The sequence below is a fragment of the Halorubrum yunnanense genome (assembly GCF_026586675.1).
GTDB classification, from domain to species: Archaea; Halobacteriota; Halobacteria; order Halobacteriales; family Haloferacaceae; genus Halorubrum; species Halorubrum yunnanense.
Map to the genome: position 1 here is coordinate 1 of NZ_JAODIX010000063.1, position 47,044 is coordinate 47,044.

General features: G+C 65.0%; 52 protein-coding genes and 2 pseudogenes. 28 read left to right on the forward strand and 26 right to left on the reverse strand.

Annotation, left to right across the window (positions count from 1 at the left end):
- Positions 1-91 precede the first annotated feature (91 nt).
- Positions 92-730 carry an IS6 family transposase gene (locus N5096_RS13130; RefSeq protein WP_267665275.1) on the reverse strand — a complete coding sequence of 213 codons (639 nt, stop codon included), beginning with the start codon at positions 728-730 and terminating at the stop codon, positions 92-94.
- A gap of 93 nt (positions 731-823) precedes the next feature.
- Here N5096_RS13130 and N5096_RS13135 point away from each other — a divergent pair, with 93 nt between their 5' ends.
- Positions 824-1,021 (forward strand): hypothetical protein, encoded by a 198-nt coding sequence (locus N5096_RS13135; RefSeq protein WP_267665276.1) that lies wholly within the window; start codon positions 824-826, stop codon positions 1,019-1,021.
- 42 nt (positions 1,022-1,063) lie between these two features.
- Here N5096_RS13135 and N5096_RS13140 read toward each other — a convergent pair whose 3' ends face one another.
- Together N5096_RS13140 and N5096_RS13145 are read right to left on the reverse strand one after the other, a co-directional pair.
- Positions 1,064-2,449, reverse strand: coding sequence for a M28 family metallopeptidase (locus N5096_RS13140; protein WP_267665277.1), 1,386 nt, complete (start codon positions 2,447-2,449; stop codon positions 1,064-1,066).
- Between the two features lie 73 nt (positions 2,450-2,522).
- Positions 2,523-2,858: a DUF7113 family protein gene (locus N5096_RS13145; RefSeq protein WP_267665278.1), complete on the reverse strand. Its 336-nt coding sequence runs from the start codon at positions 2,856-2,858 to the stop codon at positions 2,523-2,525.
- A 107-nt stretch (positions 2,859-2,965) separates the two neighbouring features.
- On the opposite strand from N5096_RS13145, the gene N5096_RS13150 reads away from it, so the two are divergent.
- On the forward strand, positions 2,966-4,870 hold the full coding sequence (locus N5096_RS13150; RefSeq protein WP_267665279.1) for an ATP-binding protein: 1,905 nt from the start codon (positions 2,966-2,968) through the stop codon (positions 4,868-4,870).
- Positions 4,871-4,974: 104 nt separating this feature from the next.
- Positions 4,975-5,430 (forward strand): universal stress protein, encoded by a 456-nt coding sequence (locus N5096_RS13155; protein WP_267665280.1) that lies wholly within the window; start codon positions 4,975-4,977, stop codon positions 5,428-5,430.
- Positions 5,431-5,480: 50 nt separating this feature from the next.
- Here the strand turns inward: N5096_RS13155 and N5096_RS13160 are convergent, their stop codons facing one another.
- The gene (locus N5096_RS13160; RefSeq protein WP_267665281.1) at positions 5,481-5,768 is read right to left on the reverse strand and encodes a DUF8072 family protein; all 288 of its coding nucleotides are present in this window, start codon (positions 5,766-5,768) and stop codon (positions 5,481-5,483) included.
- Between the two features lie 195 nt (positions 5,769-5,963).
- Here N5096_RS13160 and N5096_RS13165 point away from each other — a divergent pair, with 195 nt between their 5' ends.
- A complete protein-coding gene (locus tag N5096_RS13165; protein ID WP_267665282.1) occupies positions 5,964-6,581 on the forward strand; it encodes a DUF4013 domain-containing protein in 618 nt (205 codons plus the stop codon).
- Positions 6,582-6,635: 54 nt separating this feature from the next.
- Here the strand turns inward: N5096_RS13165 and N5096_RS13170 are convergent, their stop codons facing one another.
- The 4 genes and pseudogenes from N5096_RS13170 to N5096_RS13185 form a co-directional block, all read right to left on the reverse strand.
- Complete coding sequence (locus tag N5096_RS13170) at positions 6,636-7,112, reverse strand: 50S ribosomal protein L11 (RefSeq protein ID WP_267665283.1); 477 nt, start codon at positions 7,110-7,112, stop codon at positions 6,636-6,638.
- 355 nt (positions 7,113-7,467) lie between these two features.
- Positions 7,468-7,920 (reverse strand): annotated as a pseudogene (locus N5096_RS13175) (MFS transporter); the annotation flags it as partial.
- Between the two features lie 27 nt (positions 7,921-7,947).
- A complete protein-coding gene (locus N5096_RS13180; protein WP_267665284.1) occupies positions 7,948-8,670 on the reverse strand; it encodes a TetR/AcrR family transcriptional regulator in 723 nt (240 codons plus the stop codon).
- Between the two features lie 120 nt (positions 8,671-8,790).
- A complete protein-coding gene (locus N5096_RS13185; RefSeq protein ID WP_004046659.1) occupies positions 8,791-8,985 on the reverse strand; it encodes a cold-shock protein in 195 nt (64 codons plus the stop codon).
- Between the two features lie 153 nt (positions 8,986-9,138).
- On the opposite strand from N5096_RS13185, the gene sdhC reads away from it, so the two are divergent.
- From sdhC to N5096_RS13215, 6 genes are all read left to right on the forward strand, one after another.
- Positions 9,139-9,564 (forward strand): succinate dehydrogenase, cytochrome b556 subunit, encoded by a 426-nt coding sequence (gene sdhC, locus N5096_RS13190; protein ID WP_092566405.1) that lies wholly within the window; start codon positions 9,139-9,141, stop codon positions 9,562-9,564.
- Between the two features lies 1 nt (position 9,565).
- The gene (locus N5096_RS13195) at positions 9,566-9,937 is read left to right on the forward strand and encodes a succinate dehydrogenase/fumarate reductase transmembrane subunit (RefSeq protein WP_267665285.1); all 372 of its coding nucleotides are present in this window, start codon (positions 9,566-9,568) and stop codon (positions 9,935-9,937) included.
- Positions 9,938-9,944: 7 nt separating this feature from the next.
- A complete protein-coding gene (locus tag N5096_RS13200) occupies positions 9,945-10,835 on the forward strand; it encodes a succinate dehydrogenase/fumarate reductase iron-sulfur subunit (protein WP_267665286.1) in 891 nt (296 codons plus the stop codon).
- Positions 10,836-10,888: 53 nt separating this feature from the next.
- On the forward strand, positions 10,889-12,718 hold the full coding sequence (locus tag N5096_RS13205; RefSeq protein ID WP_267665287.1) for an FAD-binding protein: 1,830 nt from the start codon (positions 10,889-10,891) through the stop codon (positions 12,716-12,718).
- Positions 12,719-12,956: 238 nt separating this feature from the next.
- Complete coding sequence (locus N5096_RS13210; RefSeq protein ID WP_267665288.1) at positions 12,957-13,175, forward strand: TrmB family transcriptional regulator; 219 nt, start codon at positions 12,957-12,959, stop codon at positions 13,173-13,175.
- An 82-nt stretch (positions 13,176-13,257) separates the two neighbouring features.
- The gene (locus N5096_RS13215; RefSeq protein ID WP_267665289.1) at positions 13,258-13,893 is read left to right on the forward strand and encodes a uracil-DNA glycosylase; all 636 of its coding nucleotides are present in this window, start codon (positions 13,258-13,260) and stop codon (positions 13,891-13,893) included.
- 27 nt (positions 13,894-13,920) lie between these two features.
- Here the strand turns inward: N5096_RS13215 and N5096_RS13220 are convergent, their stop codons facing one another.
- Positions 13,921-15,096, reverse strand: coding sequence for an NAD-binding protein (locus N5096_RS13220; RefSeq protein WP_267665290.1), 1,176 nt, complete (start codon positions 15,094-15,096; stop codon positions 13,921-13,923).
- 123 nt (positions 15,097-15,219) lie between these two features.
- Here N5096_RS13220 and N5096_RS13225 point away from each other — a divergent pair, with 123 nt between their 5' ends.
- The 5 genes from N5096_RS13225 (at position 15,220) to N5096_RS13245 (ending at position 17,994) form a co-directional block, all read left to right on the forward strand.
- Positions 15,220-15,408, forward strand: a complete 189-nt coding sequence (locus tag N5096_RS13225; RefSeq protein ID WP_379790441.1) for a hypothetical protein — start codon at positions 15,220-15,222, stop codon at positions 15,406-15,408.
- A gap of 22 nt (positions 15,409-15,430) precedes the next feature.
- Entirely contained in the window at positions 15,431-15,715 is a 285-nt protein-coding gene (locus tag N5096_RS13230) for a ubiquitin-like small modifier protein 1 (protein WP_267665291.1), read from the forward strand.
- Positions 15,716-15,754: 39 nt separating this feature from the next.
- Complete coding sequence (locus N5096_RS13235; protein ID WP_267665292.1) at positions 15,755-16,864, forward strand: deoxyhypusine synthase; 1,110 nt, start codon at positions 15,755-15,757, stop codon at positions 16,862-16,864.
- A gap of 717 nt (positions 16,865-17,581) precedes the next feature.
- Positions 17,582-17,782, forward strand: coding sequence for a hypothetical protein (locus tag N5096_RS13240; protein ID WP_267665293.1), 201 nt, complete (start codon positions 17,582-17,584; stop codon positions 17,780-17,782).
- Positions 17,782-17,994 (forward strand): DUF8015 family protein, encoded by a 213-nt coding sequence (locus tag N5096_RS13245; RefSeq protein ID WP_267665294.1) that lies wholly within the window; start codon positions 17,782-17,784, stop codon positions 17,992-17,994. The genes N5096_RS13240 and N5096_RS13245 overlap by 1 nt, the downstream gene beginning before the upstream one ends.
- Before the next feature lie 22 nt (positions 17,995-18,016).
- Here the strand turns inward: N5096_RS13245 and N5096_RS13250 are convergent, their stop codons facing one another.
- The 3 genes from N5096_RS13250 to N5096_RS13260 all read right to left on the reverse strand — a co-directional run bounded on the left by N5096_RS13250 (position 18,017) and on the right by N5096_RS13260 (position 19,615).
- A complete protein-coding gene (locus tag N5096_RS13250) occupies positions 18,017-19,054 on the reverse strand; it encodes an LLM class flavin-dependent oxidoreductase (RefSeq protein WP_267665295.1) in 1,038 nt (345 codons plus the stop codon).
- Positions 19,055-19,199: 145 nt separating this feature from the next.
- A complete protein-coding gene (locus tag N5096_RS13255; protein ID WP_267665296.1) occupies positions 19,200-19,376 on the reverse strand; it encodes a 50S ribosomal protein L37e in 177 nt (58 codons plus the stop codon).
- The gene (locus N5096_RS13260) at positions 19,373-19,615 is read right to left on the reverse strand and encodes an LSM domain-containing protein (RefSeq protein WP_267665297.1); all 243 of its coding nucleotides are present in this window, start codon (positions 19,613-19,615) and stop codon (positions 19,373-19,375) included. Before N5096_RS13260 ends, N5096_RS13255 begins: the two co-directional genes overlap by 4 nt.
- A gap of 313 nt (positions 19,616-19,928) precedes the next feature.
- Between N5096_RS13260 and N5096_RS13265 the strand changes: the two genes are divergently transcribed.
- The 3 genes from N5096_RS13265 (at position 19,929) to N5096_RS13275 (ending at position 23,351) form a co-directional block, all read left to right on the forward strand.
- On the forward strand, positions 19,929-21,281 hold the full coding sequence (locus tag N5096_RS13265; RefSeq protein WP_267665298.1) for a ribonuclease J: 1,353 nt from the start codon (positions 19,929-19,931) through the stop codon (positions 21,279-21,281).
- The gene (gene idsA3, locus N5096_RS13270) at positions 21,278-22,324 is read left to right on the forward strand and encodes a geranylfarnesyl diphosphate synthase (RefSeq protein ID WP_267665299.1); all 1,047 of its coding nucleotides are present in this window, start codon (positions 21,278-21,280) and stop codon (positions 22,322-22,324) included. The genes N5096_RS13265 and idsA3 overlap by 4 nt, the downstream gene beginning before the upstream one ends.
- A 100-nt stretch (positions 22,325-22,424) precedes the next feature.
- Positions 22,425-23,351 (forward strand): DMT family transporter, encoded by a 927-nt coding sequence (locus tag N5096_RS13275; RefSeq protein WP_267665300.1) that lies wholly within the window; start codon positions 22,425-22,427, stop codon positions 23,349-23,351.
- 438 nt (positions 23,352-23,789) lie between these two features.
- Here the strand turns inward: N5096_RS13275 and N5096_RS13280 are convergent, their stop codons facing one another.
- Entirely contained in the window at positions 23,790-24,257 is a 468-nt protein-coding gene (locus N5096_RS13280; RefSeq protein WP_267665301.1) for a peroxiredoxin, read from the reverse strand.
- 132 nt (positions 24,258-24,389) lie between these two features.
- Here N5096_RS13280 and map point away from each other — a divergent pair, with 132 nt between their 5' ends.
- Positions 24,390-25,298, forward strand: coding sequence for a type II methionyl aminopeptidase (map, locus tag N5096_RS13285; protein WP_267665302.1), 909 nt, complete (start codon positions 24,390-24,392; stop codon positions 25,296-25,298).
- Positions 25,298-25,849: an HIT family protein gene (locus tag N5096_RS13290; RefSeq protein WP_267665303.1), complete on the forward strand. Its 552-nt coding sequence runs from the start codon at positions 25,298-25,300 to the stop codon at positions 25,847-25,849. Before map ends, N5096_RS13290 begins: the two co-directional genes overlap by 1 nt.
- Before the next feature lie 396 nt (positions 25,850-26,245).
- Here the strand turns inward: N5096_RS13290 and N5096_RS13295 are convergent, their stop codons facing one another.
- The 3 genes from N5096_RS13295 to N5096_RS13305 are packed head-to-tail and all read right to left on the reverse strand — an operon-like array spanning position 26,246 to position 28,664.
- Positions 26,246-27,010, reverse strand: coding sequence for an amino acid ABC transporter ATP-binding protein (locus N5096_RS13295; RefSeq protein WP_267665304.1), 765 nt, complete (start codon positions 27,008-27,010; stop codon positions 26,246-26,248).
- Entirely contained in the window at positions 27,010-27,732 is a 723-nt protein-coding gene (locus tag N5096_RS13300; protein WP_267665305.1) for an ABC transporter permease, read from the reverse strand. The genes N5096_RS13295 and N5096_RS13300 overlap by 1 nt, the downstream gene beginning before the upstream one ends.
- Complete coding sequence (locus N5096_RS13305) at positions 27,729-28,664, reverse strand: ABC transporter substrate-binding protein (RefSeq protein WP_267665306.1); 936 nt, start codon at positions 28,662-28,664, stop codon at positions 27,729-27,731. Before N5096_RS13305 ends, N5096_RS13300 begins: the two co-directional genes overlap by 4 nt.
- A 242-nt stretch (positions 28,665-28,906) precedes the next feature.
- Between N5096_RS13305 and N5096_RS13310 the strand changes: the two genes are divergently transcribed.
- From N5096_RS13310 to N5096_RS13325, 4 genes and pseudogenes are all read left to right on the forward strand, one after another.
- A complete protein-coding gene (locus N5096_RS13310; protein ID WP_267665307.1) occupies positions 28,907-29,707 on the forward strand; it encodes a TOBE domain-containing protein in 801 nt (266 codons plus the stop codon).
- Positions 29,708-30,010: 303 nt separating this feature from the next.
- The gene (locus N5096_RS13315; protein ID WP_267665308.1) at positions 30,011-30,133 is read left to right on the forward strand and encodes a hypothetical protein; all 123 of its coding nucleotides are present in this window, start codon (positions 30,011-30,013) and stop codon (positions 30,131-30,133) included.
- Positions 30,134-30,295: 162 nt separating this feature from the next.
- Positions 30,296-30,535 carry a hypothetical protein gene (locus N5096_RS13320; protein ID WP_267665309.1) on the forward strand — a complete coding sequence of 80 codons (240 nt, stop codon included), beginning with the start codon at positions 30,296-30,298 and terminating at the stop codon, positions 30,533-30,535.
- Positions 30,536-30,865: 330 nt separating this feature from the next.
- Positions 30,866-31,398, forward strand: a pseudogene (locus N5096_RS13325) (zinc ribbon domain-containing protein); the annotation flags it as partial.
- Positions 31,399-31,523: 125 nt separating this feature from the next.
- On the opposite strand, the gene N5096_RS13330 reads toward N5096_RS13325, so the two are convergent.
- From N5096_RS13330 to N5096_RS13365, 8 genes are all read right to left on the reverse strand, one after another.
- Positions 31,524-32,636 carry a DNA-methyltransferase gene (locus N5096_RS13330; RefSeq protein ID WP_267665310.1) on the reverse strand — a complete coding sequence of 371 codons (1,113 nt, stop codon included), beginning with the start codon at positions 32,634-32,636 and terminating at the stop codon, positions 31,524-31,526.
- A 44-nt stretch (positions 32,637-32,680) separates the two neighbouring features.
- On the reverse strand, positions 32,681-33,349 hold the full coding sequence (locus N5096_RS13335; RefSeq protein ID WP_267665311.1) for an MjaI family restriction endonuclease: 669 nt from the start codon (positions 33,347-33,349) through the stop codon (positions 32,681-32,683).
- A 614-nt stretch (positions 33,350-33,963) separates the two neighbouring features.
- Complete coding sequence (locus N5096_RS13340; protein ID WP_267665312.1) at positions 33,964-34,647, reverse strand: thioredoxin family protein; 684 nt, start codon at positions 34,645-34,647, stop codon at positions 33,964-33,966.
- A gap of 1 nt (position 34,648) precedes the next feature.
- On the reverse strand, positions 34,649-35,392 hold the full coding sequence (locus N5096_RS13345) for an ABC transporter ATP-binding protein (RefSeq protein ID WP_267665313.1): 744 nt from the start codon (positions 35,390-35,392) through the stop codon (positions 34,649-34,651).
- On the reverse strand, positions 35,389-36,147 hold the full coding sequence (locus tag N5096_RS13350) for an ABC transporter ATP-binding protein (protein WP_267665314.1): 759 nt from the start codon (positions 36,145-36,147) through the stop codon (positions 35,389-35,391). Before N5096_RS13350 ends, N5096_RS13345 begins: the two co-directional genes overlap by 4 nt.
- Positions 36,144-37,235, reverse strand: coding sequence for a branched-chain amino acid ABC transporter permease (locus N5096_RS13355; RefSeq protein WP_267665315.1), 1,092 nt, complete (start codon positions 37,233-37,235; stop codon positions 36,144-36,146). Before N5096_RS13355 ends, N5096_RS13350 begins: the two co-directional genes overlap by 4 nt.
- Entirely contained in the window at positions 37,232-38,170 is a 939-nt protein-coding gene (locus N5096_RS13360) for a branched-chain amino acid ABC transporter permease (protein WP_267665316.1), read from the reverse strand. The genes N5096_RS13355 and N5096_RS13360 overlap by 4 nt, the downstream gene beginning before the upstream one ends.
- A gap of 136 nt (positions 38,171-38,306) precedes the next feature.
- Positions 38,307-39,689: a substrate-binding protein gene (locus N5096_RS13365; RefSeq protein WP_303654995.1), complete on the reverse strand. Its 1,383-nt coding sequence runs from the start codon at positions 39,687-39,689 to the stop codon at positions 38,307-38,309.
- 812 nt (positions 39,690-40,501) lie between these two features.
- Between N5096_RS13365 and N5096_RS13370 the strand changes: the two genes are divergently transcribed.
- Positions 40,502-41,041: a type IV pilin domain-containing protein gene (locus tag N5096_RS13370; protein ID WP_267665317.1), complete on the forward strand. Its 540-nt coding sequence runs from the start codon at positions 40,502-40,504 to the stop codon at positions 41,039-41,041.
- Between the two features lie 316 nt (positions 41,042-41,357).
- Here the strand turns inward: N5096_RS13370 and N5096_RS13375 are convergent, their stop codons facing one another.
- Together N5096_RS13375 and N5096_RS13380 are read right to left on the reverse strand one after the other, a co-directional pair.
- Positions 41,358-42,134 (reverse strand): hypothetical protein, encoded by a 777-nt coding sequence (locus N5096_RS13375; RefSeq protein WP_267665318.1) that lies wholly within the window; start codon positions 42,132-42,134, stop codon positions 41,358-41,360.
- A gap of 218 nt (positions 42,135-42,352) precedes the next feature.
- Entirely contained in the window at positions 42,353-43,498 is a 1,146-nt protein-coding gene (locus N5096_RS13380; protein WP_122107030.1) for an ISH3 family transposase, read from the reverse strand.
- A gap of 221 nt (positions 43,499-43,719) precedes the next feature.
- On the opposite strand from N5096_RS13380, the gene N5096_RS13385 reads away from it, so the two are divergent.
- The 3 genes from N5096_RS13385 to N5096_RS13395 all read left to right on the forward strand — a co-directional run bounded on the left by N5096_RS13385 (position 43,720) and on the right by N5096_RS13395 (position 46,554).
- A complete protein-coding gene (locus tag N5096_RS13385) occupies positions 43,720-44,127 on the forward strand; it encodes a type IV pilin N-terminal domain-containing protein (protein ID WP_267665319.1) in 408 nt (135 codons plus the stop codon).
- A gap of 4 nt (positions 44,128-44,131) precedes the next feature.
- The gene (locus tag N5096_RS13390; RefSeq protein ID WP_267665320.1) at positions 44,132-44,608 is read left to right on the forward strand and encodes a type IV pilin N-terminal domain-containing protein; all 477 of its coding nucleotides are present in this window, start codon (positions 44,132-44,134) and stop codon (positions 44,606-44,608) included.
- Positions 44,609-44,847: 239 nt separating this feature from the next.
- A complete protein-coding gene (locus N5096_RS13395; RefSeq protein ID WP_267665321.1) occupies positions 44,848-46,554 on the forward strand; it encodes a hypothetical protein in 1,707 nt (568 codons plus the stop codon).
- Positions 46,555-47,044: the final 490 nt, after the last annotated feature.

Sequence of the window (47,044 nt, forward strand, 5' to 3'; positions counted from 1 at the left end):
GACAGGTAGTCCCAACGATATTCAGATCAGCAGACGGCGCTGGCGTGAGGCGTTAAACTACAACGAATGGCAGGCCCACAGGCCGGTCGCGTTAACTTTGGCGTGAATTGTGGTAGACGGCGAGGGCTTCGAGCCAGTTTTGAGCTGTCTCTGACGCGACATTGCTAAAACTATTCGCAAACGATGATGTTCGTTGTTCTATTTTCCAAAACACATCTTCGATGGCATTCCGATTTCCATGACGAATCACTCGAAATCGATAGCCGTCTTCAGCAAGGACTGATCGGAGATAGTCTGCGTCATCAACGAGGAATTCGACGTTATTTAGCTGGTAACGCCGGTGTAGCTCGGTTAGAGACCACCGCGTTGTCTGTTTATTTGCGGTCGGATAGAGACTCACGTGGAGGATCTCGTTCGTCTGTGGATCAACCGCGCCGTACAGCCAGAACTTCTGGCCGTGGAGGCGAATCATCTTTTCGTCAATCGTAAGTTGATCCTCTGAGACGGTCGAGATCGGCTGTAAATCGGCTTCATGAACCCAACTATGGATCGCGACGTGACTCCGATCGATCCCAAACCTTTCGGGATACTTACTTACCTCGCGTAGTGACATACCAGCTAAATGACAGCGGGTCCCTACTTCAATGCCCCAGCGCGGCGTCCGATCTCGCTTCACAAATGACAAGTCGATCCACGCGATACTCTCGCTGAGGCGTTCGATTTCGGTCATAAACACTCTGAACTCGAGCGCCTCATCCTCTAACTTAACGCGACCGGCGAGTCCCGAACAACGCTTTTGTAGCTACGGCGACCAGCGACGAGCATGACAGAGGGTTCGGTGTCCGTTCCGCCCGAGCAGTACGAGCGGCTCGCGGCGCTCGCGGCCGCCCGCGGCGTGACGCCCGAGACCCAGGTCGCCCGCCTCATCGACGACGCCTACGAGGGGCTCGCCAGCGACGCGGAGCCGCCGGAGACGCTCCCGCTCGGCGTCTGCGACCCCGACGACGACGAGGAGGAGTGAGGGCGCGCCGCGCGCCGTCGTCCGACGGGACGGCCCCTGGGCTCACTCGTCGTACGGCCAGCGACCCCCCGTCTTCAGCTCGGTGACGTAACCGTCGGCGATCGACTCGCGGACCGCCGACCGCGACCGGTGCGCGACCCGCTCGCCGCCCGCCGCGCCGCCGCCGTCCGTGGCGAATCGGTACGTCGCCGCCGCGACCAGCGCCGCCACCTCCCGGAGGTCGCGGGGGTCGAGCTTGTCGAGCGTGTCGGCGTGGGTGTGCCCCCACCCCCGCCCCGACTGCTCGGAGGTCGTCGACGCCATCACCGCCGGGATCCCCTCCTGAACGAACGCCCACTGGTCGCCGTGCGGCGAGATCGCCTCGCCGGTCTCCAGCGGGGCGTCGAACGCGTCGGCGACCGCCTCGAAGACCGCGCCCATCCCGTCGAACTCGTTCGTCCCGACCCTGAGATTCCGGGAGTTGCAGGCGCCGTCGAGGTTGACCACGCAGGCGATCTCGTCGCGCGGCGTCGTCTCGGCGGCGTGGTACGCGCCCCACAGGCCGACCTCCTCCGCGCCGAAGGTGACGAGCCGAACCCGGGTGTCGAGGTCGCCCTCGACCGACGCGAGCAGGCGACCGACCTCGGCGACGAGCGCCGCCCCCGCGCCGTTGTCATTCGCGCCGTCGCTGACGTCGTGGGCGTCGACGTGCGCGGTGAGGAACACCGCTTCGTCGGTGTCGGGGCCCACGTCGGCGACGGCGTTGACCGACGTGGTCGGCTCGTTTCGGCAGTCGACCTCGATCGAGAGCTCGAGGGCGTCGGCGTCGCTCGTCTCGCCCTCCTCCGCCAGCCGCGCCAGCCGTCCGCCCACCTCCTTCGAGACGCCGACTGCGGGGATCGGTCCCGGCCGGTTGTGGTAGCCGACCTCGCCGGTCGGCGGGAGCGCCCCCTCGACGTGGTTCCGGAAGACGAAGCCGACCGCGCCGTGCTCGGACGCGGTGACGTACTTCTCCATTCGGTGGATCCACCGGTCGTGCGAGTCCGGCGTGCGCGAGGAGGCCATCGCGATCGCGCCGTCAAGCCGGTCGCTCGCCGCCTCGAACGCCTCGTACGTCCCGTCGCCGACGTCGACGAGGGGGGCCGTCACGTCGCCCGCCGGCGTGCCGGGGAGCGCGATGACCTCGTGGGACCGCTCGTGTCGGCGCTCGACGGGGCCGGCCAGTTTGACGGCGGACTCGCCGCGCCACCAGCCGGGGATCTCGAACTCGTCGAGGCCGGCGTTCCGGAGGCCGGCCGCCTCGAACGCCGCGACGACCCGCTCGGCGCCGCGGCGCTCACCGACGGACCCCGCCATCCGGTCCCCGATGTCCGTCAGGTCCGTGAGGAGGTCCCAGCCGAAGTCGCTCGTGCGGGCGTCGCCGACGACGCGGTCCGGTAACGCTGTCATACGGCTCCGTTAGGCCGAGCGCGAAAAGGGGTTGCGGGAGGCGGAACCCTCTCGGATCCGGTTCGCCGGCGCCTCAGGCCGGGTCCGCCTTCGTCGTCTCGACCGCGACGTCCCCCGGAGCGACGCCGATCCGAGCGAACTGCGTGCGGACGTGCTCCTCGGCGGCGTCGACCGCGGCCGACTTGGTGTCGAACCCGCGGGGCATCGGCTCCTCGAAGGCGACCCGGATCTCCTCGCCGTCGACGGTGAGCGCCGACCCGCCGCTCTCGACCTGATAGAAGGAGTCGCACACCCAGACGTAGGCGGCGTCCTCGTCGGGCGCGCCCTTGTACGTCGGCGGGTCCTCCCCGCGCTCGAACACCGTTCCGGTGAGGTTTGTCCCCCCGCCGGCGCCGCGAACTAATATCATGTGTGGGATACGGGCCCGACGCGGAAAAGGGGCGCGTGATGCCCGCGAGTCGCCCGCGCCGACGCGGAGGGGGAAACGCTTTCGGCGTGGCGGGCGCTGGTGTACTCATGACGCTGGAGGACTTCACCGAGTTCACCGACGAGGGCGACGGCGGGGGGGACGCCGCCGGCTCGCCCGGCGACGGGGTCGCGGCCGACGGCGACGGCCACGGGCCGCGCGCGGCGGCGGGCCGCGACGGCGGGCGCGCGGCGTCACCGGGAGGCGACGCCGACGGTCCGAGGGACGACCGCGACGTCGCGGCCGGCGACGCGTTCGCCGCGTACGACGTGGAGCCGGCGGGGGAGGACACCGGCCTCGGGGTCGTCTCGGTCTCGCAGGGGCTCCGGGTCGCCGAGGAGGCCGAGGAGACGACGCTGCGGGCGTTCGTCACCACCGGGAACCGCGAGGCGGTCCGGCTCGGGAAGTACCTCCTGATCCCGTATCCGGACGGAGAACGGCTGTTCTGCCGGATAACGGGGCTGGAGTACGCCCAGGAGTTCCGGTCGGACGACGCCACCGAGATCCACGCCCGCCGACAGATGCGCCGCGACGACTTCGCCGAGCGCGACTACAAGTTCATGGCCGAGCTGGAGCCGATGTCGGTCGTGTACGGCGAGGGCGATGAGATGAAACGCCGGATGACCGACCGGGTGCCGAAGCCGGGCGCGGTCGTCGAGGAGGCCTCCGACGACGCCGAGATCAAGACCGGCCTGAAGATCCCCGAGGACGGCGTCTTCCTCGGCCACCTCTCGGTCGGCGGCGAGAAGGTCCGAACCGCGGCCGAGCCGCCCACGGTCGACTACCGGGTGACGGACGACTACACCGACGGCGACCCCCTCGCGTTCCGGCACACCCTCGTCGCCGGCGGGACGGGGTCGGGGAAGACGCACGCCTCAAAGAACGTCCTCCGGCAGTACCTCGACTCCGACCGCACCTACCCGACCGGCGACGGCCGGGAGTCGCGGATGGCGGTCGTCCAGTTCGACCCGCAGGACGAGTACGCGCAGATGCACGACGACAACCCCGACCTCGACGACGACTTCGCCCGGCGGCTGGACCGGGAAGGGATCGCCCACGGCGGCCACGACGACACCGTCGCCCTCGTGCCGCGGGTCGCGAACGCGACGTACCCCGGCGAGGGTCACCGCGCGGAGCGCGTGGAGTTCACAATCCCCTTCTCGCTCGCGCGGGACATGCCGTGGCTGGTCGCCGGCTCCGGGCTCAACGACAACCAGTACCCCGCTCTGTTGACCCTCCTCAACCGTTTCTTCGCCGACTACGGCGACTCGGGGACCTACGGCCAGTTCCTCTCGTACCTCGACGACCCGGCGCTCAAAGAGCAGCTCGACGAGAGCGGTCGGGTCCACGAGGCGACGTTCGACGCGGTCAAGCGGCGGGTGCGCGCGGTTCCCGGCGGCGTCTTCGACCAGGACGCGAAGCCGATCACTGAGCTGGACCACACCCTCGTCCGACCCGGGGGGCTCTCCGTGGTCCCGACCTACCACCTGCCGACCTCCCGACAGAAGGAGATCGTCGTGCTCGCCGTAGCGGGGCTGCTGGTCGACGACAAGCTCTCGAACGACCCCGACAGCGACCGGATCGAGGAGACACCCCTCCTCGTCGGCATGGACGAGGCGCACAACTTCCTCGCGGACGCCGACAACGTGCAGGCGCGGAAGGTCGTCCAGAAGTTCACGGAGGCCGCCAAACAGGGCCGCAAGGAGCGGCTCGGCCTCTTCCTGATCACACAGGACCCGCAGGACGTCGCGGAGTCGGTATTTAAACAAGTGAACACGAAAGTCGTCCTCAACCTCGGGGACGAGGACGCCATCTCCAGCGTGAACATCCCCTCGAACCTCGCCGGCAAGGTCCCGTACATGGAGAAGGGACAGATGGTGGTGTACTCGCCGGACAACTCCGAACCCGTCGAACTGATCGGGCTCTCGAAGTGCGTGACGCGCCACGGCGACTAAGGGGACTGGGCTCGCCTCTCGGAGCCGCCGAGCCCGCGTCGCGCGTTTCCACGCGGCCGGAGCCGCCGTCGGCCTTTTTAAATCGAGCGGGCGAAGCGCCGCGTATGACCAAACGCATCCTGGTGGCGGTCGACGGGTCGGAGGAGGCGATCGAGGCGCTGCGGTTCGCGGCCACGGAGTGGCCGGACGCTGACGTGACGGCGCTCCACGTCATCAACCCGGCGGACTCGACGACCGGCGCGGAGGGCGGGTTCCCGGGCGCGGTCGACCAGTGGTTCGACAGCGCGAAGGGGCGCGGCGAGCGGATCCTCCGCGAGGCGAGCGAGGCGGTGGACGGCGACGTCGACACCAGGCTGGAGGTGGGTCGCCCGACGGCGACGATCCTCACGGTCGCGGGCGGCGAGGCCGCCGTCGGCGACGGCGCGGAGGGAACCGGAGCGCCGTTCGACCACCTCGTGCTCGCGAGCCGCGGGCGGACGGGGCTCTCGCGCATCCTGCTCGGCAGCGTGGCCGAGGCGGTCGTCCGGCGCGCGGAGGTGCCGGTGACGGTCGTGCGGTAGCCGAAGCGGACACCGGTCGGGGGAGGGCCGGGACGCCCCCGCCGAGTGGCTCACTCCTCGACGCGCTCGGCCTCGGCGACCTCGCCGACGACGGTCCAGCCCTCCTCGTCGGACCCGGACCGACCCAACAGCACCGACTCGTAGTCGTCGGAGGTGAGGAGCCGGAACTCGGCGTCCGGATCGGCGTCCGTGCGAACGCCCTCGCCGCGGAACTCCCGCTGGAAGAACTCGGTGGAGGAGAACTCGAAGACGCCGGTCTCGCCGTCGTCGAGGGTGAGCCGGACCGGTCGCGGCTGGACGTTGTGGATCCGCTTCGCGATCGGGTGGAGATCGGGCATGTCGGATCGTCCGCGAGAGGTGGAAATAAAAGCGCCGCCCGCGCCGTCGACGCCGCCCGCGCCGTCGACGCCGCTCGCGCTGTGTCGCCGTTCTGTCGTTCGCTGCCGCACAGACGGCATCGACGGCTGCGCTCTCCCGGTGAACCGACCGTACGAGGTTAAGCTCTCTCGGCGCGTGGGTACAGGGGATCGTCCATGATGTCAGCTTCCCTAACCTACCTGCGCGACGGCGACGCCGTCGTCGTCACCGTCCTGATCGGCGGACTGCTCCTGCTCGCGAGCCCGCTCGTCGTCCCGTCCGTCCTCGCGCTCGGCTACGTCTCCCGCGTCCTTCGGCGGACGGCGGACGGCGACGACGCGCCGCCAGCCTTCGAGGCGTGGGGCGACCTGCTCGTCGAGGGAGCGAAGGCGTTCGTCGTCGCGTTCGTCTACTCGCTACTGCCGATCGCGGCCCTCGCGATCGCCGGACTCGCGGCCTCGCTCGCCGGGCTCTACGTGACGCCCGCGGCGCTGGCCGCCGTCGCCGACTCCGGGCGGATCGGGGACGGGTTCGCGGTCGGGACGCTCTGGACCGTAGTCACGAAGCGGGCGTACGCGACCGGGTGGCTCACCGCCGCCGCGGTCGCGCTGGGCGGCGCACTGGCGGTCGGCGTGCTCTCCGTGGTTCCGGTCCTCGGGACGATCGCCGGGTTCTTTGTTCAGTTCTACGCGCTCGTCGCCGCGGCCGCCGTCATCGGCTGGACGTGGAGCGACGTGCGGCCCGTCTCGTCCGATCCGCCGGAGCCCGAGGCCGCGGAGCGGGCCGCGGTGTAGGCGTCGGAGAAAGCGAACGCGACGGGGCTCGACAGAAAAGCCGCGAAAACCGCCTTACGCCTCGAGGACGTCGTCGTAGTCGCCGGCGTCGACGCGGTCGTCGAACGTCCGGGCGTCCTCGTCCTCAATGGTGACGCCGAGGGAGGCGCAGGTGCCGCCGACCTCCTTGGCGGCGTTTTTCACGTCGTACGAGAGCAGGTCGCTCGACTTCTGCTCGGCGACCTTCTTCACCTGTTCGACCGACATGTCCGCGACGAAGTCCTCCTGGGGCTCGCCGGAGCCCGTCTCGAACCCGGCCTCGTCTTTGATCAGCTCGGCCGTCGGCGGGACGCCGACCTCGATGGTGAACGAGCCGTCGTCGTCGTACTCGACCGTGACGGGGACCTCCATCCCGTCGAACGCGGCGGTCTCCTCGTTGATCTGCGCCACGACGTCCTGAACGTCCACCGGCGTCGGCCCGAGCTCCGGACCGAGCGGCGGACCGGGGGTGGCCTGCCCGCCGGGGACGAGCGCTTCGATAGTTCCAGCCATGTCCGTACGAACCCGTCGCCGACTTTTAACGGTTGTTCTTTCGGGTAGGGGGAGTCAGCCGTTCGCACACCACCGGTATCGGGAGGGCGCGACCGACGGGCTCGGGGGACGCGAGTCGAGCCGGGCCGGAGATCATTTATAAGCAGTCGGCGGCGGCGGTGCGGTGTTCGGAGCTGACTTCCGGCTTCACGCGTGCGCAGCCGAACCGCTCGCAGAGCGCGTCCGAAGCCCCGACCGTCGGGCGTGAATCGTCGAGTGCGACCGGTCACGACTTCGCCCCGGTCGCGTCGCCCGCGGCGGTCGCCGTGTCGCCCTCGGTGCGCCCCGGGAGGAACGTCCCGGTCTCGCGGCGGACGCCGAGCCCCCACAGCACCCGCACGAGGAGGAACCACGTCTCGGACGCGACGGCGACGGAGAGTGGCGCGAACCACCAGTCCGGTCCGACTGCGAGCGGACCGACCGCGACCCGCGGCAGCGACGCCGCGAGGGGACGGAGCGACTCGGCCGGCGGGGTCGCGAGCGCGGCGACGTAGCCGAGCGTCGCGATCCCCTCGAGCAAGAGCCCGTAGACGAACGGCTTGCGCGTCCCGTACCTGTCGACGAGGGCGCCGGCCGGCCCGTTCGCGACGAGCCGCACCCAGCGGTTCGCCGAGAGGATGACGCCCACCATGAACGCCGAGATGCCGAGGACGGCGCCGAGGTTCGGGAGGATCGGGAAGAGGACGCCCCCGCCGAACCCGACGAAAAAGGTGCTGGCGATCACCGCGAGCAGGACGGTCGGCGGCCGGTCGAAGCCGAACCAGCCCACCTCAGGGGCCCCGTGAAGGCGCCGCGGTCATTCGGCGTCGTCGTCGCGAGTCATGGAGTCGATGCCGGCTTCCAGCGAGGGGAGCGCCACCCCTTCAGCGAGGATGGGCTCGACGATCCGCCGGAGCGCCGCCTCGGCGACCCGACGCGTGTACGTCGGCTCCGGGAGCCCATCGGCGGGCGCGTCGCCCTCGCCCCCACTCTCCGAGTCGGCGCTACCCTCGTCCGTCCCGCCGATGAGGGTGATCTGTCGAGTCCGCGCGCCGTCGAGGGTGGCGACGACGAGCGCCGCCGTCTCCTCGACGTCGACCTCGCGGAACGTCCCCGCCTCGATCCCCGACTCGAGGATGTCGGCGACGGTGCCGCGGAGCAGGCGGTCGCTCCTGACCAGCTGCTCCCGGATGCGCTCGTTGAACGGGCCCTGCGTCCGCAGCTCCAGGAGGGCGATGTGGAACGCCTCGCGGTCGACGGCGTCAGCCTCGAAGACGAACCAGCCGACGAACCCCGCCAGCCGCTCGGCCGGGGGGTCGTCCGCGTGGGCCCGGATCCGCGCCTCGGAGTCGGTGATGACGTAGTCGAGGAAGGCGACGAGCAGGTCCTCTTTCGTGTCGTAGTGGTAGTGAAGCAGCGACTTGCTCTTCGAGCACTCGTCGGCGATGTCCTGCATCGTGACGTCGGCGTAGCCGTGGGCGCGGAGCGCGCGGTAGACCCCGTCCATGATCTCGTCGGCCGCGCTCGGCTGCTCGCTCATTGACTGACCGGTCAGTCAGCAACCGGTAAATTCCTATCGGTCGGGGGCCGAACGCGGCTGCCGCTCGCGGGCGGAGAACAGTCGAAAAGCCGATACAACCTTGAACGTCGTCGCCAGCGGTTACAGACGGGTGACGTTCGTGGCGCGCGGACCCTTGTCCGCCTCCTCGATGTCGAACTCGACTTCCTGACCCTCCTCTAGGTCCGGGCCGCCGACGTCCTCCATGTGGAAGAACACGTCCTCGTCCGCGTCGTCAGTCTCGATGAATCCGTAGCCGCCAGTGTCGTTGAAGAAGTCAACTTCGCCTTTCGCCATTGCGTCCGTAAAACTGGGAGGAACACATAAAAGGCTTCCGCGAGCGAGAGCGCCGTGCCAAGGCGACTCAGGCCCGGACACGGCGGCGGGTCCGTCGGGGTCGATCCCGCCGTGTTAGTAACTACTATACGACCCCGGTGGAAAGCGGTACGTATGAGTCAGTCGTACAATCGAGGCCTCATTGAGGACTTCAGCCGGTGGCGGGAGTTCGAGGCGGGGATGTGGGCCTGGATCTTCCATAAGTTCACGGGGTGGGTGCTCATCGGCTACCTGTTCACCCACATCGCCGTGTTGAGCACCGGTATCCCGGCGGCGGGCGCGAGCGAAGCCGCGATCATGGCGGGAGAAGACGTGTACACCCAGACGATCGTCAGCCTCGAGAGCCTGCTCTTGGTGCGACTCCTCGAGGTCGGCCTGCTCGCCGTGGCCGTCTTCCACATGCTCAACGGCACCCGGCTCCTCCTCGTCGACCTCGGCGTCGGCCTGGAGTCGCAGAACAAGAGCTTCTACGCGTCGCTCATCCTAACCGGAGCGATCACCGTCGCGTCGGTGCCGACGTTCATCGCGGGGGCGTTCTGAGATGGCCGAGCGCTACTCCTCGTTCGAGTCGGGCGGCCGGATGTGGCTGTTCCAGCGGGTCACGGCGGCGTTCCTGCTTGTCGTGCTGGCGTTCCACTTCTTCCTGCTCCACTTCGTCCACCACGCCGACGAGGTCTCGTTCCTCGCCAGCTCGGCGCGGATGGAGCAGATAAGCTACTACTCGCTGATGATCCTCTTCCTCGTGACGGCGACGTTCCACGGGGTCAACGGCGTCTACAACGCCCTCGTCAACCAGGGGCTCACCGGCACCAAACGCACCGTCATCAAATGGACCCTCGTCGCCGCGAGCGCGGTCCTCGTCGTGCAGGGCGTGCGCACCGCGAACGCGTGGGCGGGCATCGGACTCTACTGAACCGACCATGAGCACACAGATACCCAAGCAGACCGAGGAATCGAGCGAGACCGACGCCGAGACCGACGTGGCCTCCAGAGGCGACGAGCGGCGGACGGAGAAGCGTCGCCGGGCCGCGGAGGAGCAGGCGCGGCGGCAGGCCGAGGAGGCCGAGAAGGCCGCGGCCGACGACGACACGATCGAGCTGAAGGTGTTCCGGTACGACCCCGAGGTGGAGGGGAAACAGGATCCCCGGTTCGACACGTTCCACGTCCCGTTCACCAAGGGGATGACCGTCCTCGACGCGCTGATGTACTCGCGGGACAACTACGACTCCTCGCTCACGTTCCGCCACTCCTGCCGGCAGGCGGTGTGCGGCTCGGACGCCATGTTCGTCAACGGCGGCCAGAAGCTGGCGTGTAAGACGCAGATCGTCGAGCTCGAGGAGCCGATCCGGGTCGAGCCCCTCCCGCACGCCGAGGTCCGGAAGGACCTCGTCGTCGACATGGAGCACTTCTACGACCAGATGGAGGCCGTCGAGCCCTACTTCCAGACGAACGAGTACCCCGACGGCGAGCTGGAAGAGCAGCGCCAGACGCGGGAGAACCGCGAGAAGGTGAAGATGTCGACACGCTGCATCTGGTGTGGCGCGTGCATGTCTTCGTGTAACATCGCCGCCGGCGACAACGAGTACCTGGGACCTGCCGCGATCAACAAGGCGTACCGGTTCGCCATGGACGAGCGGGAGGGCGAGGATATCAAGCAGAAGCGGCTGGAGATCATCGAGCAGGAGCACGGCGTCTGGCGGTGTCAGACCCAGTTCTCCTGTACCGAGGTGTGCCCGAAGGACATCCCACTCACCGAACACATCCAGGAGCTGAAGCGCGAAGCGGTCAAGAACAACCTGAAATTCTGGTAGCGACGGGAGACACCCCTAAGTCACTCCAGAACCAACCGATTATTATACTACCAATGCACGAACACGACGTCATCGTTGTCGGCGCCGGGGGGGCGGGACTCCGGGCGGCGATCGCGGCACAGGAAGCCGGGGCCGACGTGGCCATCGTCTCGAAACTCCACCCGGTCCGCTCGCACACGGGCGCGGCCGAAGGCGGAATCAACGCGGCGCTGCGCGACGCCGACTCCTGGCAGGACCACGCGTACGACACCATGAAGGGGTCGGACTACCTCGGCGACGCGCCGGCGGTCGAGGCCCTCTGTCAGGAGAGCCCCGAAGAGGTCATCCAGCTCGAACACTGGGGGATGCCGTTCTCCCGCGAGGAGGACGGGCGCGTCTCCCAGCGGCCGTTCGGCGGCCTTTCTTTCCCCCGGACGACGTACGCCGGCGCGGAGACCGGCCACCAGATGCTCCACACGATGTACGAGCAGGTGGTCAAACGCGGGGTCACGGTGTACGACGAGTGGCACGTGATGGACCTCGCCGTCACGGACGAGGACGACCCGGCGGACCGCACCTGCCACGGCGTCGTCGCCTACGATATCCAGAGCGGTGAGGTCAGCGGCTTCCGCGCCGATAACGGCGTCATCCTCGCGACGGGCGGGATGGGACAGGTGTTCGACCACACCACGAACGCGGTCGCGAACACCGGCGACGGCGTGGCGATGGCGTACCGCGCCGGCGTCCCGATGGAGGACATGGAGTTCATCCAGTTCCACCCGACGACGCTGCCGTCGACGGGCGTCCTGATCTCGGAGGGGGTCCGCGGCGAGGGCGGCATCCTCTACAACGAGAACGGCGAGCGCTTCATGTTCGAGCACGGCTACGCCAACAACGACGGCGAGCTCGCCTCCCGCGACGTGGTCTCGCGCGCCGAGCTGACCGAGGTCAACGAGGGGCGCGGCATCGAGGACGAGTACGTCCACCTCGACATGCGCCACCTCGGCGAGGAGCGCATCCTCGACCGGCTGGAGAACATTCTCCACCTCGCGGAGGACTTCGAGGGCGCCGACGGGCTCACGGAGCCGATGCCCGTCAAGCCCGGCCAGCACTACGCGATGGGCGGTATCGAGACGAACGAGCACGGCGAGACCGTCATCGGGGGCCTCTACGCCGCCGGCGAGTGCGCCTGCGCCTCGGTCCACGGCGCGAACCGCCTCGGCGGCAACGCCCTCCCCGAGCTCATCGTCTTCGGCAAGCGCGCCGGTCGCCACGCGGCCGGCGAGGACATGGGCGAGGCGAAGGTCACGACCGGCAAGGACGGCGAGTGGGAGCCCGCGGACTACGAGTTCGGGGTCGAGGTCGGCGAGACGGGCGGAAGGGGCCCGGCCGCGGCCGACGGCGGCGCGGTGGCGACGGACCCCGAGGGCGTGCTCGGCGCCGCCGTCGAGCGCGCCAAGGACCGCGTCGACGCGCTGCTCTCGCGGAAGGGCCGCAACCACGCCGAGATCCGCTCGAAGGTCCAGCAGACGATGACCGCCAACGTCAACGTGTTCCGCGAGGAGGAGCGTCTCGAGGAGACCCTCGGCGACCTCCGCGAGGCGCGCGAGGCGTACAAGGACGTCGCCGTCTCCGACCCGTCCCGGACGTTCAACACCGACCTCATCCACACGATGGAGACCCGGAACATCCTCGACATCGCCGAGGCGCTCACGATGGGAGCGCTCGCTCGCGAGGAGTTCCGCGGCGCCCACTGGCGGAAGGAACACCAGGAGCGGAAAGACGAGAATTGGCTGAAACACACCTTGGTCTCGTGGAACGACGGCGAGCCCGATCTCTGGTACAAGCCGGCGATCATCGAGGGCGAGAACAAGACGTACGAGCCGAAAAGCCGCTCGTACTGAGCCGCCGACCGCGGCGGGGTCGTTCGGGCACGATCGTTCCGGACCGTTCACGGTTTCGCATCCGTCATCGGTCGAAACGGACGCCGGATCCGGGCGGGGTTTCCGCCCGTGCGACGGTACGACCCTGACCGAACCGTCGTCGTTGACGCCGGATGCGCCGTTATCCCATCGCTTTCGATATTTTCGACGATCGTTGAATGGGGGATTTATTATCGTCGAACTCGACGGTTCGAACAAGATGATAGAGACACGCACCGCGGCGCCGGCCCTCCCGCCGGAGCTACAGTCCCCCCGCGCGAAGCTCGTGTACCTGTACCTGACGACGAGCGGCGACGCCACCGTCTCGGAGATGGGCGACTCGCTCGGGATGAAGAAGATCTCGCTGTACAGCATCCTGAAGACCCTCAAGCGAGAGGGCATGGTCGACTGCGACGGCGACACCTACGTGCTGAACTGAGCCGGACGACGAGGCCGTTCTCGCCGACGACTCCCGCCCCCGTCAGCGGAGCGTTTAGGGTCTCGGGGGACGCAGTAGACCCGTGGACGCGAACCAAGAGCAGTTCCGGAACCCGTTCGGGATGGACGCCGAGTGCGAGAACTGTCCCGAGCTGTGCGGCGAGCGGGAGCGCGTCGTCCACGGCTACGGCGACGTGGGCGCCGAGTTCCTCGTCGTCGGAACCGGACCGACGGCGGCCGCCGAGGAGAACGGCGTGCCGTTCACCGGAGCCGGCGGCGGCGAGCGGGTCCAGTCGATATTCGGCGACCTCGGATTCGTCCGGTCGCCGCCGGACGCGACGGAACCGGACGTCCAGAACCTCTTCTTCACGGACCTGACGCGGTGTCGGCATCCCGACCGGGAGCCGACCGACCGCGAGGTCGACACCTGCGAGCCGTTCCTCAACGCGGAGATCCGGATGATCAACCCGCAGATCATCGTTCCCGTCGGGCAGCGCCCCCTCCGAGAGCTTGCGGTCGAGTACACGACGCGGCGGCCCGACTCCTTCGACGTCGACGCCGAACACGCGACGACGGTCCGCGGACGCGGGTTCGAGCTAGTGCCGATGAAAGAACCGGCGACGATGACCGACGACGAGGCCGACGCCTTCCGCGAGCACATGCGCGAGAGCGTGCTGAGTCGGGACTATCGGCAGACGAAGGGCCGCCAGAACCGGTGAAGGGGGCGTCTCACGCTCCCGCGGCGCTCAGTCGCCGAGGTCGACGTCGTCGAGGATCCCCTCGGTCGCGTCCTCGCTGTCCGCGCCGAACGCGCAGTCGACGATGATGTGCCCCCCGAGCGTCGACGGGGAGATCACCTGGTCGGCGCCGGCGCGGCGGAGCTTATCGACGTTCTCCCGCTGGGTCACCGCCGCGACGATCCGCACGTGGGGGTTGAGCTGTCGGGCGGTGAGGATCGCGAGCGCGTCGCGCGCGTCGTCCTCGGTCGCGGCGACCACCGCGCGGGCGCCGTCGAGGTTGACCCGCTCGAGCGGCTCCACGTCGCTGGGGTCCGCGGTGTACACGGGAATGTCGCGGTCGGCGAGGCGGCGGGCGGCGGTCTCGTCGGGTGTCACCACGGCGTACTCGACGCCGTCGCGGGCGTCGAGCTCTTCGAGTATCGGTTCCGTCAAGTCCCCGTAGCCGAGCACGAGGACGTGGTCGTCGAGGAGGTCGATCTGTCTGTCTGTCATCTTTCCGAGCGCCTTGGAGAGCTGCGCCTCGATGGCGGGCGTGAGGATGACGCCAAGCGCCACCGCGAAGGCGGCGACGTTCATCACGAGCGAGGAGAGCACGAACAGCTGGGCGATGTCGGCGGCCGCCCCGGCCTTGGGCGTCACGTCCCCGTAGCCGACCGTGGAGGCGGTGACGACGGTGAAGTAGAAGGCGTCGACGATCGTCTCCACCCCGTTGAACTGGTCGCGGAGCGCGTACGTGCCGACCGTCCCGTACGAGACCGCGGTCAAGAGCGCGGCGGTCGCCGCGAGCTGCGTCGGCGACGGGGAGAAGTCCCTGTCGAACCGCCGCCGGTTGTACGCCAGCGCGGGCACCGACAGGGCCGACAGCGCCACCAGCGGGAACGACAGGATCGACGCCTGCATCAGCCCCTGAATCGCCGTCAGCGGCAGCAGGACCGCGGTGGAGTACCACCCGACGCGATACCCGTTCTTCAGGGCGAAGCCGCTCCCGAACATCGCGAAGCCGGTGATCGTCCCCGTGAAGCCGACCGTCTGGCGGACGACGTCGGGGACGTAGGGGGCGAGCGGCCCGTCGACGCCGAGCCCGCCGATCTGGGCGAGCCCGGCGAGGATCGACAGGACCGCGACCGCGAACGTCAGGGCGATGGACGCCCGCACGGTCACCCAGTCGCGGGTCAGCTCCATATCGGCTCCTCGCCGAGGTCGAAGTTAAACCTCGCGAGTGCGGAGCGCCGGCGTTACCGGCGAGGGCGGCCGCGATCCGAGGGCGACCGCGACGCGCTCGACGGGTTCGCGGAGGTCGCGCGGGTGAGAAGCGATCACGGGATCGCCCACGTCGACGTCGACGTCACCGACGACGGGGAAACCGAGTACTTCGCGGTCGGCTCCCGCGCGGCGGGGCTCGGGCCGACGCTCGCGCCCGGATCGGCCGCGGTCGCCGTGTCCGGTGAGGAGGACGCCGACACCAGACCGGGCGACGGGACGCAACGCTCTTGAGGCGTCCGCGCGGGGGTCACGTATGGAGTGGAAGCTGTTCGCGGACCTCGCTGAGATCGCCGGCGGCCGCGCCGTCAAGGTGGAGTCGTCGCCCGGCGACACGGTCGACGACGCGCTCGACGCCCTCCTCGACGCGCACCCCGACCTCCGGGACCGCGTGATCGAGGACGAAGCGGTGGCCGACCACATCAACGTCCTCCGGAACGGGAGGAACGTCCGCCAGGACGACGGGCTGGAGACGACGCTGGATGCCGGCGACGAACTGGCGCTGTTCCCGCCGGTGAGCGGGGGGTCGGGCGGGCGGTAGACCGGTCGTTTCAAACGGTCGCCCGCCGCATCACACCACATGAGCGACGGCGACGAACACGACGAGAGCGACGGGCACGACGGCCACCACGAGAGCGACGGGCACGACGGCCACCACGAGAGCGACGGCGACGAACACGACGACCACGCCGGCGACCCCCACCGCGAGGAGTTTCACGAGGACCCGGTCAGCCACACCCGCGCGACGGCCGACATGACGGTCGGTCAGCTCGTGGAGGGGTACGGCGACGCCGGGATCGGCGCGGCGTCGGTGAACGAGGCGGGCGACGTCCTCGCAGAGATGTTCGCGAACGAGGACTGCACCGTCTTTCTCTCGCTCGCCGGCGCGATGGTCCCCGCGGGGATGCGCCGGATCGTCTCCGACCTCATCCGCGACGGCTACGTCGACGCCGTGGTGACGACCGGGGCGAACCTCACCCACGACGCCATCGAGGCCATCGGCGGAAAACACCACCACGGGCGGACCCATGACCCCGAGAAGAGCCTCCGCGAGCACGACGAGGGGCTTCGCGACGAGGGCGTCGACCGCATCTACAACGTCTACCTCCCGCAGGAGCACTTCGCCGAGTTCGAGGGCCACCTCCGCGAGGAGGTGTTCCCGGAGTTAGTCGGAGACGACCCCGTCTCCATCGCCGACCTCACGCGCGAGCTCGGGCGCGCGAACGCCGCGGTCAACGAGCGCGACGACGTGGCCGAAGACCCCGGCGTCGCCGCCGCGGCCTCCGACTGCGACGTGCCGATCTACTGCCCCGCCGTGCAGGACTCCGTGCTCGGCCTGCAGGCGTGGATGTACGCGCAGACCGCCGACTTCACGCTCGACGCCCTCGCCGACATGACGGAGCTGACCGACCTCGCGTTCGACGCCGACGACGCGGGCTGCCTGCTCGTCGGCGGCGGCGTCCCGAAGAACTTCACCCTCCAGACGATGCTCGTCACCCCCCGCGCCTACGACTACGCCGTCCAGATCACGATGGACCCGGAGGCGACCGGCGGGCTCTCGGGCGCCACCCTCGAGGAGGCACGCTCGTGGGGGAAGTTGGAGAAGGACGCGCGCAACGCCTCCGTCTACGGCGACGCGACCGTCATGCTGCCGATGCTGATCGCGGCGGCCCGCGAGCGCGTTGAATAGGATCCCGAGTGCGGCCCCGGCCGCGTCATCATTCATAAATGGAGCTGCGGTGGCGTCGCCGGCGCTGCGCGCCGGCTGCAAGCGAGAGCTTCGCTCTCGCCCTGCGCGCCTTCGAGCGCCCATCGGGCGCGAGGAGCACGCGCGAGGGACGCCGCGAGCGAAGCGAGCGGCGAGGCTGGGGAGGTGTGAGGTGCGGTTGCGGTGCGGGCGGGGTGGACTCAAAGGGGCAGCCGCGAGGCGGGCGCAGGCGACGTAAGCACCGCAGGGAGCGAGTGAAACGAGCGACCGAGGAGCGCAACGAGCGTGCGCCCGCCTCGCGGCTGGGGCTTTGGAGGTGTTCTCCGTCGATCCAGTAGCAATCATTTATAAGCGAGCGGCTGGGGCTTTGGAGGTGTTCTCCGTCGATCCAGTAGCAATCATTTATAAGCGAGCGGCTGGGGCTTTGGATGTGTTCTCCGTCGATCCAGTAGCAATCATTTATAAGCGAGCGGCTGGGGCTTTGGATGTGTTCTCCGTCGATCCAGTAGCAATCATTTATAAGCGAGCGGCTGGGGCTTTGGAGGTGTTCTGTGTCGCTCCGTCGCCACGGATCGAATAGAACCGGCGCCCGCACTCTGGATCAACGTCACGCAGACGCGACCCGGCCGAACTCGTGCGGCCATGAGCTGTAATTACATGTAATTAGACTTTTCACCCCGGAGCGAGTCACCCGAGCCAATGAGCGAGTACACGACCATCTCTCTGCGGAAGGAGTTCGTCGCGGACGTCGAGGAGTACGTCGAGGACGAGCCGTTCGGCTCGGTGAAAGAGTTCGTGAAACACGTCGTCGTCCAGGAGATGGAGTCGGACGAGGAGATCAGCGAGTCGGAGGCCCGTCAGATCGGCCAGCGGCTCCGGGACCTGGGGTACGTGGACTGATGAGCGTCGCCGACGGCAAGCCGATCGACTTGCCCGAGCGGATGACTCGGGCGGACGCCGTCCTCGCGGGCATGCCGCTGCTGTTCGCCGGCGGGTACGGCGTCGGCGCGGCGGTGTTCGGCGGGTGGGTGGCCGCCACCGCGAACGCGTCGATCGCGTGTACCGCGTTGATGCTCGACGCGCTCGTCCGGAATCCGCCGCGCGCTCAGTGAGCAGGGCGGCGACACGGGCGCGTCATTCGCTTCTCGATGTCAGTCCGACCGCCTCGGCCAACAGCGCGTGCGACTCCAAGGCGTCCTCGTGGTCCGGCACCGCGTGTTGGATCATCACCTCGTCGACGCCGAGGCGGTCGGCGAACTGGTCGAGGATCCCCGATATCGTCTCCGGACTCCCGGAGACCGACCGCGGCCACTCGTCGGCGTCGAGCGTCGCGGGGGTCGGCTCCGGGACCCCGCCGAGCTCGTCGATCGCCTCCTCGACGCTCGGGGTCGAGTCTCCGAGTTCGCCGCGCCGCATCCGCCGGAAGGTCGCCTCCGCGGGCGCGCGCCGACGGGCCGCGGCCGCGTCGGTCTCGCCGGCGACCGCGTTGACCGCGACCATCCCTGTGGGCTCGTCGGGACCGCCGGGGAGGACTCCGGGGTCAAACGCCTCGCGGTAGGCGACGAGGGCGCGCTCCGCGAACCCGGGGCGGATGAAGGCGGCGAAGCAGTAGCGGAGCCCGAGTTCGCCGGCGATCTGGCCGCTCGACGGGCTCGACCCGAGCACCCATGGGACCGGCGGGCCGTCCCCGGAGCGCGGGACGCCGAGGTCGGCGTACTCGTGGCCGTCAGGGTAGTCGTCGTAGAGGTGGCTCACGAGCGCGCGAATCCGCTCCTCGTGGTCCTCGTTCGGGGTCTCGACGCGGCGGCTCGTCCCGAGCGCGCGGTCGGCGGCCGCCGGACCGTTCGCCCGCCCCACGCCGACGTCGACGCGGCCCGGGGCGAGCCCGTCCAGGGTCCCGAACGCCTCGGCGATCTTGAACGGGCTGTAGTGGTTGAGCAGGATGGCGCCGCTGCCGAGTCGGATACCGTCGGTCGCCGCCGCGAGTCGACCGAGGAGTACCTCCGGGGTCGTCCCCGCGAGGCGGTCGGTCCGACCGTGGTGCTCGGCGACCCAGAACCGCGAGTAGCCGAGTCGCTCCGCCTGCTCGGCGGCCGCGACCGTGTTCGCGAAGGCGTCGGCGGCGGTCCCGTCCGCGGGGACCGGAGAGAGGTCGACGACGGAGAGGTCCATGTCCGGGCTCGACGACCGCCGGTGGTAAGGGTTGGGCCGGCGGTGGGGCCGTGGGGATCCGAGCGACGCGGCGGGCCGTGGCGATCCGAGGAGAGCGGTCGCTACGCGGTCGGAGCGGAAACGAGATATCGAGAAAACGGCGTCGTCAGTTGTCGCCGGTCTTCGACTGCCACGCGTAGTCGCGACGCTTCGCGGACTTGCCGAAGCCGCAGGAGGAGCAGCGCTCCTTCTTGATGTGGTAGGACTTCTCGCCGCAGCGGCGGCACTTCACGTGAACCGTCTTGTTCTTCTTCCCCTGAGAGGGCGTTCCGGAGCCGGTCATGCTTTAATGGTGACGACGTTATCGCCGCGTATAATCGTTGTGTCTTCGATCGCGACGGCGAACTCCCCGTCGAGATCGTCGTCGACGCGGTCACCCACGTCGTCCTCGGGCTCGATGACGACGTTCATGTGCTGGTCGTAGCCGGCCAAGGTCCCGTAGTAGGTCGTCCCGTCCTTCAGGTGTACCGTCACCGGCTCCTCGAGCGACGCTTCGAGTACGTCGAGGGGTCGTCCACTCATTGTACGTATCGCCTCCCGTCGCGGTAATAAAAATATCGGGACGCGAGCCGGACGGATCGAAACGGGATCGCGTTCGCGCCGGCCGAAGCGCCCGGAGACCGTCGTGTTACCGCGCAACTCGGTCCCGACCGAACCCCGGTGTTTTTAAGATAGGCACCTGTACCTCGAGATACCACACTCCCGCGGGACACGGTGAGTCGCGACGACTCGGCCGTAGCGGGGCCTCAACGACGCGCGGACAAACGTAGCGCTGACGGCTCCTTGCGGGGTTTCAGTGACCGGCGCCGACCACGGCGTCAGACACGAACACACCATGGAAATAGAAATTGCGACACTCGGCGGTTACGAAGAGGTCGGTCGACAGATGACGGCGGTCCGAGCGGGCGACGACATCGTCATCTTCGACATGGGCCTGAACCTCAGTAAGGTCCTCATCCACGACAACGTGGAGACCGAGAGCATGCACAGCCTCGACCTGATCGACATGGGCGCGATTCCGGACGACCGCGTCATGAGCGAGCTCGAAGGCGACGTCCAGGCGATCGTCCCCACCCACGGCCACCTCGACCACATCGCGGGCATCCCGAAGCTCGCCCACCGGTACGACGCCCCGATCGTCGGCTCCCCGTACACGATCGAGCTGGTCAAACAGCAGATCGCCGACGAGGGGAAGTTCCAGGTCGACAACGACCTCGTGAAGATGAAGGCGGGCGGCACGATGGCCATCGGCGACTCCGAGCAGGTCGAGATGGAGTTCGTCAACGTCACCCACTCGATCATCGACGCGATCAACCCGGTCCTCCACACGCCCGAGGGCGCGATCGTCTACGGGCTCGACAAGCGACTGGACCACACGCCCGTCATCGGCGACCCGGTCGACATGGACCGGTTCCGCGAGATCGGGCGCCAGGACGAGGGCGTCCTCTGTTACATCGAGGACTGCACGAACGCCGGCCGCAAGGGCCGGACGCCCTCCGAGTCGTACGCGAAGAAGCACGTCGAGGACACGCTCAAGTCGATGGAGGACTACTCGGGCGGGATCGTCGCCACGACGTTCTCCTCTCACATCGCCCGCGTGAAGACCCTCGTCGAGTACGCCCGCGAGATCGGCCGCCAGCCGGTCCTGCTCGGGCGCTCGATGGAGAAGTACTCGGGCACCGCGGAGCGGCTCGACTTCGTCGACTTCCAGGGCGACGTCGGCATGTACGGCCACCGGAAGTCCGTCGACCGCGCGTTCAAGCGCATCATGAAGGAGGGGAAGGGGAACTTCCTCCCCATCGTGACTGGCCACCAGGGCGAGCCCCGCGCGATGTTGACGCGCATGGGCCGCGGCGAGACGCCGTACGAAATCGACGACGGTGACAAGGTCGTCTTCAGCGCCAGCGTCATCCCGGAGCCGACGAACGAGGGGCAGCGCTACCAGAGCGAGCAGCTCCTCCGGATGCAGGGCGCGCGCCTCTACGACGACATCCACGTCTCCGGCCACCTCCGCGAGGAGGGGCACTACGAGATGCTGCAGGCGCTCCAGCCGCAGCACGTCATCCCCGGTCACCAGTCGCTGGAGGGCCGCTCGCCGTACGTGAACCTCGCGACGTCGCAGGGGTACAAGCTCGGTCGTGACATCCACGTCACGCAGAACGGGAGCGTCATCCAACTCGTCGAATGACGAGCGAGACGAAGGAGGCGCGGGTGCTCGACGCCATCCGCGAGCGGCGGGAACTGGTCAACGCCGCTATCGACGAGGAGCTGCCGATACAGCATCCGGAACGCCTCTACGAGGCGACGCGGTACATCCTCGAAGCGGGCGGGAAGCGGCTCCGGCCGACGGTGGCGACGCTCGCCGCTGAGGCCGTCACGGGCACCGAGCCGATGGGCGTCGACTTCCGCGAGTTCGCCGCCCTCGACGGGACCGAGGTGGACGTGATGCGCGCGGCGGTCGCCATCGAAGTGATCCAGTCGTTCACCCTGATCCACGACGATATCATGGACGAAGACGAGCTCCGGCGCGGGGTCCCCGCCGTCCACGAGCGGTACGATACGTCGACGGCGATCCTCGCCGGCGACACCCTCTACTCGAAGGCGTTCGAGTTCATGACGGAGACGGGCGCGGCCCCGGCGAACGGGCTGGAGGCGATGCGGATGCTCGCGTCCACCTGCACGGAGATCTGCGAGGGACAGGCGCTCGACGTCTCCTTCGAGTCCCGCGACGACATCCTGCCGGAGGAGTACTTAGAGATGGTCGAGCTGAAGACCGCGGTCCTCTACGGGGCGTCGGCGGCCACGCCGGGCATCCTGCTCGGCGCCGACGAGGAGATCGTCGACGCGCTCTACAAGTACGGGATCGACTCGGGGCGGGCGTTCCAGATCCAGGACGACGTCCTCGATCTCACCGTCCCTTCCGAGGAGCTCGGCAAGCAGCGCGGCTCCGACCTCGTCGAGGGGAAAGAGACGCTGATCACGCTCCACGCGCGCCAGGAGGGCGTCGACGTCGACGGGCTCGTCGACGCCGACACCCCGGCCGAGGTCACGGAGCCGGCCATCGAGGACGCGGTCGCCGCCTTGGAGGCGGCCGGCTCCATCGCGTACGCTCGCGAAACGGCTGAGGACCTCACCGAGCGCTCGAAGGAACACCTCGAACTGCTCCCCGAGAGCGGCTCCCGCGAGCTCCTCGAGGACCTCGCGGACTACCTGATCGTCCGCGGCTACTGAGCGGGGCCGCGGCGCGAGCGTCGGCGTCCCGCTGACGACCCGATCCGGCGGCGTCGTCCGCAACGGACACCGCTTTATCCCCAGTCGCCCTTCTCCCCGTGTGCCCCGGTATCGAGACGTCGTCCTGTTCTTCACCCTCGCCACGCTGTGGGGCGGCTCCTTCGTGGCCATCGAGGTCGGCCTCAACTACTACCCCCCGATACTGTACGCCGCCTTCCGGTTCGACGTGGCGGCGCTGGTGTTGGTCTCGTACGTCCTCCTGACCGAGTCGGGGCCGCTCCCGCGCACTCGCGGCGACCTGGCCGCGATCTGCTTCAGCGGGGGGCTCTCCGTCGCCGCGAACAACTCGCTGCTGTTCGTCGGCCAGCAGTACACGACAAGCGGTATCGCCTCCATCACCTACAGCCTCGTCCCGATCGCCACCGCGGCGGTCGCGGCCGCCTGGATCGGCGGCTCGGACCTCGACGCGCGAGGGGTCCTCGGCGTGGTGCTGGCGTTCGTCGGCGTCGGGCTCGTCGCCCAGCCGGATCCCGCGAACCTCGCCGGCGGCGTCACGATCGGCGTCGGGCTCATCTCGGTCGGCGTGCTCGCGGTCGCGGTCGGGAGCGTCGGGCTCCGCACCGTGGAGACGAGCTTCTCCAGCATCGCGCTCACGGGGTGGGCGATGCTGTTCGGCGCCCTACTGATCCACGGGCTCAGCGTCGGGCTCGGCGAGACGCAGCAGGCTCCGGTCGCCGACCTCCCGGCGGTCGCCTCGCTGCTGTTCCTCGGAGTGTTGTCGTCGGCGGTCGCGTACACCATCTACTTCACGCTCCTCGACCGGCTGGGCGCCTTCGAGATCAACCTCGTCTCCTACGTCGTCCCGGTCGTCGCGACCGTGGCGGGCGCGGTCCTCCTCTCCGAGCCCGTGACGCCGCTGACGGTCGTCGGCTTCGCCGTCATCGTCGTGGGGTTTGGGCTTCTCAAACGGCACGCGATCGCCGACGAGGTGCCGCGGCTCCTCTCGCGGGTCGGCGGGCTGTTTTGAACCGGGTGTTGAGCTGAACGCTGGAGGGTACCGCTTGCTCAAAAGCCCCAGCCGCGACGGCTCGCGCACTTCGCTGCGGTCCTCAGTCGCTCGCGCACTTCGCTGCGGTCCTCAGTCGCTCGCGCACTTCGCTGCGGTCCTCAGTCGCTCGCGCACTTCGCTGCGGTCCTCAGTCGCTCGCGCACTTCGCTGCGGTCCTCAGTCGCTCGCGGTGCTCGCTCCTTGCGGTCCTTCCGTCGGTGTGCTTCGCCCTCGCGGCTGCCCCTCCGAGTCCCGCCCGCACAGCACCGCACCTCACGCCCCCCCAGCCTCGTCGGTCGTCCTCCGCGTTGCTCCGGACGACCGACTCCCTCGCACCGTCGGTTCGCGGCCCTTCGGGCCACTCACCGGGGCGCGCCGCAGCACCGTTTATTTATAACTGTTCGTCGCCGTCGTTCATCAGCCGTCCAGCGCGGCGATGTCTTCGACAATCTCGGTCGCGTGGTCCTCGGGCGAGACGCCCTCGTACGCGAGGACGACGACGCCCTCGCCGTCGAGCACGTACGTGTTCCGGAACACCCCGTCGAAGCTGTTTCCGAACATCTGCTTCTCGCCGTAGGAGTCGTACGCGCCAGCGACCTCACCGTCCGGATCGGAGAGCAGCGTGAACGGGAGGTCGTGCTTCTCGGCGAACGGCTCCAAGTCCTCGGGCGGGTCGTCGCTGATCCCGACGACGGCGACGTCCGCCCCCTCGAAGGCGTCCCACTCGTCGCGGAAGCCACACGCCTCGGCGGTACAGCCCGGCGTGTCGGCGCGCGGGTAGAAGTAGACCACCGTGTACCGCGCGTCGGCGGGGTCGACGCTGACCGTGTCGCCGTGCTGGTCGGAGAGCGCGATCGGGGGTGCGGAGGCGCCCGGTTCGAGCATATCTCCAGTCGGTTCGGCGGCGTCTTATGGCGTTCGGTCCGGCGAGTTCGACGGGCGTGACGCCCGCCCCGGACTGCCCCCGGTCGTCGTCGCTCCGCAACCTCTTTGCGGTCGCTGACCGAATCGACGGCCATGAGCCACGGATCCCTGGACGACGACGCGGTCGAGAGCTATCGAGAGGCCGGCGCGGTGTTGACGGAGGCGATGAACGAGGCCCGCGAGATGGTCGAGCCGGGGCGGACCCACCTGGAGGTCGCGGAGTGGACGGAGGACTTCGTCCGCGAGCGGGGGGCGGGGCTCGCGTTCCCCGTCAACATCAGCGTCGACCCCGAAGCGTCGCACGCGACCCCCGGCCGCGACGATGACACCGAGTTCGGGGAGGAGATGGTGTGTCTCGACGTCGGCGTCCACGTCGACGGTCACATCGCCGACGCGGCCGTGACGGTCGACCACACGGGCACCCCGGAGCTCGTCGAGGCCGCCGAGATGGCGCTGGAGGCGGCGGTCGACGAGGCCGGCCCGGGCGTCGAGGTCGGCGTCGTCGGTGAGGCGATCGAGGACGTGATCCGCGGGTACGGCTACACGCCCGTCCTGAACCTCTCCGGCCACGGCGTCGAGCGCTACGACGCCCACACCGGCCCGACGATCCCGAATCGGGGGGTCGACCGCTCCGTCGAGCTGGAGCCGGGACAGGCCGTCGCCATCGAGCCGTTCGCCACCGACGGGCGGGGGAAGGTCGGCGAGGGGACCGTCGAGGAGATCTTCGAGCGGGAGGGATCGGGGAGCGTCCGCGACCGACGCGCGCGGCAGGCCTTAGAGGAGATCGAGGCGTTCGACGACCTCCCGTTCGCGGCGCGGTGGCTGGAGGGCGACCGCGTCGAGATGGCGCTGCGCCGGCTGAAGCAGGCGAACGCGGTGAAGGGGTACCCCGTCCTAAAAGAGGACGACGGCGCCCTCGTGAGCCAGGCGGAGCACACTCTCCTGATCACGGGGGACGGGGTCGAGGTGACGACCGCGGGGATCCACGGGTTCGACGACTGATGGACCGGATCTACGCCCCGTGGCGGATCGAGTGGGTCGAGCGCAACTCCGACCCGATCGACGGTTGCCCGTTCTGCGTCCTGCCCAAGCGGGAGGACGACCGCGAGTCGCGGATCGTCGCGAGGAGCGAGCGCAACTACGTCCTGCTGAACAACGCCCCGTACAACCCGGGCCACGCGATGGTGATCCCGCGCGAGCATCACGAGGACCCGACGGACCTCGACGACGGGGCCCTGCTCGACCACGCGCGGCTGAAGGCGGCGACGCTGACCGCGATGCGCCGCGACGTCGACCCCGACGGGGTCAACACGGGGCAGAACCTCGGCGCCTCGGCGGCCGGCGGCTCGGTCGACCACCTCCACACGCACGTCGTTCCGCGGTGGGAGGGCGACACGAACTTCATGCCCGTCACGGGCGAGACGAAGGTGATCGTGGAGGCGATCGACCGCACCTACGGGCACCTCCACGCCGGCTTTGCCGCCGGTGACGACGTGGTCGATCCGGGCGACGCCGAGAGCGGCGAGGCGGTCGAACTCGACTTCGACGTCTGAGGCGACGGCGGTGTCGATCGCTTATAAACAAGCGGTGCGGTGGCGCGCGCCTCCGAGTGGCCGACAGGCCACGAGGAGCGCGTGCGAGGGAGTCGGCCGACCGGAGCGAAGCGACGGGAGGCCGACGAGGCTGGGGAGGCGTGAGGCGCTATGTGGTTGCGGTCGGGTGGGGTTCAAAGGGGCAGCCGCGAGGACGAAGACGGGCGACGTAAGGACCGCAAGGAGGGAGCGCAAGCGACCGACTGAGGACCGCAACGAGCCCATCGAATCCTCGCGGCTGGGGCTTTGGAGGTGCTCACCGCGCCGTCGACGACGTATAAACAGCCGGTAGCAACAACGCAATTCGACTTATAAATATCCACACTACCACAGTGATTCACATACTCTAAGTACGAGTCAGTATACCAGTTCCCCGGAGATGAACTTCCGGGTGCGCTCGTCAGACGGGTCCTCGAAGATCCGCTCCGTCGGGCCGACCTCGGTGATCCCGTTGTCGAGCAGGACCGCGACGCGGTCCGCGACGCGCTCCGCCTGATGCATGTCGTGCGTGGCCACGACGACGCCGATCCCGCGGTCCCGGGCCTTCGCCGTCGCCTCCTCGATGACCGCGGTGTTCCTTGGGTCGAGGTCCGAGGTGGGCTCGTCCAAGAGCAGGACGTCGGGGTCGTACGCCAGCGCGCGGGCGAACGACACCCGCTGGGCCTCGCCGCCCGAGAGCGACGCCGCCGGCTGATCCGCCATCTCCGACAGTCCGACCACGTCGAGCGCGTCGCGGACGGCGTCGGCTGGCTCGCGGCTCCCGACCAGCCCGCGGAGCTGGGCCCGCAGCCTGTCGGTCCACGACCGGCGGATCCGGAGCCCGTACTCAACGTTCCGCGCGACGGTGGCGCCGAAGAGACTCGCCTCCTGGAACACCATCCCGACCCGCCGTCGGAGGGCGAGCCGCTCGGCCTTCTCGACGGCCCAGGCGTCCGTGCCGTCGAGCGCGACGGCCCCCTCGTCGGGTTCGAGCGAGAGCGCGAGCGTTCGGAGCAGGGTCGACTTGCCGACGCCGGAGGGGCCGATCACCGCGACGGTCTCGCCCGACCGGACCTCGAGGGAGAGGTCGCGGAACACCCGCTCGTCGCCGTACGAGTGCGAGACGCCACTAACCCGGAGCATCAGCGGTGCACCCCCTGGTCGCCGAGCCGGATCACGACGGCGTTGACGGTCAACACGAGCGCGACGAGGACGGCGCCGAGGATCATCGCGGTCTCGTACTGCCCCTGCCTAGCCTCGAGCTGGATCGCGGTCGTCAGCGTCCGAGTCTTCGAGATCCCGTCCGCGCCCGTGATGTTGCCGCCGACGATGAGCACGGAGCCGACCTCGCTGACGGCGCGGCCGAAGCCCGCCAGGATCGCGGTCGCGATACCGTACCGCGCCTCCTTGAGGACGACCAGGGCCACGTCGAGGCGGGTCCCGCCGAGCACGCGGGCGGCGTCGCGGACGGTCTCGTCGACGCCGGTTATCGCCGCGAGGCTGATCGCCGTGATCGGCGGCGTCGCGAGCACGAACTGCGACGCGATCATCGCCTCCCTCGTGAAGACGAGGTTCAGCGCCCCGAGCGGCCCCTGGTTCGAGACGGCGAACAGCACGAGGAGGCCGACGACGACGCTCGGGAACCCCATCCCGGTGTTGATCACCGACTTCGCGAACTGCTTACCGGGGAAGTCGGAGAGCCCCATCGCGACGGCCAGCGGAACGGAGAACAACGTGCTCAGCGCCACCGCCGTGAGGCTCACGTACAGGGAGACGTAGATGATACTCCAGACGTAGCCGTCCCTGAACGGGAGATCGAGGAGCCCCGAGAGCAGCGGGACGACCGGTTCGAGCGGCACGCTCATTCGTCGGACGAGTCGGCACTCCACCCGTCCGGAACGTACTGCTGGAAGTCGGGGTCCTCGGAGACCGCCTCGGGGAAGAAGAGCTGCTTACCGTTTACCTGGTAGTCGGCGATCGCGTCCTGGGCCCCGGGGCTCGTGATCCAGCCGACGTACGCCATCGCGAGGTCGTAGTTGACGGCGTCGTGAACCGCGGGGTTGACGGCCATGATCCCGTAGGGGTTCGCGAGGGTCTCCGGACCGCCCTCGATGGGGCCCTGGACGAGGACCACGAGGTCGAGCTCGGAGCGCTGCGAGAGGAACGTCCCGCGGTCCGCGAGGGTGTAGGCGCCCTGCTCGTTGGCGATGTTGAGCACCTCGCCCATCCCCTGACCGGTCTCGCGGTACCAGCCGCCGCCGGGGTCGGCCCCCGCGGCCTCCCAGAGGGCCAGCTCCTTGGTGTGGGTCCCGGAGCGGTCCCCCCGCGAGACGAACGGGGCCTCCTCGTCGGCGACGGCGGTCAGCGCCTCGGTGGCCGACGAGAGCCCTTCGATCCCCGCCGGGTCGCTCTCGGGCCCGACGATCACGAAGTCGTTGAACATCAGGTCCCGGCGGTTGACCCCGTACCCGTCGCGCAGGAACTCGTCTTCGAGGTCGCGGGCGTGGACCATCACCACATCGCTGTCGCCGTTGCGGGCCGTTTCGAGGGCCGCGCCCGTTCCCTTGGGAACAGCGTCGACCGTCACGCCGTACAGCTCCTCGAAGTCGAGGTGGATCGCGTCGAGCAGCCCCGTGTCGTAGGTGCTCGTCGTCGTCGTGAGCGTGAGCGTCTCGCCGGCCACGCCAGCGCCGTCGTCCGGCTGCCCGGAGCTCCCGCCGATCGCGGAGCACCCGGCGGTACCGACGACCCCGCCGGTCCCGAGCGCCGCGACGAACCGGCGTCGATGTATCGACATAGACACACCGAAGGACCGATAATAAAAATAGCTTCTGCACACGGATAACCGCGATCGGTTACGGTCCGCCCGCGAGGGGGAGCCCGGATCCACGCTCGCCGCGCCGACCGTGTCCGATCGCGTCCCGAACACGGTCCGGGCCGGAGCCCGAACCGATCCGCGACCGGTTACGCCGGCGTCGCGGCCGACGACCTCGGCGCGGGAGGGAAAACGCCAACACCGTCCGAGCCGAGGCCTTCGGTATGGGAGAACGCGGAGAGGGGAGCGTCGCGGACGAGGAGGTCGCCGGGGCTGGAGCGGGCCGCGGCCGCGCGGCGCTCATCGAGGGCGACGCCGAGTTCGACGGGCGCGACGCGGCGCTCCTCCGGGCGGTCCACGAGACGGGGTCGGTCGCGGGCGCGGCCGCCGAGCTGGGTCGCTCGCGGGCCCGAGCGCTCTCGCGGATCGAGAGCTTGGAGGACGCGTTCGGCCGGTTAGTCGAGCGCCAGCGGGGGGGCTCCGGCGGCGGCGGCAGCCGACTCGCGGACGCCGGCCGCGGGCTCCTCGACCGCTACGACCGGCTCCAGGCGGTGCTCGCCGCGACCGCGAGCGTCCCCGAGACGGTGCTCGACGGGACGGTCGCGAGCGTCGAGGGCGAGCTGGCCGACGTCGACACCGCGGTCGGCGCGGTGCGGGGGCTCTGCGACGGCGGCGCGGTCGGGGGCGACACCCGCGACGGGGCGAGCGTCGGGGACGCGGTGCAGGTGCGAATCGGGGCCGACGCGGTGACCGTTTATAAAGGGGACGCGGGCGTGGACCCGAACGCGACGAGCGCGCGGAACCGGCTCCGCGGCGAAGTCGTCGAGATCGAGGCGGGCGAGACGGTGTCGACGGTTCGGGTCGCGGTGGGGGAGGCAGTCTTTCGGGCGTTGATCACGGCCGAGAGCGCGTCCCGATTGGCGCTCGCGGCGGGCGACGACGTGTCGATCCGCTGGAAAGCGACGGCCACCCGACTGGTGGCCCACACGACGGACGCCGGGTACTCCGAGGCCCCGGAGGGCTAACTCCGGCGCGGACCGGGGCGGTCACTCGGACCGAGCCGCCTCGCGGGATCGCTTCCAGGCGGGGTAAATCTCGAGCACGGCGATCAGGCTGAGCACGACGCCGAAGGCGATCATCAGCAAATCCGGGTCGATGTCTTTCATACGCCTACAACGGGGCGTAACGGTGTAATCGTTTGCCATGCGCTGGACCGTCGCCGGCGGGTGCGGCGCTCGATCCCCGTCGAGGCGGCCGAGCGGTTACGGCGTTGCGCGGCGAGTCGACGGGCGAAGTGGTATGTACGCGGGGGCCCTACTGTGGCTATCATGTCTGCGACAGGTGAAGAATCCGACGACGGGAACGAACTGCTGTTTGCCGTCGTCATGATCGCGCTCTCGCTGCTCATCTTCCTCGCGATCCGCGAGACGGAGGGCTCGCGTTCCGGGTAGCGTGGCCGGCGCGGTAGGGAGCGTGGCCGGCGGATGCAACCGGCACCGTCGAATGGGTCTCCCGGACTCGACCCCTGCGACGTCGGCGAGCCGAGCGTAACGTGCAGAGTGTCCGATCGGGATGACACAAAGTGATTTACACGTACAGACCGTACCTGTGGTGTGAGCGACTCAACCGAAGATATAGTAAGCGGAACTGCGGATGGAATCGGTGCCGACGGTCTCAGCCCCGCGGTGCTGGCGTCGATCGGCTCCGTCGCCCTCGCGCTGTACTTCTACTACGTGCGCGGCGACAAGCAGCGCGGCCAGTTCATCGGCCTATGGCCAGGTACCATACTCGGCCTCACCACCTACCTCCAATTAGAAGAGGTCAAACAGACGCTCGGCGAAGGCGACGACTGAGATCGGCAACGAGCGGTGGCGCCTTTCTGCCCGAAAACGCCGGGAGCTTCGAGCCCCTGGCGGAGTCAGTCAGTATCGGGAATCCGACTCAGTTACGAGAAATTCGAGGCGAAAGCCTCGCCCTTCACAGTAGTTGCCGAATCAGCTTGTGTCGGCCACCAATCTGGCGTGAACAACGGCCTTCATTTATATGAGTAATAAAGGGATATATAAATGGAATGCGCCGAGTTTGACGATCAGCATCCTCGATATGCGGCGTGTTGAGAGGTTCGGTAACTACTGTCCAGGGCGGGGATGAAGCCGACCAACAGTATTCAACCGCCGTCGATGGCACAGAACACGCTCGTACGCGATCTCGTTGAACGGCTGTACGACGAGGGCGTGGGGATGGTGTACGTTGGCGATCTGACAGGCGTGCTGGAAACACACTGGTCGGTCAGAGTGAACGAGAAGACGCACAGCTTCTGGGCGTTCAAACTAGGTAGCGAGGCGGATTCCCCGCCCCACCGTGGGCGGGGTTGAAGAAGTTCATCCACCGTCTCAGGTGCGTCTGTGAGGAGTACGGTATCTCTCTCGAAACCGAGTCAGAAGCATGGACGAGTCAAACGTGCCCGAAGTGTGGCGACCACGAGGAGACGGTTCGTCACAGGGATACGCTGACGTGTCCATGCGGGTTCGAGGGGCACGCTGATCTCACGGCGTCAGAGACGTTCCTTCGAGAAAACAGCGATTGCGAAGTCAGGCCGATGGCACGGCCCGTCCGATTCGAGTGGGACGACCACGACTGGTCGGGGAAATCACACCCTCATGAAACTCCCAAAGAAGTGCGCACAAACCCGCAAGTTGCCTCCGTGGGTCGGTAGTTGAACCCCCGACGGAGGAATCCTCGCGCTTCAGCGCGGGGAGGATGTCAACGCGGGAAACCAATCGCCCCTCCGAGCATCCTGACCGAGAGAATCAACGAAGACGGTTCTCGTCCGCTGAGCCGCTACTGGAACTGACTTCCGAGCGTTGCCTGTCCGTGAGTTTCCGACTCCGGTTCGATCGAGTCGGACTCGTTGTACGCGGAGTGTGTCACGGAGTATCCGGTTTCCGTCTGTTCCACCCCGCCGATGGTGTAGAGTTGGAGCGGTTTCTCCTGTTTCGTCGTAACCGGAAAGTCGTAGTTTTCGGCGTCGTACTTGAACTCCTTCCCGTCATGTAGCCGCTGCTCGACGAACTCCTCGTGACGTTGGATTCGCTTCGAGACCGTAGCGTGAGCGAGCTCGCTGACCTCGGAGACCTCGGCGTCGAAGACCTCTCTGAACTCCTCTTGCACTTCGTATCCGACGGAGTTCCGACCGGCGATCATCGCCGCCAGGGAGGTCGTTCCGGTTCCCCAGAACGGGTCGAGAACGGTGTCCCCGTACACGCTGTACATGTTGATGAGTCTGTACGGGACTTCCAGTGGATACGCCGCCGAACGGTCTCTGAGTTCCTCGTCGGCGTTCTCTAACCCTTGGAACGTTCCCGTAATGCCCTCCCAAACGTCGGAGAACCACTCGTTTCGCTCCTCCCAGAAGTACGCCGACTTATACCGCACGTCGTTCCCGGACGGGAAGTTCCGGCTCTGTTTCCCGTTCCTGAATATGAGCAGATATTCGTGTTCGAGAGTCGCGTAGGCATTCGGCGGCATCATGCCGCTTCCCATGAACTTCGCCGCCGAGTTAGTGGGCTTCCGCCAGAGAATATCGGGGAGTGGCTCGAACCCCATACCGTCGAAGTACTCGGTTATGTGCGCGTGGTTCTGGTAGACTCTGAAGCTATCGTCCACCTTCCGGGTCGCGTCTCCGATATTGATACACGCGATGCCGCCGTCCACGAGAACCCGATCGATTTCCTCCCACGTCCTGTTGAGTTCCTCGTGCATCAGCTCGAAGGCCCTCCGCCCGTCGCCCTCGTCGAGAGCCGTGTCGATGTCCGAGTTGAGCGAGGAGAAGAGGTCGTCCCACATCTCGATCATCGGGTACGGCGGAGAAGTTACGACGAGTTCGACTCCGTCGTCTTCTATCTCGCCGAGAGTGTTTGAGTTGCCGATAAAAACATCGTGGGCGGTCTCCATACGCACACGCTGTTCGTGCGAGCGTTTGTAGTTACTGGTGCAGTTCAGAACCGGTCGTTCGTATCGCTACCTCCGACGTCCGTCGCATCCGATAACTCGGACGTATCGACCGTCATCGTCTTGTTGGATTTGTTCTCGTCGTAGAAGACAATCGGGACCTCGATGCTCTCTTGGAGGTTGTCCTTGTAGGTTACCGGCTTCACCTGGACGGGCTGGTCCCCGAGGTATCCGTCGATGCCTTCGCTTTCGTCCCGAGCGTCAGCCCGGTGAACTTCCACGTCGTACATCTCGCTCAGTTTCTTCAGGACCGCCTCCTGGATGTCGAACCCCTCGTATGACTTGAACAGAACCAAGTCCCGAAGGTATTGGCGGGTCATCTCCTTGTCTATCTGTTCGAACGCCTCTCGCATTTTCTCGACCATCGGATACGCCATCTCGGTGGCTTCCTCGAGTCGGTCGTCCCCGTCGTACTCCTCCTCGTAGTAGTTCACCCAGTCCTCGAATGTCCCCTCCGGGTGTTCCCGCCGAAACTCCTCTACGATGTCGCTCATCTGTCCGACGACGTGCGGGCGATTGGACTGTGAGAGGTTGATCGCGGGGTTCAGGAGGTAGGTAGTGTACTTCGGAGTGTCGAAGGGGAACTCTTCGACGTCTTCAGCGACCAACCGTTCTCTCTCGTCTTCGGTCAGTTTGAACTCGTCTCCGTCAGTCACGTCCTGCCGTGAATATTGACGGATAAAGAGTTTCGGATTACAGAGACAACTCGTCTATTTTCGATGTCCTCCTCGGCCTGAAAGGGGAGGAACCCCAAGCGTTGAGATATTAGGGTTTACACTCCTCCTGTTCTCTCGGTGTGAACCGCCCGCTCTCACGATCGAACAGGAAGACTCCGGGCCGTGCCAACCAGCCGTTACTCGTATCCCCTGTCGGGGCACTCTGTGTTATTTTCGGCGGATGGTTACGCTCGCGCTGTACGGGCTCTTTCTGGCCACGAAACCGCCCGTCGATTACGCCGGGTAGGCCCACGCCTCCGCGTTCCTCCCCGGACCGGTCGGATATCTGGGACACACGCTTCGTCAGGCGCTCTCGGTCCTGGCTGAATGACGCTCGATGGCGGCAATCTGACCCGTACGCGCCCCGTATTTCGATCACTAATCAGAACCATATCCGCGGACTGTCTCGGCCGATACGAACATAAACTCTGACCGAGAGTCCACAGACTCCCACATAAAAGTCGGACTCCTCGCAAGTAGTTCTATGACGCGTGAACTACCCTACCCTACTTCGCTCACCCCATATGGGGTTCGCTCGTTGAGGGTAGGGTAGTTCACTCGCCGTACACGTCCGCGACCCGCTCCGCCAGCGCCGACGGGTCCGTTCGGCCGGTGATCACGTCCACGGCCGCTCCGTCCTCGAACAGCACGAACGCGGGGGCCGCGTTGACCCCGACCGACTGACAGAACCCCGGCGAGCGCTCGCCGGCGATTCCACCGACCGCTGCGTCGTCCGGGAACGCCGCCAGCACCTCGTCGAGCTCCGCTTTCATCGCCTCGCAGGGGTCACAGAACAGCTTCCAGACGGTGACGACGCACCGCTCGTGCTCGTCGACGAAGGAGTCGTAGCTCTCGTCGTCGAGGTGTTCGACCCCGTCGGGGACCGGCGTCTCCGGTCCCAACTCGGTCGCCATCTGTGCCATCGCGGTCAGTTCGGGGGTCGCGTACGAGCCGTCGACGTTCGACCGGAGCGTCAGGAACGTGGCGAACTCCTCGCGAGAGACATCGAGTTCCGCGACCCGGCTCGCGGCCTCGGCCGCCGAGTCGAGACCGAACACGTCGGCGACGGACTCGTGGAACTCGTCGTCGGGCATCGCGACGTACGTGTCGTAGTACACCTCCCGGTCGGCCTCGAACGCCTCGGTCGTGGCCACCTCGTCCGTTCCCTCGTCGATGCGAACGACGCCCTCGTCGCGGAGGTCGTCGAGTAGCGCCTCGGGGGATAGCGCGTCCGCCATCTCAGACACCGAGGTACTTGTCGCGCGTTTCTTGATCCGCCTGGAGCTCCTCGGCGGGCCCCTCGAAGACGACCTGGCCGCGGTCCAGCACGTAACACCGGTCGGCGATCTTCATCGCGGCCACGGCGTTCTGTTCGACCAACAGTATCGTGGTGCCGGCCTCGCTGATGCGACGGATCGCGTTCTCGACGGCCTCGATGATCTGCGGGGCCAACCCCTCGTACGGCTCGTCGAGCATCAGCAGGTCGGTGCTCTGGTGGAGCGCCCGGGCGATCGCGAGCATCTGCTGCTCGCCGCCCGACAGCGTCCCCGCCTTCTGCGTGCGCCGCTCGTCGAGCCGGGGGAAGTACTCGTAGATGTCCGACGTGGACATCCCGTCGTCGCGGAAGTCGAGATCTCGCCCCAGCGTATTCGCTTTGTTGCGGACGGTGTCCGCGAGGTGGAGGTTCTCGGCGACGGTGAGGTCGGAGAACACGCGCCGTTCCTCCGGGACCAGCGAGATGCCCCTGACGGCGATGTCCTCGGGCGGCTCGTCGGTAATGTCGACCCCGTCGAACCGGATCCGACCGCTTCGGACGTCCGGCGGCGTCGCCCCCGAGATACACCGCAACGTCGACGTCTTCCCCGCACCGTTGCGCCCCAAGAGAGCCGTGATCTCGCCGTCGTCAACGCTCAGCGACAGGTCCTGGATGATGTGGCTCTCGCCGTAGTAACCGTCGATCGCCTCGACGTCGAGCAGCGTCACTCCTCGACACCTCCGAGATACGCTTCCTGGACGGCCGGATCGTTTTGTACTTCCTCCGGCGTCCCCGTGGAGATGACCGATCCGCGGTTGAGAACGACGATACGGTCGGAGATGTCGAAGACGATCTCCATGTCGTGCTCGACGAGGAGGAACGTCAGGTCCAGTTCGTCTTTCACCCGCTTGATGAGCTCGACGGTCGACTGCGTCTCGTCGGGCGACATCCCGGCGGTCGGTTCGTCCATCAGCAGCATGTCCGGTTCCGCGGCGAGCGCGATGCCGAGTTCGAGGCGGCGCTTGTTGCCGTAGTCCAGACTGTCCGCCTGGGTCTCCCGCTCGCCGTACAGCCCGACCGATCTGAGAACGTCGTTCGTCAACTCCTCGACCGCCGGGTAGCTGTTCCGGTGTCGGAAGAAGTTGACCCGGAACGACCCGTGTTCGGCGGCTAACGCGGCGATAGTCGCGTTCTCCTTGACGCTCAGTTCCGGGAAGACCGAGGCCGTCTGGAACGACTTGCTCATGCCCTGTTGGACGACCTCGTGGGGGTCCATTCCGACGATGGACTCCCCTTTGAACGAGACGTCGCCGTAACTCGGTTCCAGCCGTCTGGTGACGAGGTTGATAAGCGTCGATTTCCCCGCCCCGTTGGGACCGATGAGGCTTACGCCCTCGCCCTGTTCGATCTCCATGTCCACCTCGTCGACCGCTGTGAGACCGCCGAACTGCTTCGTGAGTTGTTCAGTTTGTAGAAGCGTCATGACTCGTCACCTCCGGTGACCTTGTCACGCAGATACTCGATACCGCCCCAGATGCCGTCGGGGAAAACGACGACGGCGACGACGAACACGATCCCGAGGATGAGATGCCAGAACGAACCGAGCGTTTCGAACCCGCTGACGATGTTCTCGATGTACAGGTACAGGCCGGCGCCGAACAACGGCCCGAACAGCGACCCGACACCGCCGAGCACGGTCATGATGACGATCGCGCCGGACTCGGTCCAGTACAGCGATCCCAGCGGCACGTAGTTCCCTTCAATAGCGAACAGGCTCCCGGCGATACCGGCGAAGGCGGCCGAGATGATGAACGCCATCAGCTTGTACCGCCAGACGTGCAGGCCGACGAACTCGGCCCGTCGCTCGTTCTCCCGGATCGCACGGAACACGATTCCGTACGGCGAATGCAGGATGCGATTCGCCATCGCGACCGACAGTACGGTAACGACGGCCACAAACACGTACAGCATGTTGTCGACCGCGATCGATAACGGGAACGGGACTCCCCCGTGAAGGTCGATGACGCCCAGTAACGGGGCGATGGTGACCGACGTGAACCCGTTCTCACCGTTCGTGAGGAACGCGAGCGGCGACGCCGCGAGGTAGAACGCCATCTGGCCGAACGTCAGCGTGAGGATGGCGAAGTAGATCCCGCCGCGCCGCAGCGACAGGAAGCCGACGACCCACGCCAGCAACACCGCGAACACCGTGCCGGCAAGCAACACCAGCAACGGTTGGCTGCTGACGCTCGCACTGAAGATACCGGCCGCATAGGCCGCACCCCCCCAGAAGACGGCGTGACCGAACGACAGCAGTCCGGTGTACCCCAGCAGGATGTCGAACCCGACGGCGAAGATGCCCCAGATGAGCATCAGCGTCGCGAGCTGCGTGTAGCCGTTGAGGAGGTTGTTGAAGATGAACGGGAAGACGAGTACGCCGACGATCGTTATCAGTACCGTCGAGCTCTCCCGTTCGCGGAACCTCGACAGTCGAGCTGCGAACCCGTCGCTGACGTCGGCGCCCGATTCGCTCGCCGCCGCCGGTGTCGCGTCGCGTGGCTCGTCGCTCATGCGACGTCCACCTCCGAACCGAGGAGCCCCTGCGGACGCACCAACAGGATGACCGCGGCGAGGGCGTAGATGCCGACCTGGCTCCACGCGGCGTAGCCGGTTTGGATGAGCGCCACCTGCAGCGTGCCGAGCATTAGCCCGGCCACCACCGCGCCCTCGATCTTCCCGACGCCGCCGATAACGACGGTCAGGAAGGCCGGCACCAACTGTTCGGTGCCGATGTTGGGGTTAACGTTCGCGAGCGGCCCGCCGACGACGCCGGCCACGCCGGCGAGCGCGGCACCGATCCCGAAGACGACGAGATAGGGGCGGCTGAGCCGGATCCCCAGCAGCCGGACCATTTCCTCGTCGAGCGTCCCCGCTTGGACGATGAGTCCGAAGTCGGTGTACTCGACCAGCGCGTACACGCCGATCACGAGCACTGCGGTAATCGCGATGACGCCGAGGCGCCATCGCGGGAAGTTCCCGATGATCGGCAGCGAGATCGGCCCGGACGCCCACCCCGGCTGCGGGAACGGTTGGCTGCTCCCGCCGAGCAGCGCTCGGAGCAGCTCCTGAACGATGACCGCGAGCCCGAACGTGACGAGAATCTGGTCGGTGTCGGGTCGGTCGTAGAACGACCGGGCGACGAACCGCTCCATCAGGATGCCGATGATGAACACGATGATCGGCACCAGAACGAGCGCGGCGGTGAACCCGAGGCCGATCCCGTACGCTTCGATCCCCCAGTCCGCGAGCTGTCCGTTCGACAGGGGGACCTGCCCGGTGATGAACAGCCCGAGGTACGCGCCGATGAGGTATAACGCTCCGTGGGCGAAGTTAACGAATTTGAGCGTCCCGAGGATGATCGACAGCCCGACCGCCAGCAGGACGTATATCGCTCCCTGTTGCAGCCCGTTTAACAGGATTGTTAGTATATCTGCAAGCACCGTCACGTGTGAGATTCCTCGTCGAACGTCGTTTTCGACCGGTCAGCGGTCCTGTCCGCGGGACCTCCTGTACCGGGGAGCGCGGCTCCGTGCAGCGTCCTCCCCGAGGCGACCCCGTGCTGTTCAGCCGGCTCGTCGACCATTACTCGTCACCGTACTCTCCGAGTTCGCACTCGGCGGCCGGCCCGGAGTCACAGGCGTATCCGACGTCGTCTCTGGACGTAACCTGGACGAGATCGATGAAGTTCCCGTCGGACTGTTCGCTCTCCGGCAGCCCCCGTGCGACCGGAATCGATCGCTGCGCCTGGTGGTCGCACGCGCGCATCGTCTCCTGACCCAGACCGACGTTGTCGTACTCGTAGTCCTCGAGCTCGCGGATGACCTCGGGCGGGTAGAACGTGCCCGCTCGCTCGGCCGCGGCCGCGTACTGCAGCGTCTGCGCGTAGGCGAGCTGGGCCGGTCCGGAGGGGACGCGGTCGTACTCGTCTTCGAACGCCGTGGTGAAGCTGTTCGAGGCGTCGTTGTCGATCTGTGAGTCCCACGCGATCGTCCCGAACACGCCTTCGATGGATCCGCCGGCCGCCTGTGCCATCGGTCGGTTGTACAGCGGAACGACGATTTCCATGTCCTCGTCGAGGCCGGCGTTGACGGCTTGGGAAACGGAGTTCGCGCCGTCGAGACCGTAGTGGTCGAGCAGGAGCACGTCTGCGCCGCTGTTCGCGGCCTCCGAGAGGTACGAGGAGAAGTCGCTGGTCCCCAGCGGGGTCGGCACGCTGTTGAGTTCCTCCCACCCGACGTCCGAGAGGAACTGGTTCATCGACTCCTGAACGGTCTGGCCCCAGGAGTAGTCCGCGTACAGCTGGTAGAAGGTGTTGTCGGAGCCGTACTCCTCTTCGAGCACCGGCGCGAGCGCCTGTCCCGTCATGTACGCGTTGAACATCTCACGGAACCCGTACCGGACGCAGTCCTTCCCGGTGGTGTCGTTCGAGTGGGTCAGGCAGGCCATGAACATGACGTTCTCCTGCTGACAGAGGCCCTGCACGGCGATGGCCACCGCGCTCGACGAACCGCCGGAGACCATCACGGCGTCGTCGCGGTTTATCATCCGCTGTGCGGACTGCCGGGCGGTGTCGGCGTCGGTCGCCGTGTCGCCGTTCACCGAGTCGACCGTGTAGCCGAGAACGCCGTCGCCGCTGAGGTCCTCGAAGTCCTCTATCCAGCCGCCTCCGTTGTTGAGGTGCTTCTTCGCCAGCTGGTACGCTCGGAGCTCGTCTTGCCCCTCGGACGAGTACGGGCCTGACTGGGGAACGTTGAATCCGAACGTGACCGTGTCGCCTTCGACTGGGAAGTTCCCGAGCGCGGGGTAGCTGTCGCTGTCACCGCCGTCACCGCCGTCACCGCCGCCCCCGCCGCCGTCGCCACCGTCGCCCGAACAACCGGCTAAGCCGGCGATGCCCACTGTGCCCGCGGCACCTGTAGTTTGCAACAACTGTCGTCGACTCACCGAGCTGCCATTGGTTGGCATGCTACACACGGTGGTCTGATCTATCATAATAGTTTGGAATAATGAAACGGAAATTCCACATATGAGGGGACGAAAATAATATCCGATGCTAAACCGTCCGCGGGATGAAAACACGATATACTAAGTTTAAAAGACAGTTACCAATCGTCTTCGCTCAGAAACACCTTGGAGCGGACCAGGGAATCACGTTCGCAGTGACCGGAGGCCGATCAGCGCGGAGCGCTGCGGCGGTTCGGGGGAGAGAGCGATAGCTTCAACACTCCCGAGGTTGTGTTCATTTATATACCCGGCACGACCGTAATCGAAGCAGTCTCGGTGTAACTCACCCGAGACACGGTGAGATGCGCCGGGTTAGCGCGACTCGCCTCCACAGGCGCCGGACTCGCGTGACGTATCGGAGACAATCGAAACCACAGCGGTGGGATGGCAGAGTGGCCCATTGCGCTAATCTTGACAGATTAGCCCCACCCTCCAAGCACCTACCCCCCGCAGATTGCCGATACAAGCTCTCTAAGTGCAACTATCTCAACCCAACGGTATAAAACCACAGGAACACTAATCTGACATTATGTGCGGCTATATTGAAAATGACCCCCACATTTTGAGTTAGAAGTGGGCCGATTTTCCAGCGTCATAGAGCGCGTCATCCGGATTTCATCAGTCTACACTCGTAGAGAATACAGAGATCATTTGAGATACACGACTCTGAAATCCTTGAGCAGTGATATGTTTTGGAGTGCGTGCTGACTATAGAGCGTGAATACAGCAGCAAGTCCGGTGATTGTATTACTCAGTAGCGGATAGACATAGCAATGAATCAGCAGGATCGTGCTGTCACACCTGCTATTTCGACTATTCTTATGGTCGCAATTGTCGTTATTTTAGCTGCGGCAGTCTCTGTGTTTTTTCTCGGTGTGGTAGAAGATGTTAATGAACCTGCGCCGAATGTCGCGGATACAACTGGTGAGTTTGTCATTGACGAGGAGGACGCCGGGGACAATCAGATCGTCCGAATTACACATTTGGGTGGAGATAGCGTTGCTATGGAAGAAATCGAAATTATTGTTCGGGCAGATGCCTCTGGCGACGATGATTTTCCCAAAGAGGCTCGGTTGATTAATTTTCCGAACCCTGATGAAGATGACCCTGATAATATAATAGATTCTGGAGAGAGTAGTGTTGGGTTTGAAAAATGGGCTGCGAGCCGTACGATTGAATTCCGAATAAACACAGGCGACGCTGACTTTCGTGTTGATGATAATAACACTGGCCCAGAAGCCGATACACTCGAAGTAATCATCGTACACACTCCATCGGACGCGATCATCTCGAAAAACACATTCACTCCATAGTGTTAAGAAGGTACCCAGCACACACAAGTTGGATCGGATATTTTCAGTGCTACATACGCGCCCGCTATTCAGCAGGCCGTTTGTATCAGCCGCTGAGGATTTCAACAAATCCAGATACACACACTTTGAGCAGGCCGGATCAATCCGCCGGGAGTCGCTACTTTGCGGGCAAACGAGGAAGGGATTCACAACGCGAAAGAACAGCTCCGACACAAGCAGATTGAGACGACGGAACGTTACGTCAACGCCGGAGTAGAACAGCGAGGGAAGATGGCCGACTCCAAGTGGTGAAATAGAAACTACTGTTCCAAATGAGCTAATCGATCTGTAGTTCCCGAGCGGCATCTGCAGAGATGGTAATTCTCTCACCACTACTCGTGACTCTCCCATCACACACTCCATCAAGGAGTTTCCAGAGATCTTTTATGAACGAAACCGGGCGCTTGACTTGGACTTGTGTGGTCGCTTTCTGTTTATGATCCAGCCCACGATGGCGGAGATAAATCTGCGCAAACGAGCGTCGAACACTCACAGGCACATCCCACACGGCAGGTGGCAGCCGGTCAAGCTTCGTTTTTTGACCGTTTGGCACACCCATCGTAACGAGACAACGTCCAAGTACTGAACCATCGTTTGCTGGAACAACCTCGGTTGATCTACTCTTAGAATCTTCATGACGAGTTACAGTCTCAACACCCACACTCTCGAAGGCTTGTCGTATCTCTTGTATTTCAACTCGCTTTCCGGGTGCTACGGCAGGGACAAAAAATTTCTCTGAAATACTCCCACCTGAGAGAACATGTGCGAGTAGTTCGACAAGAGAGGCGGCAATCTTCCCATTCGGATTAGGTTCGACCCAACTGTGTTGGATCGCCGTGTTGATTCCACGAACTGGATCTGGTACGGAATCGTTAATCCATCCACGAACACGACTACTGGGGAGGTCAAGCGCATTACCAATTCGGACCCGACCAGCGTTCGGATGTTCAGCAGAATATTCGCGAACCCGTCGGTAGTCAAGAACCTTTTCCCATGGGTCTGGATATACTCGGTCACTATAGGTTCGAGCGATTCCCTGTGCTGTCGGTTGCATGTAGAGATTATAGTCGAAACGATGGTTTCAGTATCAGTCGATCACATCGACAGCCGCGTAATCTCGTCTGATGGCGATGAATCAGATGGAACTGGTCGTGGCGCGTCTTCGAAGCGCTGGTGAGTGTGATCTTCAGGATGGACCGTCGCTGTCGGCGGCGCACTGCCGCCGACGCGACAGTGTCGTCACTCACGACCGCTATCTAAATCGGTGGACAGCTACCGGAAGAATCGGCTGTCGAGTGGCTGGTTCGCTGGAATGGACCTACGTACACCAAGCGCTGTCCAAGCGGCCCGCAGCACCATCTCACAGAACTCCGTGAACGGCCACCTCCAGAGGCGGCGCCCCCCGCGGCGGGGCGCCGCCACGTACCGCCAGTGTAGATACCGCCAGCTATTCTGGAGCAGTAGGCTCACCACAAACATCACCAGCCGTAGCCCAGCGTCCTGAGAACTGGTGAATGCGAGGCTCTGCTTGGCTAATCGGTAGCTCGACTCGATGCCGAAGCGCTTGCTGTAGTGTTCTCGGGCATCCCGTGGTGTGTCGATAAACGGCGCGTCAGCGGCGTAGCCGTGACGCGCCACCCCGTGTTCGTCGTATCGTCCCTGTTGGTAGACGCAGTCGATGAACACAGGGAACGTTACCTTGCCGGCGAGATCGTGTTCGATCTCGCGGCTCCAGCCGCTACTGAGTTCGTCTTGGATCGTTTCACCCCACTTGACGATCGGCATCACGTAGGCGTAGTTGTGCGTGGACAACAGCCCAAGACAGGTGCTGTTGTAGAATCCGCGATCGAGATAGACGGCCTTGACGCCGAGGTCAAGGCCGTCGAGGAGTTCGAGAAACTCACCAAGGACGTCGCTGGTGGTGTCGCCAGCGACAAGCTGGCGCACCGCCAGCGTGTACCGCTTGTTGCGTACCCGCGCGTACAGCGTCGCGTACGCGTGAAACGTTGTGGTTCCTCGTTTCGCCTGTGAGAAGTACAGCGCTTCTGTTTCGTCTTCATCGCCGTAGTAGGGGTCGAGGTGGAGGTCTGCACAGACCTCCACCGGTCGATCTGGAAGCGTCTCAAGCGTATCTCGTTGAAGTAGCGTGTCCCCAACCGCCTCAACGGAGTCAAGTTCGAACTGCTCGGTGAGATGTCCTCGAACGGTGTTGGCGTGTGGCGAGTCCTCGGTCGTTTCGCAGACGTGATTGATCGAGGTCCCGCCGGCGCTGGCGCCGGCGAGGACCTCGTACAACGTCTCTGTCGTGACCTTGACGTTCTCGTCGAGATCTATCGCAAGCTCTTCGTTGAGGCTGTTGACGACAAAATTAAGGAGGTGCTCTTCTTCTATCTCGCTGTCTGCTTCGGTAGCTTCCACACCCTTCCCAAGCAGACACTTTCACTCAAACCCGATGTGATCGACTGAGTATACCTGCTCCATTATCCAAATTGATATGCAAGCCATTAAGTACTTATGTGATCCGGGGGTATCTTATGTTAACCAGCGAATGATTGAGATAGTCAATCGGGACTCTCAAATTGGCATGAGCCAGTCAAAGAGTCTTTAGATGATTATCTCAATCGGCTGGGTTGACAATAATGAAACCAACAAATCTATTCAACACTGACGACCGGGCAGTAAGTCCTGTCATCGGAGTGATACTCATGGTTGCAATAACCGTGATACTGGCGGCCGTGATCGGGACATTCGTACTCGGTCTGGGTGACTCGCTTGGAGATAGTCAGCCGACAGCATCGATTGGTATTGAAGCGGGATCTGAAACTGGTGAGGTGGTGATTTCCCATAACGGCGGTGACGCTCTTACAGGGAGTGAGTTGGACGTAGTGGATGGATCCGGAAACAGTCTGAGCGGCAGTCCGCCTGGTGATCTTAGTGTCGGTGGATCAGTTACAGTCAGTAGCGAAAAAGCCACGGAAACCACTGTTCGAGTAATCCACACGCCTTCGGAAACGATCCTCGCAGAGAACACTGTCGATCTATCATAATATCATGAATTCAAACAAATTTATTACTACGAGTGACCGAGCCGTGAGTCCTGTCATCGGAGTGATACTCATGGTTGCAATAACTGTGATATTGGCCGCAGTGATTGGGACATTTGTGCTCGGTTTGGGTGACTCACTTGGAGATAATCAGCCAACTGCACAGCTTAGCGTCGAAAATGCCAGTAGTTCAACTGATCTTGACGTATCACATTCTGGCGGTGATAGTATTGATCAAGCCGATCTCGAAATTGTCGCATATAATGGAGACACTGCTGTTGATCCAAGCAACGTAGATAACGACGCGAGAACCAAGCTTGGTAGTAGTGGTACTATAAGTGTTGGCGATAGCGTTTCTGTGAGCTATTCCGGCACTGGTACTAATAGTGTTACTGTCACCAAAATTAAGATAATCCACACTCCTTCAGATTCAATTATCCTGGACAGAAATGTGGAAATTAACAATTTTCATGGTTGGGACTAAGCAGTAGGATCAGCCAGTCTTACTACCTCTTCTGTTCCTGTTCGATATTTAGGATCGAATTCATACAGATAGAGTATCGGTACAATACTCTTTAACCGGTCCAGCAACCTAATCGATATATCTCTGTTCAGAATCTATCTCAGCGATTGACAATTGACGCCGTCCGTTCCCGTCTAAATAAAACGATCCAGCAAGCATTCGAGCAAGATGGAACCACTCTCGTCGAAGCTCTCCCTGCGATGGGAAAGAGCTACCACGCCGTCAAGTGGGCTGAAAGTACGGGTAGCCCACTGACGATCTTCACTTCTCGACGAGAGTTGTACGGACAGTACGAGAAGTGGTGTGAGGAACAAGGATTAGACTACCTCGTACTACCGGCGTTTCACCATGAGTGCGAAACGATTGGGGAGGATCATCCCATTGAGGGGAGGATTGATGACCTGTATGAATCTGGAATCTCAGGAGCAGAAATCCACCGAGAAGCAAAACGATACTTTGGCAGAGATCTCCCGTGCCAGCTTGACGGACCCTGTCAGTACATGGAGAAACGGGAGTTCGATCCTGAGAACTACGACGTGCTGATCGGCCACTACCTCCAAGCTCACAATAGAGATTATATCGAAGAGCGATACGTCGCCATCGACGAGTTCCCTGGAGACTCCTACTTCTTTGAGCCAACTCACAACGAAGCGACGAGGGCGGTGAGTAACTACCTGCGAGCTGAGGATACCCTTCCGTTTGAGAACTGGAAAGACCTCCATCGCCGGCATGATAACGAGGAACACGAGACTGTCGTCTCTGAATGGAAGGAGGAGATGGGATTCTATTCTCATCGAGATACACGAATCACTCTCCAACGAAGTCCACACTTCCATGCCCATGCTCCGCTTCTAACTCATGCTGCCATCGAGTTCGATCTTTTGGAGAACGAATGGGAATATGCCGAACTCGGTTCCGGTCGAGTAGCAGTCAGAACTCCCGAAGACGAGTGGACAATCCTGATCCCTCCCCCATTCTACGCCGCAGAGAGCGTTGTCGCCCTGGATGGTACTCCAACTATCGCGAAGTGGCGGATGGTCCTTGGAGGTGACTGGATAGAGCATGAAGAGGTCTTAGACTCGGACGAAGAGAAGCGAGAATACCTCGGAGACGTTCTTGGCCTCAAAATCAAGCAGACAGACGCTGGTGCGAAGCCATATCAGAGTGGTTCTCACGTCAATGTTGACTCTGACGGCGCACTCTTAGAGAGTATTCACGAGGAGGAAGGCTCTCGTCCAGCTGTCATCACCTCAAAGCAAGCAAAAGAGCAGTACAAATCAACTGACGTACAACAGCATGTTGAGGTCGCGGAACACTATGGGAACCTCAAAGGGAGTAACAAGTTCGCGGAAACACGGCTTGGAGCGATCATAGGAAGTCCACATCCTCCGGAGGGAGAGGCTGTTATCCGGTGGGGAGCAATCGACGGCGAAGCAATTTCACGGAAGGTGGGTGAAGACGGTCGCGTCACGAAGGGTATGAACTTGGACTTCGGGGGATACGGGAACGCACTCTTCCGAGACGTCGTCGAGAAAGAGGTCCTCCAAGCAATCATGCGCTTTAGCCGAACCCCGAGTGAAGATGAGCATGGAGCGACAGTGTACGCTCACACCTCCCGTCTTCCGTACTGGGTGGAAGCTGACGAACGCTTGGAGGTCAACACATGGTCTAAAGGGATGGTCGAAGTTGTTGGCGCGATCCGTGACTCAGAGAAGTGGCCCGATGGTGAGTGGAAGAACGGCGAGATCGCGGCGGAAACCTCAGTTGGAGATCGACAGGTGGGTGAGCTGATGAAGGAACTGGACGAAGAGGGATACGTCACTCATCGTCGCGGCGGGCGCGGGAACGCGTATCACTGGTCGAACGAACGCCTCGACGAGTTCTCGCGATACGGGCGCGTGGTGTAGGGTTATCGAACTCTGACGTACTAAGATCATACGTGATACCTCAGAAATAGTCGTTCGCGAGTAGAAACGCATTGAGTGGGACTGATACCCCGGCGATTCCATACCCGCCAGGACACTTTATTGGAGATACGCTGCATATTTACCAAATTTACATAATATAAATAAATATTATATTTATCCAGATCGGAACCGAGGACTCGTCTTTGCCTGTTGGTGGCAGGCCGTGAACGTGTGACACGATCCCACACTGTTCATAGATATATCCGTTGACAAATAGGAATCCTTTGAGCGATGTGTTGTGCGTGAAGCTGTACTTGGTAATTAGTATCAACAGCAACGGCGGGACACTTGCACGCGCTTGCCGCAACGCAACAGCAGCGCCCCCGCTCGCCCGTACGCGATAACAGTTATAATTCTACTACGCTCTTGTGTAGCACATTGTTGATTTCAGAGAGTAGCTTTGACAGCGTGTTTGAGCGCTTCTCGTCCG

Bases quoted from the DNA above. Each gene is read 5' to 3' on its own strand.
- N5096_RS13210 (WP_267665288.1), top strand. From the start codon at position 12,957: ATGATAGAGACACGCACCGCGGCGCCGGCCCTCCCGCCGGAGCTACAG.
- N5096_RS13170 (WP_267665283.1), bottom strand. From the start codon at position 7,112: ATGGCTGGAACTATCGAAGCGCTCGTCCCCGGCGGGCAGGCCACCCCC.
- N5096_RS13145 (WP_267665278.1), bottom strand. From the start codon at position 2,858: ATGATATTAGTTCGCGGCGCCGGCGGGGGGACAAACCTCACCGGAACG.
- idsA3 (WP_267665299.1), top strand. From the start codon at position 21,278: ATGACGAGCGAGACGAAGGAGGCGCGGGTGCTCGACGCCATCCGCGAG.
- N5096_RS13150 (WP_267665279.1), top strand. From the start codon at position 2,966: ATGACGCTGGAGGACTTCACCGAGTTCACCGACGAGGGCGACGGCGGG.
- N5096_RS13300 (WP_267665305.1), bottom strand. From the start codon at position 27,732: ATGAGCGTGCCGCTCGAACCGGTCGTCCCGCTGCTCTCGGGGCTCCTC.
- N5096_RS13255 (WP_267665296.1), bottom strand. From the start codon at position 19,376: ATGACCGGCTCCGGAACGCCCTCTCAGGGGAAGAAGAACAAGACGGTT.
- N5096_RS13240 (WP_267665293.1), top strand. From the start codon at position 17,582: ATGAGCGAGTACACGACCATCTCTCTGCGGAAGGAGTTCGTCGCGGAC.
- N5096_RS13385 (WP_267665319.1), top strand. From the start codon at position 43,720: ATGAAACCAACAAATCTATTCAACACTGACGACCGGGCAGTAAGTCCT.
- N5096_RS13195 (WP_267665285.1), top strand. From the start codon at position 9,566: ATGGCCGAGCGCTACTCCTCGTTCGAGTCGGGCGGCCGGATGTGGCTG.
- N5096_RS13315 (WP_267665308.1), top strand. From the start codon at position 30,011: ATGTCTGCGACAGGTGAAGAATCCGACGACGGGAACGAACTGCTGTTT.
- N5096_RS13355 (WP_267665315.1), bottom strand. From the start codon at position 37,235: ATGAGCGACGAGCCACGCGACGCGACACCGGCGGCGGCGAGCGAATCG.
- N5096_RS13200 (WP_267665286.1), top strand. From the start codon at position 9,945: ATGAGCACACAGATACCCAAGCAGACCGAGGAATCGAGCGAGACCGAC.
- N5096_RS13155 (WP_267665280.1), top strand. From the start codon at position 4,975: ATGACCAAACGCATCCTGGTGGCGGTCGACGGGTCGGAGGAGGCGATC.
- N5096_RS13265 (WP_267665298.1), top strand. From the start codon at position 19,929: ATGGAAATAGAAATTGCGACACTCGGCGGTTACGAAGAGGTCGGTCGA.
- N5096_RS13220 (WP_267665290.1), bottom strand. From the start codon at position 15,096: ATGGAGCTGACCCGCGACTGGGTGACCGTGCGGGCGTCCATCGCCCTG.
- N5096_RS13205 (WP_267665287.1), top strand. From the start codon at position 10,889: ATGCACGAACACGACGTCATCGTTGTCGGCGCCGGGGGGGCGGGACTC.
- N5096_RS13235 (WP_267665292.1), top strand. From the start codon at position 15,755: ATGAGCGACGGCGACGAACACGACGAGAGCGACGGGCACGACGGCCAC.
- N5096_RS13130 (WP_267665275.1), bottom strand. From the start codon at position 730: ATGACCGAAATCGAACGCCTCAGCGAGAGTATCGCGTGGATCGACTTG.
- N5096_RS13230 (WP_267665291.1), top strand. From the start codon at position 15,431: ATGGAGTGGAAGCTGTTCGCGGACCTCGCTGAGATCGCCGGCGGCCGC.
- N5096_RS13160 (WP_267665281.1), bottom strand. From the start codon at position 5,768: ATGCCCGATCTCCACCCGATCGCGAAGCGGATCCACAACGTCCAGCCG.
- N5096_RS13180 (WP_267665284.1), bottom strand. From the start codon at position 8,670: ATGAGCGAGCAGCCGAGCGCGGCCGACGAGATCATGGACGGGGTCTAC.
- N5096_RS13395 (WP_267665321.1), top strand. From the start codon at position 44,848: ATGGGAAAGAGCTACCACGCCGTCAAGTGGGCTGAAAGTACGGGTAGC.
- N5096_RS13250 (WP_267665295.1), bottom strand. From the start codon at position 19,054: ATGGACCTCTCCGTCGTCGACCTCTCTCCGGTCCCCGCGGACGGGACC.
- N5096_RS13165 (WP_267665282.1), top strand. From the start codon at position 5,964: ATGATGTCAGCTTCCCTAACCTACCTGCGCGACGGCGACGCCGTCGTC.
- N5096_RS13185 (WP_004046659.1), bottom strand. From the start codon at position 8,985: ATGGCGAAAGGCGAAGTTGACTTCTTCAACGACACTGGCGGCTACGGA.
- N5096_RS13350 (WP_267665314.1), bottom strand. From the start codon at position 36,147: ATGACGCTTCTACAAACTGAACAACTCACGAAGCAGTTCGGCGGTCTC.
- N5096_RS13390 (WP_267665320.1), top strand. From the start codon at position 44,132: ATGAATTCAAACAAATTTATTACTACGAGTGACCGAGCCGTGAGTCCT.
- map (WP_267665302.1), top strand. From the start codon at position 24,390: ATGAGCCACGGATCCCTGGACGACGACGCGGTCGAGAGCTATCGAGAG.
- sdhC (WP_092566405.1), top strand. From the start codon at position 9,139: ATGAGTCAGTCGTACAATCGAGGCCTCATTGAGGACTTCAGCCGGTGG.
- N5096_RS13305 (WP_267665306.1), bottom strand. From the start codon at position 28,664: ATGTCGATACATCGACGCCGGTTCGTCGCGGCGCTCGGGACCGGCGGG.
- N5096_RS13245 (WP_267665294.1), top strand. From the start codon at position 17,782: ATGAGCGTCGCCGACGGCAAGCCGATCGACTTGCCCGAGCGGATGACT.
- N5096_RS13330 (WP_267665310.1), bottom strand. From the start codon at position 32,636: ATGGAGACCGCCCACGATGTTTTTATCGGCAACTCAAACACTCTCGGC.
- N5096_RS13295 (WP_267665304.1), bottom strand. From the start codon at position 27,010: ATGCTCCGGGTTAGTGGCGTCTCGCACTCGTACGGCGACGAGCGGGTG.
- N5096_RS13260 (WP_267665297.1), bottom strand. From the start codon at position 19,615: ATGAGTGGACGACCCCTCGACGTACTCGAAGCGTCGCTCGAGGAGCCG.
- N5096_RS13280 (WP_267665301.1), bottom strand. From the start codon at position 24,257: ATGCTCGAACCGGGCGCCTCCGCACCCCCGATCGCGCTCTCCGACCAG.
- N5096_RS13140 (WP_267665277.1), bottom strand. From the start codon at position 2,449: ATGACAGCGTTACCGGACCGCGTCGTCGGCGACGCCCGCACGAGCGAC.
- N5096_RS13340 (WP_267665312.1), bottom strand. From the start codon at position 34,647: ATGGCGGACGCGCTATCCCCCGAGGCGCTACTCGACGACCTCCGCGAC.
- N5096_RS13290 (WP_267665303.1), top strand. From the start codon at position 25,298: ATGGACCGGATCTACGCCCCGTGGCGGATCGAGTGGGTCGAGCGCAAC.
- N5096_RS13135 (WP_267665276.1), top strand. From the start codon at position 824: ATGACAGAGGGTTCGGTGTCCGTTCCGCCCGAGCAGTACGAGCGGCTC.
- N5096_RS13365 (WP_303654995.1), bottom strand. From the start codon at position 39,689: ATGCCAACCAATGGCAGCTCGGTGAGTCGACGACAGTTGTTGCAAACT.
- N5096_RS13310 (WP_267665307.1), top strand. From the start codon at position 28,907: ATGGGAGAACGCGGAGAGGGGAGCGTCGCGGACGAGGAGGTCGCCGGG.
- N5096_RS13370 (WP_267665317.1), top strand. From the start codon at position 40,502: ATGAATCAGCAGGATCGTGCTGTCACACCTGCTATTTCGACTATTCTT.
- N5096_RS13375 (WP_267665318.1), bottom strand. From the start codon at position 42,134: ATGCAACCGACAGCACAGGGAATCGCTCGAACCTATAGTGACCGAGTA.